At 65.6% G+C, this 57,671-nt stretch carries 48 protein-coding genes, 1 other RNA gene and 2 pseudogenes (2 of these 51 cut by a window edge); 12 read left to right on the top strand and 39 right to left on the bottom strand.

All coding sequences use genetic code 11. The features are described 5' to 3' along the window. The 6 genes and pseudogenes from EO156_RS16765 to ubiE all read right to left on the bottom strand — a co-directional run. Positions 1–1,764 carry the 5' portion of a methanol/ethanol family PQQ-dependent dehydrogenase gene (locus tag EO156_RS16765; protein ID WP_078585829.1) on the bottom strand. Its footprint begins 285 nt before the window's first position, so only the first 1,764 of its 2,049 coding nucleotides appear in the window; its start codon is at positions 1,762–1,764; its stop codon lies beyond the left edge, outside the window. 535 nt (positions 1,765–2,299) lie between these two features. Continuing rightward, positions 2,300–2,914 (bottom strand): HAD family hydrolase, encoded by a 615-nt coding sequence (locus EO156_RS16760; RefSeq protein ID WP_078583719.1) that lies wholly within the window; start codon positions 2,912–2,914, stop codon positions 2,300–2,302. 353 nt (positions 2,915–3,267) lie between these two features. Then, positions 3,268–3,987 (bottom strand): annotated as a pseudogene (locus EO156_RS16750) (hypothetical protein). A gap of 180 nt (positions 3,988–4,167) precedes the next feature. After that, positions 4,168–6,114 (bottom strand): M1 family metallopeptidase, encoded by a 1,947-nt coding sequence (locus EO156_RS16745; protein ID WP_015472604.1) that lies wholly within the window; start codon positions 6,112–6,114, stop codon positions 4,168–4,170. 118 nt (positions 6,115–6,232) lie between these two features. Next, positions 6,233–7,123, bottom strand: a complete 891-nt coding sequence (locus EO156_RS16740; RefSeq protein WP_003482753.1) for a GGDEF domain-containing protein — start codon at positions 7,121–7,123, stop codon at positions 6,233–6,235. 189 nt (positions 7,124–7,312) lie between these two features. Beyond that, positions 7,313–8,074, bottom strand: coding sequence for a bifunctional demethylmenaquinone methyltransferase/2-methoxy-6-polyprenyl-1,4-benzoquinol methylase UbiE (gene ubiE, locus EO156_RS16735; protein ID WP_003482754.1), 762 nt, complete (start codon positions 8,072–8,074; stop codon positions 7,313–7,315). A gap of 87 nt (positions 8,075–8,161) precedes the next feature. Between ubiE and EO156_RS16730 the strand changes: the two genes are divergently transcribed. The 4 genes from EO156_RS16730 (at position 8,162) to EO156_RS16715 (ending at position 11,962) form a co-directional block, all read left to right on the top strand. Beyond that, on the top strand, positions 8,162–9,811 hold the full coding sequence (locus EO156_RS16730; RefSeq protein WP_016851546.1) for an MFS transporter: 1,650 nt from the start codon (positions 8,162–8,164) through the stop codon (positions 9,809–9,811). Then, complete coding sequence (locus EO156_RS16725; RefSeq protein ID WP_011050449.1) at positions 9,808–10,896, top strand: HlyD family secretion protein; 1,089 nt, start codon at positions 9,808–9,810, stop codon at positions 10,894–10,896. Before EO156_RS16730 ends, EO156_RS16725 begins: the two co-directional genes overlap by 4 nt. A 113-nt stretch (positions 10,897–11,009) precedes the next feature. Further along, entirely contained in the window at positions 11,010–11,510 is a 501-nt protein-coding gene (locus tag EO156_RS16720; RefSeq protein ID WP_016849759.1) for a GNAT family N-acetyltransferase, read from the top strand. Then, the gene (locus tag EO156_RS16715) at positions 11,507–11,962 is read left to right on the top strand and encodes a nucleoside deaminase (RefSeq protein ID WP_003482760.1); all 456 of its coding nucleotides are present in this window, start codon (positions 11,507–11,509) and stop codon (positions 11,960–11,962) included. Before EO156_RS16720 ends, EO156_RS16715 begins: the two co-directional genes overlap by 4 nt. A gap of 198 nt (positions 11,963–12,160) precedes the next feature. On the opposite strand, the gene hslU is transcribed toward EO156_RS16715, so the two are convergent. The 8 genes from hslU to EO156_RS16675 all read right to left on the bottom strand — a co-directional run bounded on the left by hslU (position 12,161) and on the right by EO156_RS16675 (position 20,171). After that, on the bottom strand, positions 12,161–13,528 hold the full coding sequence (gene hslU, locus EO156_RS16710; RefSeq protein WP_003482762.1) for an ATP-dependent protease ATPase subunit HslU: 1,368 nt from the start codon (positions 13,526–13,528) through the stop codon (positions 12,161–12,163). A gap of 110 nt (positions 13,529–13,638) precedes the next feature. After that, the gene (hslV, locus tag EO156_RS16705; RefSeq protein ID WP_003482763.1) at positions 13,639–14,190 is read right to left on the bottom strand and encodes an ATP-dependent protease subunit HslV; all 552 of its coding nucleotides are present in this window, start codon (positions 14,188–14,190) and stop codon (positions 13,639–13,641) included. Between the two features lie 196 nt (positions 14,191–14,386). Next, positions 14,387–15,304, bottom strand: coding sequence for a tyrosine recombinase XerC (gene xerC / locus EO156_RS16700; protein ID WP_003482764.1), 918 nt, complete (start codon positions 15,302–15,304; stop codon positions 14,387–14,389). A 180-nt stretch (positions 15,305–15,484) separates the two neighbouring features. After that, the gene (locus tag EO156_RS16695) at positions 15,485–16,156 is read right to left on the bottom strand and encodes a DUF484 family protein (RefSeq protein WP_003482765.1); all 672 of its coding nucleotides are present in this window, start codon (positions 16,154–16,156) and stop codon (positions 15,485–15,487) included. Then, complete coding sequence (gene dapF / locus EO156_RS16690; protein ID WP_015462841.1) at positions 16,153–17,007, bottom strand: diaminopimelate epimerase; 855 nt, start codon at positions 17,005–17,007, stop codon at positions 16,153–16,155. Before dapF ends, EO156_RS16695 begins: the two co-directional genes overlap by 4 nt. Further along, positions 16,997–17,245: a lipoprotein gene (locus tag EO156_RS16685; RefSeq protein WP_011050444.1), complete on the bottom strand. Its 249-nt coding sequence runs from the start codon at positions 17,243–17,245 to the stop codon at positions 16,997–16,999. Before EO156_RS16685 ends, dapF begins: the two co-directional genes overlap by 11 nt. 56 nt (positions 17,246–17,301) lie before the next feature. Beyond that, positions 17,302–17,700, bottom strand: coding sequence for a YbaN family protein (locus tag EO156_RS16680; RefSeq protein WP_003482768.1), 399 nt, complete (start codon positions 17,698–17,700; stop codon positions 17,302–17,304). A 362-nt stretch (positions 17,701–18,062) separates the two neighbouring features. Continuing rightward, on the bottom strand, positions 18,063–20,171 hold the full coding sequence (locus tag EO156_RS16675; protein ID WP_026006965.1) for an oligopeptidase B: 2,109 nt from the start codon (positions 20,169–20,171) through the stop codon (positions 18,063–18,065). A 109-nt stretch (positions 20,172–20,280) separates the two neighbouring features. On the opposite strand from EO156_RS16675, the gene EO156_RS16670 reads away from it, so the two are divergent. Then, positions 20,281–21,465, top strand: coding sequence for a pyridoxal phosphate-dependent aminotransferase (locus EO156_RS16670; protein ID WP_016849760.1), 1,185 nt, complete (start codon positions 20,281–20,283; stop codon positions 21,463–21,465). 288 nt (positions 21,466–21,753) lie between these two features. Here EO156_RS16670 and EO156_RS24425 read toward each other — a convergent pair. The 3 genes and pseudogenes from EO156_RS24425 to EO156_RS16655 form a co-directional block, all read right to left on the bottom strand. Then, positions 21,754–22,017, bottom strand: a pseudogene (locus EO156_RS24425) (AAA family ATPase); the annotation flags it as partial. Between the two features lie 174 nt (positions 22,018–22,191). After that, entirely contained in the window at positions 22,192–24,285 is a 2,094-nt protein-coding gene (locus EO156_RS16660) for a prolyl oligopeptidase family serine peptidase (protein ID WP_016849762.1), read from the bottom strand. Between the two features lie 67 nt (positions 24,286–24,352). Beyond that, positions 24,353–24,664: a hypothetical protein gene (locus tag EO156_RS16655; protein ID WP_003482774.1), complete on the bottom strand. Its 312-nt coding sequence runs from the start codon at positions 24,662–24,664 to the stop codon at positions 24,353–24,355. A gap of 373 nt (positions 24,665–25,037) precedes the next feature. Here EO156_RS16655 and EO156_RS16650 point away from each other — a divergent pair, with 373 nt between their 5' ends. Continuing rightward, positions 25,038–25,607 (top strand): lipocalin family protein, encoded by a 570-nt coding sequence (locus EO156_RS16650; protein WP_003482775.1) that lies wholly within the window; start codon positions 25,038–25,040, stop codon positions 25,605–25,607. A gap of 109 nt (positions 25,608–25,716) precedes the next feature. Here EO156_RS16650 and EO156_RS16645 read toward each other — a convergent pair whose 3' ends face one another. Continuing rightward, a complete protein-coding gene (locus EO156_RS16645) occupies positions 25,717–26,682 on the bottom strand; it encodes a YafY family protein (protein ID WP_005916857.1) in 966 nt (321 codons plus the stop codon). A 555-nt stretch (positions 26,683–27,237) separates the two neighbouring features. On the opposite strand from EO156_RS16645, the gene EO156_RS16635 reads away from it, so the two are divergent. Continuing rightward, complete coding sequence (locus EO156_RS16635) at positions 27,238–28,038, top strand: DUF481 domain-containing protein (RefSeq protein WP_005916853.1); 801 nt, start codon at positions 27,238–27,240, stop codon at positions 28,036–28,038. 129 nt (positions 28,039–28,167) lie between these two features. Here the strand turns inward: EO156_RS16635 and hemC are convergent, their stop codons facing one another. The 6 genes from hemC to EO156_RS16595 all read right to left on the bottom strand — a co-directional run bounded on the left by hemC (position 28,168) and on the right by EO156_RS16595 (position 36,570). Beyond that, positions 28,168–29,082 (bottom strand): hydroxymethylbilane synthase, encoded by a 915-nt coding sequence (gene hemC / locus EO156_RS16630; RefSeq protein ID WP_003489714.1) that lies wholly within the window; start codon positions 29,080–29,082, stop codon positions 28,168–28,170. Positions 29,083–29,112: 30 nt separating this feature from the next. Continuing rightward, on the bottom strand, positions 29,113–29,850 hold the full coding sequence (locus tag EO156_RS16625; RefSeq protein ID WP_016848960.1) for a LytTR family DNA-binding domain-containing protein: 738 nt from the start codon (positions 29,848–29,850) through the stop codon (positions 29,113–29,115). Between the two features lie 30 nt (positions 29,851–29,880). Further along, positions 29,881–30,933, bottom strand: coding sequence for a histidine kinase (locus tag EO156_RS16620; RefSeq protein ID WP_003489716.1), 1,053 nt, complete (start codon positions 30,931–30,933; stop codon positions 29,881–29,883). A gap of 4 nt (positions 30,934–30,937) precedes the next feature. After that, complete coding sequence (locus tag EO156_RS16615; protein WP_029828018.1) at positions 30,938–31,606, bottom strand: alpha/beta hydrolase; 669 nt, start codon at positions 31,604–31,606, stop codon at positions 30,938–30,940. A 158-nt stretch (positions 31,607–31,764) separates the two neighbouring features. After that, entirely contained in the window at positions 31,765–33,702 is a 1,938-nt protein-coding gene (mdoH, locus tag EO156_RS16610; RefSeq protein WP_033482874.1) for a glucans biosynthesis glucosyltransferase MdoH, read from the bottom strand. Between the two features lie 1,218 nt (positions 33,703–34,920). After that, a complete protein-coding gene (locus tag EO156_RS16595) occupies positions 34,921–36,570 on the bottom strand; it encodes a M28 family metallopeptidase (protein ID WP_016850992.1) in 1,650 nt (549 codons plus the stop codon). Positions 36,571–37,199: 629 nt separating this feature from the next. Between EO156_RS16595 and azu the strand changes: the two genes are divergently transcribed. Continuing rightward, positions 37,200–37,649, top strand: coding sequence for an azurin (gene azu, locus EO156_RS16590; protein ID WP_016851071.1), 450 nt, complete (start codon positions 37,200–37,202; stop codon positions 37,647–37,649). Positions 37,650–37,732: 83 nt separating this feature from the next. Here azu and EO156_RS16585 read toward each other — a convergent pair whose 3' ends face one another. After that, positions 37,733–40,504, bottom strand: a complete 2,772-nt coding sequence (locus EO156_RS16585) for a LuxR C-terminal-related transcriptional regulator (RefSeq protein WP_016851072.1) — start codon at positions 40,502–40,504, stop codon at positions 37,733–37,735. Between the two features lie 531 nt (positions 40,505–41,035). Beyond that, entirely contained in the window at positions 41,036–42,325 is a 1,290-nt protein-coding gene (gene hemL / locus EO156_RS16580; RefSeq protein WP_003486103.1) for a glutamate-1-semialdehyde 2,1-aminomutase, read from the bottom strand. Positions 42,326–42,626: 301 nt separating this feature from the next. Here hemL and EO156_RS24035 point away from each other — a divergent pair, with 301 nt between their 5' ends. Beyond that, entirely contained in the window at positions 42,627–45,806 is a 3,180-nt protein-coding gene (locus EO156_RS24035; protein WP_016851073.1) for a TonB-dependent receptor, read from the top strand. Between the two features lie 831 nt (positions 45,807–46,637). Here EO156_RS24035 and thiE read toward each other — a convergent pair. Beyond that, positions 46,638–47,276: a thiamine phosphate synthase gene (gene thiE / locus EO156_RS16570; RefSeq protein ID WP_003486106.1), complete on the bottom strand. Its 639-nt coding sequence runs from the start codon at positions 47,274–47,276 to the stop codon at positions 46,638–46,640. A gap of 23 nt (positions 47,277–47,299) precedes the next feature. Between thiE and EO156_RS16565 the strand changes: the two genes are divergently transcribed. Continuing rightward, on the top strand, positions 47,300–47,539 hold the full coding sequence (locus EO156_RS16565; protein ID WP_016851074.1) for a rubredoxin: 240 nt from the start codon (positions 47,300–47,302) through the stop codon (positions 47,537–47,539). 145 nt (positions 47,540–47,684) lie between these two features. On the opposite strand, the gene EO156_RS16560 is transcribed toward EO156_RS16565, so the two are convergent. The 8 genes from EO156_RS16560 to EO156_RS16525 all read right to left on the bottom strand — a co-directional run bounded on the left by EO156_RS16560 (position 47,685) and on the right by EO156_RS16525 (position 52,284). Continuing rightward, on the bottom strand, positions 47,685–48,566 hold the full coding sequence (locus tag EO156_RS16560) for a SirB1 family protein (protein WP_016851075.1): 882 nt from the start codon (positions 48,564–48,566) through the stop codon (positions 47,685–47,687). Positions 48,567–48,735: 169 nt separating this feature from the next. Further along, positions 48,736–49,185: a DUF192 domain-containing protein gene (locus EO156_RS16555; RefSeq protein ID WP_011052256.1), complete on the bottom strand. Its 450-nt coding sequence runs from the start codon at positions 49,183–49,185 to the stop codon at positions 48,736–48,738. A 162-nt stretch (positions 49,186–49,347) separates the two neighbouring features. Beyond that, positions 49,348–49,995: a ribose-5-phosphate isomerase RpiA gene (rpiA, locus tag EO156_RS16550; protein ID WP_003486114.1), complete on the bottom strand. Its 648-nt coding sequence runs from the start codon at positions 49,993–49,995 to the stop codon at positions 49,348–49,350. 103 nt (positions 49,996–50,098) lie between these two features. Further along, positions 50,099–50,569 carry an EVE domain-containing protein gene (locus EO156_RS16545; protein WP_005911942.1) on the bottom strand — a complete coding sequence of 157 codons (471 nt, stop codon included), beginning with the start codon at positions 50,567–50,569 and terminating at the stop codon, positions 50,099–50,101. Continuing rightward, complete coding sequence (locus EO156_RS16540) at positions 50,566–51,156, bottom strand: 5-formyltetrahydrofolate cyclo-ligase (protein ID WP_005911939.1); 591 nt, start codon at positions 51,154–51,156, stop codon at positions 50,566–50,568. Before EO156_RS16540 ends, EO156_RS16545 begins: the two co-directional genes overlap by 4 nt. A 331-nt stretch (positions 51,157–51,487) precedes the next feature. Next, positions 51,488–51,671, bottom strand: a non-coding RNA gene (ssrS, locus tag EO156_RS16535) — 6S RNA. A gap of 95 nt (positions 51,672–51,766) precedes the next feature. After that, positions 51,767–52,066 (bottom strand): cell division protein ZapA, encoded by a 300-nt coding sequence (locus EO156_RS16530; RefSeq protein ID WP_003486119.1) that lies wholly within the window; start codon positions 52,064–52,066, stop codon positions 51,767–51,769. Beyond that, a complete protein-coding gene (locus EO156_RS16525; RefSeq protein ID WP_003486122.1) occupies positions 52,063–52,284 on the bottom strand; it encodes a TIGR02449 family protein in 222 nt (73 codons plus the stop codon). The genes EO156_RS16530 and EO156_RS16525 overlap by 4 nt, the downstream gene beginning before the upstream one ends. A 235-nt stretch (positions 52,285–52,519) precedes the next feature. On the opposite strand from EO156_RS16525, the gene EO156_RS16520 reads away from it, so the two are divergent. Beyond that, positions 52,520–53,062, top strand: a complete 543-nt coding sequence (locus EO156_RS16520) for a YecA family protein (protein ID WP_005911933.1) — start codon at positions 52,520–52,522, stop codon at positions 53,060–53,062. Positions 53,063–53,070: 8 nt separating this feature from the next. Continuing rightward, entirely contained in the window at positions 53,071–54,399 is a 1,329-nt protein-coding gene (locus EO156_RS16515; RefSeq protein WP_003486126.1) for an aminopeptidase P N-terminal domain-containing protein, read from the top strand. 160 nt (positions 54,400–54,559) lie between these two features. Here the strand turns inward: EO156_RS16515 and EO156_RS16510 are convergent, their stop codons facing one another. From EO156_RS16510 to EO156_RS16495, 4 genes are all read right to left on the bottom strand, one after another. Next, positions 54,560–54,958 (bottom strand): XVIPCD domain-containing protein, encoded by a 399-nt coding sequence (locus tag EO156_RS16510; RefSeq protein ID WP_005911931.1) that lies wholly within the window; start codon positions 54,956–54,958, stop codon positions 54,560–54,562. Positions 54,959–55,094: 136 nt separating this feature from the next. Next, complete coding sequence (gene pepQ, locus EO156_RS16505; RefSeq protein WP_003486129.1) at positions 55,095–56,420, bottom strand: Xaa-Pro dipeptidase; 1,326 nt, start codon at positions 56,418–56,420, stop codon at positions 55,095–55,097. Between the two features lie 206 nt (positions 56,421–56,626). Continuing rightward, the gene (locus EO156_RS16500; RefSeq protein ID WP_003486131.1) at positions 56,627–56,974 is read right to left on the bottom strand and encodes a PilZ domain-containing protein; all 348 of its coding nucleotides are present in this window, start codon (positions 56,972–56,974) and stop codon (positions 56,627–56,629) included. After that, positions 56,971–57,671, bottom strand: the end of a protein-coding gene (locus tag EO156_RS16495; protein ID WP_011052249.1) for a DUF1631 domain-containing protein. It continues 1,723 nt past the right edge of the window; only the last 701 of its 2,424 coding nucleotides appear in the window; its start codon lies beyond the right edge, outside the window — the gene reads right to left on this strand; its stop codon occupies positions 56,971–56,973. The genes EO156_RS16500 and EO156_RS16495 overlap by 4 nt, the downstream gene beginning before the upstream one ends.

The following is a 57,671-nucleotide window of genomic DNA, read 5'->3' as shown; positions in this document are numbered from 1 at the left end:
GGCCTTGTAGGCGATGGGGTTACCGATGATGCCGGACGGCAACTTGGTCTCCCACAACTTCTTGCCGGTGTCCTTGTCCACCGCGCGGAACCACCCATCCAGCGTGCCGTAGAACACCAGCCCGCCGTCGGTGACCAGGGTGCCGCTCCACACCGGATACTTCTCCTTGATCTCCCACTTGGACTTGCCTTCCACCACATCGAACGCCTTGACGATGCCCAGCGCGCCCGGCTCATTCGGCTTCATCATCACGTTGGCGAACACGTACGGCAGACCCATCATGGTGTTGCCGCGCTCCTGCGGTTCCAGCTCCATGTGCCAGTTATTGGTGCCGCAGAAGAACACCGCCGCATTGGCCGGATCCACCGAGCACGGCTGCTGGTCCTTGCCGCCCATCGCCGAGGGGAACGCCTGCACCTTCTTGCCGCGTTCCAGCGGCGAATGCGCGGCCATCTTCACCGGGCGACCGGTCTTCATGTCGATGCGTTCGGCCCAGTTGGCCGGCACGAACTTGTGCGCGCGCAGCAGCGTGCCATCGCGCCGATCGAGTACGTAGGCAAACCCGTTGCGGTCGAACTGCACCACCGACGGAACCTGCTTGCCATCGATGCTCAGGTCGACCAGGATCGGCTCGTTGATGCCGTCGTAATCCCACTGGTCGAACGGGGTCTTCTGGTAGCCCCATACCGCCTCGCCGGTATCGATCTTGCGCGCGAACAAGGTCATCGACCACTTGTTGTCATGCTCGCCGTTGTTGCATTCCTCCTGCGAGGTCTTGCCGCAACGGTACGACGGGCTCCACAGGCCGGGATTGCCGGTGCCGTAGTACACCAGCTTCAACTTCGGGTCGTAGCTATACCAGCCCCACGCTGCACCACCGCCGCGCTTCCATTCGTCGTTGGGAAAGGTCTTGACGCCCAGGTCGCCGAGCTGGCCATGCTGCGGATTGGCCTTGTTGAAATCCGGGCCCAGGCAGATCGCCTTGTCGGTACCGGCCGCATCGCAGGACCATGCCTGCTTGCCATCGGCAAGGTTGTAGGCGGCCACGCGACCGAGCACGCCGAACTCGTTGCCGCTGATGCCGGCAACCACCTTGCCGTCGGCGATGATCGGCGCCATGGTGATGGTTTCGCCCTTGTCCGGGTGCGCAAGTTTTTGCTTCCACACTTCCTTGCCGGTCTTGGCATCGAGCGCGATCACATCGCCGCTGAGGCTGCCGAAGACCAGCTTGCCGTCGGCATACGAGGCGCCGCGATTGACCGTATCGCAGCACGCCACCGCCACCGACCGTTCGTCCTGTTGCGGGGTGTATTTCCACAACACCTTGCCGCCGTCGTCCTGCGCCGCAAGATCGATGGCGAACACGTTGTTCGGATACGCGCTGACCATGTACATGATGCTGCCGATCACCAGCGGCTGGCCTTCGTGGCCGCGCGTGGCGTCGGTTTTCATCTCCCACGACATCTTCAGATTCTTGACGTTGTCGCGATTGATCTCGGCCAGCGGGCTATGCCGGGTGAGTGCGAAGTCGCGCCCCACGCCACCCCAGTTGTCCGCATTGCTGGCATTGGCGGTGAACTCGCTATCGGTGTCGACCACGGCCGCGGCGGCGGGTGCAGCGGCGGGCGCAGCGGCAGGTGTTGCAGCCGTTGCCGGCGCCGCAGTTTCGGTGGGTGTGTCTTTCTTGCAGCCAGACAGAACGGCGCTCAGCGCAAGCATGAGCAGCGCGGCGCTGCGTACGCTGCGACAGGAAGATTGGTGCATGTGCGTCTACCCCTCTCGTTTGAACAACCAGTCGGTTGAAACATCCCGCAGCGCAGGCGCTATCACCGCCGTGGCGATGCGGACGTAGGAAACGTCGGGAGAGACCTGAGCAAACGGCATGCCAGCACACTGGTGCGCCGCACCACGTCGAGTCAGCGAGGGCCGGGGGTGATGACGGCGCGCTGGGCATCTCGCGCTGTCACGGTTTTGGCACAGTTTGCGCAGCACGTGCTGTGACACAGGTGGTGCAGACGGTCCAGTGACATCCCAGCAACGCCGAGCGTGTCCTGAACTCAGATCGCTGCGCCGCTGATGCAGGGCAATGCGCTATGGCAAGCAGCACTGCGCGATGTCGCCAGGCATGCCGGTCTTCTCCCCCGCTGGGCGAAGGCGTCAGAAAGGCGAATGCGGAGACGGGTACGGCCAATAGACAGGTGCGCCGTCCACGACGCGTCATGACGTCGGCGGCTAGTCAACAGTTCCCATGCCTGCTCGGGTGCACGTTACCCCCGTTGCACAGACACAACGCGCCACCCTAGCTCTCCCATTGCGCGAGCAACTGCGTGCAATCGTGCAGGCGCCAGTCGGCGAAACCGGGCCAGGGGTCGCCGGGTGTATTGACCAGGACAGTGCACGCACCGACGGCGCGGCCGCAGGCCAGGTCATTGTGGTGATCGCCGACCATGACCAGCGCGCTGCCCTGCACCGACCAGCGCCGCGCGAAATAATGCAGCCCGTCGGGCGCAGGTTTTGGGGCAGCCTCGTCGCGGCCAACGATGTCGTCCCAGGCGAATGCATCGTCCAGACCGATCGCCTGCAACGTGATCTTTGCCAGCTCGCGCGCGTTGCGGGTGAGCATGCCAAGCCGGCAACCGGCGGCATGCAGCGCGCGCACCAGCGCCACTGCGCCCGGCGCGGCGCGTGCGCCTTGGGCGAGCGCACGCTCGTGTTCGAGCAACCAGGCATGCTTGGCCGCCGCTTCGTCGGCCGGTAACGCTGCCAGGTGATGCAGGATGTCCGCCGTTGGCGGAATGTCCAGGACGCGGCGGATCAAGGCGAAATCGTGCGCAGCTTCGGTCAGCGTGCCGTCCATGTCGAAGACCCAATGGCGATAGTCGGACAACGTGGGAGAGAGAGCGGCGCTTGTCATGTTGTCCATCCTTGCAAAGACATCAAAGTGATCGATTCGGTGCGGCAGGCGGCGGCGCGGCCAACCTGCAGTGCGCAATCGGCGACCTCGCCCAAGGCGGTCAACCAGGCGTTTGCGCGCATTGCCAACCAGGTGCGGGTGGCGCTCGCTCGACATGTCCCTGCGCGGACACGCCAACGCGCGCGCCCCTTCATCCGAACGAATGCGCGCCAGGTCTGCTGACCATCCCGAGCGCTGAATGCCGGTGCGCTGCAGCGCCATCACACCGGGGTGCTGCACTATCGATCAAGCGCGGCAGTGCTGCACCAACTCGCAAACAGATCGGTGTACGCCAGCACTCATCGCGGACTCGCCTACTTCCACCCGGGCATCTGCGTGGTGTCCAGGCCGCCGACCTCGAACTCTGCGGTGCGCGTACCGCCGGCCTTGACCGGGAAGGTAATGCCGATGCGCTTGGCGTTGCGTACGAGCTTCCACAACGCTTTGTCATCGTCGATGAACATGGCAATGGCTTCGTCGGTATCCGGGCGGTGCGCCGCCAGGGCACGCGGTGCGCCGCCATCGGCCGTCACCTGCACCTTGCAGCCACCGTAGCAGTTGAAATCGCCGGCCTTGAGCACGAGGTAGCTGTGGCGCTTCCACTGCGGATGATCGCGAAACACCAGGCTGACCGGCTTGGGTCCGCTGCCATCCACATCCACACGTTGCTTGGCGTCGATCATCGCCGAGCGCTACGTACCGCCCTTGGCCGGCACCTGCGAGTATTGCCACAGCGCCTGCATGCGGCGCAGCTCGCGCGCCTGCTCGCCCTTGGCCTTGATATCGGCATAGCCTGGCTCGATGCGCGTGGCGGCCGCAGTGCCCGCATAACCTTCGATCAAGGCCGCACCATGCGCACGCGCCATGTCCCAGTTCTGCGCTTTCACCGCTTCGTCGTATTGCTTGGCGAGCGCCTCGGCCTGGGTTTCCTTGGCCTGCGCCTGCGCGGTGGCCTGCGCCTGACGTTGCGCCTCGCGGTCGGTGCAGGCACTCAAGGCGGCGACGCACAAGGCCGCGCTCAGCAGATACTTCATCGTCGACTCCGGGGCGAATTCAACGTCAACGATACCAGCCTGCCCGCGATCAAACCCGTAGACCGTAGGAGCGCACCCGGGCGCGATGGAGCATTCCCGGTAACGCCACCTCGCGCCCGGGTGCGCTCCTACGGCAGCGATGGAGGTGGCGGGAGAGCGCTGCAACGCCCTCCGCTGCCACTACGGCTGCGCCGGCGGTGCCGCTTTCGCCTTGGCGATCATCTCGGCCACCGATGCGGTGGTGATCGGGTGATAGCTGGGCTTGGCCTTTTCGAAGGCCTGTTCGGCGAACGCGATGCCATCCGGGGTCTTCAACAATTCGGCGTAGATCGGCAGCACCAGCTTGCGGCGGCCGACGCGTTCGATGAACTCGCCCGCGGCAGCGCGCGCGTCGGTGTAGCCGCTGCGAATGGCCAGCGGATACCAGCGCATCGCGATCTCGCCATTCGGCGTGCCGGTGAAGTGGTACGCCTCGTCCAGCTGCTTGAGCTGCTCGGGCTTGAGCGTGGCGCCCATGCCGCTGAGGAAGTGCACCCATTCCTGCGTGCCCCACTCGCTGGTGACCTGCTTGTTCGGCAAGGTGCCGCTGCCGCTCCAGGCGATGCGTGCGGTATCCACGATCGAGAAGCTGCGCGAGCGCGCCTTGGCCGCAAATGCCGGAATGCCCGGCTGCTTCAGCCACGCATCCACGTCGGCCGCGCTCACCGTGTTGGGATGCTTGTCCAGCAGGTTCTTCTTCAGGTAATCGACGAACTGGTCGGTGGTGGCGCTCTGGAAGGCGTGATCGTCGAACCAGCCGCGCAGGAACGGGTCGAATACCTCGCGGCCGAAGCGCTGCTCCAGGAACTGCAGGAACCACGCGCCCTTGACGTAGGCGACCTGGCTCAAGGCCTCGTCGGGGTCGCGCTGGGCCAGCGGCGGCAACTCCAGCACCTGGTCGGCCGGCGGCATGTCCTTCACTTCGGCCAGCAGATCGCCCTGGTCGATCTCGCGCTCCATCTCGGCCATCTCGGTGCCGTACAGCGCCTCGGTGATGCGGCCCTGCACGTAGGTGGTGAACCCTTCGTTGAGCCAGATGTCCTTCCAGCTGGCATTGGTCACCAGGTTGCCCGACCAGCTATGCGCCAGTTCGTGCGCCACCAAAGAGACCAGCGACTTGTCGCCGACGATCACGGTGGGCGTGGCGAAGGTCAGGCGCGGATTTTCCATGCCACCGAACGGGAACGACGGCGGCAGCACCAGCATGTCGTAACGGCCCCAGCGATACGGACCGTAAAGTTTTTCGGCCGCACCGATCATCTTTTCGGTGTCTTCGAATTCCTTGGCGGCCTTGTCGGCCATGGCCGGCTCGGCCCACACGCCCGAGCGCGCGGAAATCGGCTTGAACACCACATCGCCGGCGGCGATCGCCAGCAGGTAGGACGGAATCGGCTCGGGCATCGTGAAGCTGTAATCGCCGTCGCGTGCCGCCTTGGGGTCGTTGTCGGCGCTCATCAGCACCATCACGTCCGGGCGCGAGGTGACATGTGCGCTATAGGTGAAGCGCACGCTCGGGGTGTCCTGCAGCGGCACCCAGCTGCGCGCGTGAATCGCCTGCGACTGGCTGAACATGAAAGGCAGCTGCTTGCCTTCGGTCATCGACGGCTCCAGCCACTGCAGACCCGAGGCCGTCGGCGCGGTGTGATAGGTGATCACCACCTTGCCCGGCTGATTCGGCGCTTCGATGGTGAGTTTGCTACCGAAGGTCTTGTCGGCCGGCGCCAGGGCGAACTGCAGCGGCGACAGGCCGCCCTTGCCATCGTCTGCCTGTACCTGCGCAATGCTCAACTCGCGCGTATCCAGCACCAGTTGCTTGGCGGCTTTGTCCTTCCACTCCAGCGTGTAGGTGGCAGTGCCGCCGATCTGCTTGGCATCGAAATCCAGCTTCAGGTCCAGCGCCAGGTCCTTGATGACCACCAACTGCGGCTGGGCGTAGGAACTTTCGTCGTGGTTGCGGGCGTCTGCTTTCACGGGAGCCTTGGCAGTGGCGGCCGGCGCGGTGGGGGATACCGACGGCGTGGAGTCATTGGAACAGCCGGCCAGCGCGATGGACACGGCCAGGGACAGCGACAGGAACGGGAAGCGCATCGACGGCACCGCAGCAAGGAGAATTGGGCATTTTAGCGCCCTGCGCCGCAGCCTGCCCGTGCCATCGGCGGCCATAAGCGATGACCTGCCACTCAGTATCGCAGCCGGCTTGCCCAGGTCAGATCACCGGATGGCCGCGCGGAGCGTCGTGCCCGTCGCGCACCAGACGCCGGCCACCGGAGAACTTGGCGCGATACATCGCCGCATCGGCGCGGCGATACAGTTCGGTGGCATCCAGCCCTTGTTCGCACACCGCACTGCCGGCGCTCACATGCAGCGGCGCATCGCCGGCATCCTCGCGCTCGAGCATCGAGAGCCATTGGTTGAGCTTGAGCGTGGCATCGTCTTCGCTTGCATGGATGCCGATCAGGAATTCGTCGCCGCCCCAACGCCCGACCCAGTCCTGCGCGCCCAACCAGCCGTAGGCCGAGTCCACCAGGCGCACCAGCACGCGGTCGCCAGCCAGATGGCCGAAGCGGTCGTTGATCTGTTTGAGGTTGTCCATGTCCAGCACGAACAGCACGAACGGCCAGCCTTCGCGTTGCGAGGCGATCACCGAATCGCGCATCGCCTGTTCGCAACCGCGCCGGTTCAGCGCCTCGGTCAGCGGGTCGAACAAGGCGTGTTTCTTGAGATCGCGCATGCCGGCATCGATGCCACGCAGGCTGCGGTTGATGCCGCGCAACAGCCGGCCCAATTCGTCGTCGCCCTGTTCCGGAAGCGTGGGCAGGCGCTGATCGGCGTAATACGAATCCAGCGCATCGGCGGCGATGCGCAGCGGCGCCAGCAGCCGATACAGCGCAACCAGGGTCAGCGCGGTGCCGGCCAGCGTGGCCAGCAATGCCACGATCACCACCGACCACAGCGGGCGCCCGTCCAGTTCGCTCTGCGATGCCAACCAGGCGATCAACAACAGCAACGGCAGATGGATGCCCAGGAAGGTCACCGCCAGCAGTTTGGCGCTGAAGGAGCGGGGAAACACGCGCGAGAGCCCGGCGTACAAGCGCATCCAACACTCCGGCAAAAGAGCGCTTAGTGTCGCCGAGAGCGTGTGGAGCCAACGCGACGGAAGTCTCAGACTTCGCTGGTTGTACCCATGTGCGGCACCGGTTCGCCTCAACAAGCGATCCCGTGCACGCGGTGGGCGAGCGCCAGCGCACGCTAAGCGCGCCGACGCCAGCCGGCTCAACCGCCCTGCTTAGATCTTGTAGCCGGAGTGGATCGCCACGATGCCGCCGGTGAGGTTCTTGAAGTGGCAACGCGCAAACCCGGCCTCGCCCATCATGCCCTTGAGCGATTCCTGTGGCGGATGCTTGCGGATGCTTTCGGCCAGGTACTGGTAGCTATCGGCATCGCGCGCGAACAGCTGGCCCAGCCTGGGCAGGATCTTGAACGAGTGGAAGTCGTAGATCGGCTTGAACCAGTCGGCGGTGACTTCGGAAAATTCCAGCACGCGCGCCTGTCCGCCCACCTTCAGCACGCGGTACATCTCGCGCAAGGCGGCGTCCTTGTCGGTGACGTTGCGCAGGCCGAAGGAAATGGTCACCAGATCGAAACTCTGGTCCGGGAACGGCAGCGCTTCGGCGTTGCATTGCACGTAGTCGAAACCGGACACCAAGCCGCGGTTGGTCAGCCGGTCGCGGCCCACCGACAGCATGCCGGCATTGATGTCGCCCAGCACCACGGCCCCTTCGTTGCCCACCCGCTCCTTGAGCAGCACGGCGATGTCGCCGGTGCCGCCGGCCAGGTCCAGCACGCGGTCGCCTGGCTTCACCTGCGCGGTCGCCACGAAGTAGCGTTTCCATGCGCGATGCACGCCCAGGCTCATCAGATCGTTCATCAGGTCGTAATTGCGCGCGACCGAGGTGAACACTTCACCGACCAGCTTCTGCTTGTCCTTGGCAGCGACATCGCGAAAGCCGAAATGGGTAGTACCGGAGGTATAGGGGGATTCGCTCATGGGCGGATTATCGCACCGCTGACGCCACCATGACCGCAACCGGACCACAATCGCGCTTTCACCTGCGACCAGCCCTGCGAGCATTCAGTGCGCGACAAGTACGTCCAGCGCGACTGGCAGCCCCATGAGCGGCCCACCCTGCCGGGGTCGGCCTCCACCCCGCTGCACCCTACCCGGCGGCGGATCCAGTACGGCCTGGTGGGCGTGGTGGTGGCGCTCACCGGCGGGCTGAGCAATGCCCTGGTCACCGCCAACCTGACCTATCTGCAAGGCACCTTGGGCGCCTACGCCACCGAAATGGCCTGGCTGCCGGCCGCCTACGTGATGACCAACATGTCGGCGAACCTGCTGCTGGTGAAGTTTCGCCAGCAGTTCGGGCTGCGCCGGTTCACCGAAATCTTCCTGACGCTGTACGCGCTCATCGCCTTCGCGCATCTGTTCGTGCACAGCCTGAGCTCGGCGATCACCGTGCGCGCCGCGCATGGCTTGGTGGGCGCCGCGCTCAGCTCGCTGGGCCTGTACTACGTGATCCAGGCATTTCCAACGAAATACCGGCTCAAGGCCGTGGTGCTGGGCCTGGGCATGACCCAACTGGCGTTGCCGCTGGCGCGGGTGTTTTCCACCGACCTGCTGGAATTTGGCGAGTGGCAAGGCCTGTACTTGTTCGAGTGCGGGCTGGCGGTGTTCGCGCTGGCCTGCGTGCTGGCGCTCAAGTTACCGCCGAGCGACCGGTATCGCGTGTTCGAGCCGCTGGATTTCCTCACCTTCAGTCTGTTCGCCACCGGCGCCGCCGGCCTGGCCGCGGTGCTCTCACTCGGGCGCCTGCTGTGGTGGACCAGTACGCCGTGGCTGGGCGTGGTGCTGGCCGCATCCATCGTGCTGCTGTGCACGGCGGCCTGGATCGAACACAACCGCCGCAATCCGATGATCAACACGCGCTGGCTGGCCAGTGCGGACATGTTGCGGCTGGGGCTGGCGATTCTGTTGATCCGGCTGGTGCTGTCCGAACAAAGCACCGGCGCCATCGGCTTCTTCCAGACGCTGGGCCTGGCCAATACGCAACTGCAGACCCTGTTCGCGCTGATGCTGCTGGGCGCAGTGGTCGGCGTGGCGGCCAGCGCGTGGCTGATCAACCCGGCGCGGGTTGCCGAACATCTGATCATCGCGGTGGCGGCCATCTGTACCGGCTGCTTCATGGATGCCGATGCCACCAGCCTCACCCGCCCCGAGCAGATGTATGCGAGCCAGTTCCTGCTCGCCTTCGGCAGCACGTTCTTCATCGGCCCGGCGATGGTGGCCGGCATCGGCCGGGTGATCGCGCAGCCGGGCAACCTGATCAGTTTCATCGTGCTGTTCGGCATGGCGCAAAACATGGGCGGCCTGCTCGGCAGCGCCCTGCTCGGCACCGTGCAGGTGGTGCGCGAGAAATACCATTCCAGCCAGTTGGTTGAACATCTGGTGCTGACCGACCCGCAGGTGGCCGCGCGCGTGCAGGCCTATGCAAGCCTGTATGGCCGCAGCATCGGCGACCCGGCACTGCGTCAGGCCCAAGGCGTGCGCACGCTGGGCACCGTCGCCACGCGCGAGGCCAATGTGCTGGCGTACAACGACGTGTTCCTGTTGATCGGCTGCATCGCCATCGCCACCGGCGTGTGGATCCTGTCCGTGCTGGTGTGGCGCCGCTATCTGCGGCCCTCGGTATCGCCCTCCCCTCCTGCTCCCACTGCGCGCCCATGAATACACCAGCAGATTCCTCCCCGCCTGCCGACCGGCAACGTCGTCGGCGTCGCCGTCTCGCCGGGGTCATCGGCTTCGGCGGGCTCGCCCTGATCGGCGTGGCGCTGGTGCTGTATGCCTGGCGGTTGCCGCCGTTCGTCAGTGCGATCGAACGCACCGAAAATGCGATGGTGCACGGTCAGATCACCGTGATTGCGCCGCAGGTGAGCGGCTATGTCACGCAGGTGCCGGTGCAGGACTTTGCGCACGTCAAGCGCGGCCAGCTGCTGGCACGCATCGACGACCGCATCTATGCCCAGCAACTCGAACAGGCCAAGGCGCAAGTGCAGACCGCGCAGGCCAACCTCGCCAACTGGGATCAACAACGGCATAGCGCCGAAGCGACGATTGCCGAGCAACGCGCGGCGCTGAGCAGCAACCAGGCACAACGCGACCGCACCCGTTCGGCCTATGCACGGACGCAGCAGCTGGCCAGCCAGCAACTGGTCTCCGAACAGGACCGCGACACCGCATTCGCCGCGCGCGCGCAGGCCGAGGCCGGCGTGGCGCAGGCACGTGCCGCAGTGCAGGCCGCCGAAGAAAACGCGCGCGGCGTGACCGTCAACCGCGCCGCGTTGGAAGCCGCGGTTGCCAACGCGCAGGCCGCCGTGCAGCTGGCACGGATCAACCTGGACAACACGCGCATCCTGGCCCCGCGCGATGGCCAGCTCGGTCAGCTTGGCGTGCGCCAGGGCGCCTACGTCACCAACGGCACGCAGCTGATGTCGCTGGTGCCGGACACGCTGTGGATCGTGGCCAATTTCAAGGAAACCCAGATGGCCCGGATCCGGATCGGCCAGCGCGCCAGCTTCACCGTGGATGCACTGGACAATGCGCGTCTGCATGGCCGCGTGCAGGACATTTCGCCGGCTGCCGGCTCCGAATTCAGCGTGCTGCCGGCCGATAACGCCACCGGCAACTTCGTCAAGATTGCCCAGCGCATTCCGCTGCGCATCAGCGTCGATCCGGACCAGCCGCTGGCGCCGCGGCTGCGGCCGGGCATGTCGGTGGTGGTGGCCGTCGATACCGACAGCGCGGTCGACTAGGCACAACCTGCCCCCGAGCGTGGGCAGCAATGCCGTCGCACGCAGGCAGGTCGGCCAGTCCCCATAGGCATGACGTCGCAGCTCAACCGCGGCACAGCCGCTATCATGCAGTGATGCCCACCAAGCCTCTTCCTTCCCTGCGCTGGCAACATCTGCGGTTTGCGCAACTGAGCGCCATGCAGCTGTATGCGCTGCTGCGGCTGCGCACGGATGTGTTTGTGGTGGAGCAGCAATGCGCCTATCCCGAACTGGATGGCAAAGATACCGATCCCGCCGTGCTGCATGTGCTGGGTACCGCCAATGACGCTGCGTTGGCGGCTTACCTGCGCGTGCTGCCCCCAGGCTTGAGTTATTCCGAACCGAGCATCGGCCGTGTGATCGTCGCTGCTGCATTTCGTGGCACTGGACTGGCGCATGCGCTGTTGCGCGAAGGCATCGGGTTGGTGCACGCGCAGTGGCCGGGTTGCGCGATCCAGCTCGGTGCGCAGGCGCACCTGCAATCGTTCTACGCGGCGCACGGATTTGCACCTGCTTCCGCACCATACCTGGAAGACGGCATTCCCCATCTCGACATGCTGCGCCCTGCCGGCGCGGCCCCTTTGGAGTTCGCATGATCACCACTCCCGATTACCGCGCGTTGCTGGACACCGCCATTGCCGAGGCCCGCCAGGGCCTGGCCGAAGGCGGCATCCCGATCGGCGCGGCGCTGTATCACAACGACGGGCGCCTGCTTGGCTGCGGCCATAATCGCCGCGTGCAGGAAAACGATCCCTCGGTACACGGGGAGACCGACGCGTTTCGCAAGGCCGGCCGCCAGCGCCGCTACAAGGACACCATCATGGTCACCACGCTGGCGCCGTGCTGGTACTGCAGCGGGCTGGTGCGCCAGTTCAACATCGGCACCGTGGTGGTCGGCGAATCGGTCACGTTCCAGGGCGGCATCGCATGGTTGCGCGAGCACGGCGTCAACGTGATCGATCTGCAGAGCCAGGAATGCATCGATCTGCTCGGCGGCTATATTTCCGCCAACCCGGATGTGTGGAACGAAGATATTGGCGAGGACTGAGGTCAGCTAAAGCACCATGGCATTGCCGCACCATCACAGGCCGCGGGCAATGCCGCTGCGCAGCGGGCGTTGCGTCGCCCGATACCACAATGCCGATCATTGCCAAAGCCCGCCTCGTCCGTCGCGCATGCTGCAAACAAAAAGACCAACCATTGGCGGGTCTGTTCCATCCCACGCGCAGGTTGCCGTGCAACGTCGTCAGAGGATGTAGCGGCTCAGGTCCGGATCCTGTACCAGCTCACCCAGCTGCGCATCCACATAGGCGGCGTCCACGGTCACGCTCTGCCCATCGCGATCGGGCGCTTCGTAGCTCAACACATCGAGCAAACGCTCCAACACGGTGTGCAGGCGACGGGCGCCGATATTCTCCTGGCGCTCGTTGACCTGCGCGGCAATCTCGGCAAGCCGATCCACCGCATCGGACGCAAACGTCAACGCCACACCTTCGGTTTGCAACAGGGCTTCGTACTGCTTGATCAAGGCGGCCTTGGGCTCGGTGAGGATGCGGACGAAATCGGCCTTGGTCAGCGCAGTCAGTTCCACGCGGATCGGGAAGCGGCCCTGCAGCTCCGGGATCAGATCGCTGGGCTTGGCCAGGTGAAACGCGCCTGATGCAATGAACAGGATGTGGTCGGTCTTGACCGTGCCGTACTTGGTGGACACGTTGGAGCCTTCCACCAGCGGCAACAGATCGCGCTGCACGCCTTCGCGACTGACATCGCCACCGCTGGAGCCGGCTTCGCCGCGCTTGGCCACCTTGTCGATCTCATCGATGAACACGATGCCGTGCTGCTCGCACGCTTCGATGGCCGCGGTGCGCACATCGTCTTCGTTGACCAATTTGCCCGCTTCTTCTTCGATCAACAGCGGGCGCGCTGCCTTGATGGTGAGCTTGCGCTTCTGGGATTTGCCGCTGCCCAGATTGGAAAACATCTGGCGCAGTTGCTGGCCCATTTCTTCCATGCCCGGCGGGGTCATGATGTCCATGCTGGCGTTCACCGCCACTTCCAGTTCGATCTCGCGCTCGTCCAGCTCGCCGTTGCGCAGCATGCGACGGAACTTGATGCGGGTGTCGTTATCTTGCGAGGAGGGCTCGTTGCGCGCCGCTTCCGGATCAAACCCGATACCGGTCGCGCGACGTGGCAGCAATGCGTCCAGGATGCGGTCTTCGGCACGCTCTTCGGCCTGGTTGCGCACGCGCACCTTGGCCTGCTCGCGATACAGCTTGACGGCGGTATCGGCCAGGTCGCGGATGATCTGCTCCACATCCTTGCCCACATACCCCACTTCGGTGAAGCGCGTGGCTTCGACCTTGACGAACGGCGCGTTGGCCAGTGTCGCCAGGCGCCGTGCGATCTCGGTCTTGCCCACACCGGTAGGGCCGATCATCAGGATGTTCTTGGGCATCACTTCGTTGCGCAGTTCTTCCGGCAACTGCATGCGGCGCCAGCGGTTACGCAGCGCGATGGCAACCGCGCGCTTGGCGTCGTGCTGACCAACGATATGACGGTCGAGCTCCTGCACGATTTCGCGCGGAGTCATGGTGGCGGTATCGATATTAGGCATTAGGGAATCGAGAATTGGGAAAGGGGAATCGCAAAAGCAAACATCAAGAGCCTATGGCGTCGAAGTGGGGACGAAACCGCTGTTGCGATTCCCGATTCCCCACTCCCGATTCACAGCTCTTCGACCACCACGTTGCGATTGGTATAGATGCAGATATCGCCGGCGATATTGATCGCTTCGGCGGCAATGGTCTTGGCATCCAGTTGCGTGTGCGCCAGCAGCGCGCGCGCAGCCGACAAGGCGTACGAGCCACCCGAGCCGATGGCGATGATGCCGTCTTCCGGTTCGATCACATCGCCGGTGCCGCTGATGATCAGCGAGGTTTCTTTATCGGCCACAGCCAGCAGCGCTTCGAGCTTGCCCAGCCGGCGCTCGGTGCGCCAATCCTTGGCCAGTTCCACTGCAGCGCGCGTCAGTTGGCCATGCTTGTCGAGCTTGGCTTCGAACAATTCGAACAAGGTGAACGCATCGGCTGCCGCACCGGCGAAACCGGCCAGCACCTGACCCTCGCGCCCGAGCCGACGCACCTTGCGTGCATTGCCCTTCATGACCGTATGGCCAAGGGTGACCTGGCCATCGCCGGCGACGGCGACATGCCCACCACGTCGAACCGAAATGATGGTGGTGGCGTGAACGATGTTGGGGTTCTGGCTAGGGTCCATGGATCCTCCGGGGGTTTCCAAGGAGGTGGGGACGCCCCTGCCGGGTTCAAGCACGCTGCGACCAGTCGCCGCAGGCTGGTGTGGCAGCGCTCACTTGCGAGACGGCAACACGTTTGCACGCGACATGCAGACCGACCTGCGGCAGTGAACCGCAGGAGTCGATGACGCCGGCTGCCGGCTGCTTACAGCTTAGCGCTCACTCTGCAGCTTTCTTGCGCCTGGCACGCGGATGCGCAGCATCGTAGACCTTGGCCAAGTGTTGGAAATCCAGATGCGTGTAGATCTGGGTGGTGGCGATGTCCGAATGGCCCAGCAACTCCTGCACGCCGCGCAGATCGCCGGACGATTCCAGGATATGGCTGGCGAAACTGTGGCGCAGCATATGCGGATGCACGTCCTTGAACATGCCCTGACGCACGGCAAGTTGCTTGATGCGGATCTGCACCGCACGTTGCGAAATCGCACCGCCGGCACGGCCAGGGAAGACGTGGCTGTCGGCGCTTGCACCACTGTCGCGCCGCCATTCGCGCAAGGCGGCGATCGCGTGCGAGCCCACCGGCACCAGACGCTGCTTGCTGCCTTTGCCGAGCACCATCACCAGGCCGCTGTCCAGGTCCAGGTCGCGCCAGCGTAATGCGCATAACTCGCTCAGGCGCAGCCCGGACGAGTAGAACACTTCCAGCAGCGCACGATCGCGCAGGCCTAGTGGCGCATCGGTCGGTACTTCCACCAGACGCACTGCTTCGTCGGCGTCCAGCACCTGCGGCAACTTGCGCGGCGCCTTCGGCGCACGCAGCGCCGCCGCCGGGCTGGCCGAAATGCGGCCACGCTTGAGCAACCAGGCGTAATAACTGCGGCATGCCGACAGACGGCGCTGCAGGCTCTTTGCCGACAGCCCGCGCCGATGTTCTGCCGCAACGAATTGCCGCAAGTGCGCGCTATCGAACTGTGCAGTCTCGGCAGGCACTGCAGCGTCCTGCACGCCATCGTCTGTCTTCTGCTCAGACGCCCAGACGACCAGGGCAGCAAGGTCGCGCCGATACGCGTCCAGCGTGTGCGCCGATACTTGCCGCTCGACCTGCAGGTACGTCAGGAACTCATCGACCGATGACACGTCAGCGCCTCCGATATCGCGGCGTGACTGCCGTCATCTGCAACATGCGCGCGAACGCGCGCCCTGCAGGTGCAGACAACCCGGATAGTCGACTGCCACCACCTCGCCCTCCCCGCTGCGGAAGCAGCGCCATCGCCAACGACCCCACGTCGCCAACGTCGATGGACGCAGCCATCGGCCTCACACGTCGAAGCGTTGCAACGCCACGCTCAGCGATTCGCCCATCATGCGCAGGAACAGCGTGCCCATGCCGGGATAGAACCGGTTGGCATCGCTGCTCCCCACTGCGATCAGGCCGATGCCCGGCAGCGGCAGCAACGCGGTGGATTGCACCTGCCCCGCCTGTGCGCCGTAAAGCAGCGCGTGTTTTTCAGCCTGCAGGCGGCCGCAGATGGGCTCGCCATCGTTGAGGCAATCGCGGAACGGCGCCAGCCGCGCGTCGTCGATTGCGATGATCTGCAGCCAGTCCGCATCCAGCGCATCGATGGGTTTGAGCAACACCAGCCGCACCAGTTCGCCGTTGAAATCTTCTGCCAGCGAGGCGGCCATGGCCTTGAGCGTGTCGGCCGCGCTGGTCTGGCGCATCAACGCAAGCGTGAGTTGATGGGTGCGTACTGCCAGCCGCTCGTTTTCCTGCGCATTGCTGCCCAGCTCGTGCAGGCGGCGCGACAGTTCGCGGTTCTTGTCGCGTAGTACTTCCAGCTGGTAGGTGGCCAACGAGGCGGTGGGGCCGTCGTCGCGCGGCACCAGCAAGCTCACCGCCAGATCCGGGAACTGCTTGAGGAAGGTGGGGTGACGTCGCAACCACGTGGCCACCTCGTGCGCGCCGAATTTATCCGTGTTCTCGCTCATCGGTTCCACTCTCCATCGAAGACGAACACAGCCGGGCCGGACATCACCACCTGCTCCTGGTCGCCGGGCCAACGAATGCGTAACTCGCCACCGGGCAAGGACACCTGCACATCGCGCTCGACACGGCCGCGCTGCATCAACACCGCCGCAGCCGCACAGGCGCCACTTCCGCAGGCCAGCGTTTCGCCAACGCCGCGCTCGAACACGCGCAGGCGCACATGCACGGGGTCGACCACCTGCGCGAAACCCACATTGACCGAATCGGGAAACGCAGCGTTTTGCTGCAGCAGCGCGCCCACGCGTTCCACCGGCGCTGCATCGACGCGACCGACTTCGACCACCGCGTGTGGGTTGCCCATCGACACCGCACCAAAGCGCACGGTCTCGCCGTGCACCGGCAGCGCATATTCGTCGCGTGCATGCGCAAACCCGGCCAGCGGAATCTGGGTGGGCTCGAACTGCGGGACGCCCATCGCCACCGCGTAGCGGTCGCCGTCGAGGCGCTCGACCGCGTGCGCGGTCGCCGGACTGTCGATGATGAAGCGCTCCCCCTGGGCGGTGCCGTCGCGCACCAGCCACGCGGCGACACAACGTGCGCCATTGCCGCATTGGCGCGCGGCCGAGCCATCGGAATTCCAGATGCCGTAGGCTGCCGCGGCGCCTTCGCTGCGCGGCGCCTCGATGGTCAGGATCTGATCACAGCCAATTCCGAAGTGGCGGTCGGCCAACTGCGCTGCCAGTGCGGCATCCGGTGGTGGCGTACCGTCGCGCAGGTCCAGCACCACGAAATCATTGCCGGCGCCATGCATTTTGGTGAAACGCAGACGCCCGCTGCGACCGTCAGCGCTCATTGCCGCTGCTAGCGGGCTGGTCGGTGGTGGATGCAGGCTTGGTGTCGCCATCCACCGGCGCAGGCGTGGACTCGTCCAGCGGTTGCGACGCATCCGCCGGCTGCGGCACCGGCTGGGCTTCCACCGGCACCGGCTTCTGCGGCATCACCAGCGGGCCCTTGTTGCCGCAGGCGGCAAGCAGGACAAAGGTCGCACCAACCAGTGCGAGACGAACAGACGGTCGGGACATAATGCTCATGGGCCGAAGTATAGCCAGAACACCGTTATGGCCGTGCGCTCGGTGGCCCGCTGCGTTCAGTGCGCGCCGGGCAGGGGGCGCGGCGGCGGCTCGGGGCGCAACCACAGCCAGATCGCTACCACGGCCATGCTGCCGATCGACAGGCACTTGACCCAGAACACCGGCACGCACCACAGCATGATCGCGGCGCAGACCGTCATGGTCAGCGTCGCCATCCACTTGGCCTTGCGGCTGACCGCACGGTAGGTCTGCCATTCCACGATCGCCGGACCGAAGCGCGGATGCGACAGCAGCCAGTTATGCAGGCGTTCGGAGCCGTGCGAGGCCGCCCAGGCAGAGATCAGGATGAAGACCGTCGTCGGCAGCCCCGGGACGAAGATCCCGACGATGCCGGTGGCCAGGCTGGCGTAGGCCAGCAACCACCAGGCCCAGCGGAATCGAGTCGGTCGCGTCATGCGCAAATGATACGGCCAGCGCTGCAGTTTGGTGAGTCGGCCCTGCAGCGGTGATTGTGTCGCTGCAGGAGGGCGCGCTGTCCGCAGCGGGCGGCGTGCAGCGCGCTGGTCGCCAGCGGTGACAAGGCGCCCAGCCTCGCTGCGGTCAGACACGCAGCCCAATATGCAGCGACGCCGGACTGCGGTCCCCGGCTCGCTTCAGGGCGAGGCGGCGAATGCGACGCGCCGATAAGGACAGGCGAAGGCGGGGAGCGGACGATGGAGGGAGGCTAGCCACCGCATCCCAACGAGCAGCCAGCTCCAGCCCAGGCCATCCGCTCCAACTAATCCCAGATCCCGACTCCCAAATCCCGGCCCTCCAGCTACTTCACGCCCAGCTGATCCAGCACGAACGCATACGACTCGGCCAGCTCGCGGTAGCGGCGGAAGCGTCCGGATTTGCCGCCATGCCCGGCCTCCATATTGGTACGGAACACGATCGGCTGGGTGCCGGTGTTGTCGTCGCGCAGCTTGGCCACCCACTTGGCCGGCTCCCAGTACTGCACCTGCGAATCCCACAGACCGGTGCCCACGAACAGCGCCGGGTACGCCTGCTTGCGCACGTTGTCGTACGGCGAGTACGACAGCATGTACGCGTAATAGTCCTGGGTTTCCGGGTTGCCCCACTCGTCGTATTCGTTGGTGGTGAGCGGAATGCTGGCGTCGAGCATGGTGGTGACCACATCGACGAACGGCACCTGCGCGACCATCACGCGATAGTCCTGCGGCGCCATGTTGGCCACCGCGCCCATCAGCAGGCCGCCGGCGCTACCACCGGATGCGGCAACGCGGTCCTTGGCGGCGTACCCCTGGGCGACCAGACCGCGGGTGACATCGATAAAGTCATTGAAGGTGTTTTTCTTGTGCAGCAGCTTGCCATCGTCGTACCACTGGCGCCCCATTTCCTGGCCGCCGCGGATGTGCGCGATGGCATACACCACACCGCGGTCCAGCAGGCTGATCGCCGGCAGATTGAATGCCGGGTCCATCGACATGCCGTAACTGCCGTACGCATACTGAAACAGCGCTGCGCTGCCGTCCTTCTTGAAGCCCTTTTTGTACACCAGCGACACCGGCACCTTGACCCCGTCGCGCGCGGTCACCCACACGCGTTCGGTCACGTATTTGCTGGCGTCGTAGCCGATCACCGGTTGTTGCTTGAGCAACCTGCGCTCGCCGGTCTGCGTATTGAGCTCGTAGGTGGTCGCCGGCGTGGTCAACGAGGTGTAGCTGTAGCGCAGCCAGGCGGTATCCGGCTCGGAGTTGACGGATAGACCCATCGAATACGCCGGTTCATCGGCCTTGACGTACTCATGGCTGCCATCGCGCTTGAGCAAGCGCACACGCTCCAGTCCGCCGGAACGCTCTTCGATGGCGGTGAATCCATCGAACAATTCGAAGTCTTCGATGTAGACGTTGTCGTCGTGCGCCACCCAGTCGGTCCACTGCGTGCGTGTGGTCGCATCGGTGGGCGCAGTGACCAGCTTGAAGTTCCTGGCGTTGTCGGCATTGGTGCGAATCACCCAGCGGCCATCGAAATGCTCGGCGTGGTATTCCACATCGCGCTCGCGCCCGGCCAGCACCTTGAAGGCGTCCGGCTCGGCGGCCAGCGCATAGCGGGTTTCCGAAGAGACCGTGCTTTCCATCTCGATGGTGATGTACTTGTCGTCGCGCGTGCGGCCGATGCCCATGTAGAAGCTGTCGTCCTTCTCTTCGTACACCAGCACATCGTCCCTGGACGGCGTGCCCAGCACGTGCTTTTTCACGCGCACGGTGAGCAGCGTTTCCGGATCGTTTTCGATATAGAACAGCGTCTTGTTGTCGTCGGCCCACACCACATTGGCCGAGACGCCCTCCACCGTGTCCGGATAGAGTTCGCCGGTCTCCAGGTTCTTGAAGCGGATGGTGTATTGACGGCGGCCAACGGCATCGTCGGCCCAGGCGAGGATGCGATTGTCCTGGCTCACCGCGGCATCGCCCACGCTGAAGTAGCCCTTGCCCTGCGCCATCTGGTTGACGTCGAGCAGGATCTGTTCCGGCGCCTCCATGCTGCCCTTGCGGCGCGCCTGGATCGGATAATCCTTGCCGGTTTCGAACCGCGTGTAATACCAATAGCCGCGCTCGCGATACGGCACGCTGGCATCGTCCTGCTTGATGCGCCCCACGATCTCGGTATACAGCGTCTCTTCCAACGGCTTGAGCGGCGCCATCACCGTGTCGGTGTAGGCATTCTCGGCGTTGAGATACGCCAGCATCGCCTTGTCTTGGCGCTTGTCGTCGCGCAACCAGTAATAGTCGTCGTTACGGGTCGCGCCGAACGGCGCCTTGACCACATGCGGGTGCTTGGCAACGTCTGGCGGCGACGGAAGGGCGGCGAAGGCAGGGACAGTGGTCATCAGGCTGGCGATCAGAACAGTGAGAACGGGCTTCATCAGATTGGGGTCCATTGGATGAACGCAATGCCATCCCAGCACCCGAGTGTGGAAGAGCCTTCTGTCGGGCGCCATGTGTCCTAGGTCATGCTGGTCTATCATCGAACCAATGGATTCCACACTTCCGTACGCAGGCGGCTATAGCCGCCGCAGCCAGGACATCGCCCCGTTTCATGTCATGTCGCTGCTGGCGCGCGCCAATGCGCTCGAGCAGGCCGGCCACGACGTGATCCACCTGGAAATCGGCGAGCCCGATTTCACCACGGCCGCGCCCATCGTCGCTGCCGGCCAGGCGGCATTGGCGGCCGGCCACACCCGCTACACCGCCGCACGCGGGCTGCCGGCGCTGCGCGAGGCGATTGCCGGCTTCTATGCGCAACGCTACGCCTGCAACCTCGATCCGGAGCGGATCCTGGTGACACCCGGGGGGTCTGGCGCATTGCTGCTGGCCAGCAGCCTGCTGGTGGATCCGGGCAGGCATTGGTTGCTCGCCGACCCGGGCTACCCCTGCAACCGCCACTTTCTGCGCCTGGTCGAGGGCGCCGCGCAATTGGTCCCGGTCGGCCCGGACAGCGATTATCAGTTGACCCCTGCGCTGGTGGAGAGCGCCTGGAACGCCGACAGCGTGGGCGCCCTGGTGGCCTCGCCGGCGAACCCCACCGGCAGCGTGCTGTCGCGCACGCAACTGGCTGCGCTTTCGCAGGCGCTGCATGCGCGCGGCGGCCACCTGGTGGTGGACGAGATCTACCACGGCCTGACCTACGGTCTGGATGCGCACAGCGTGCTGGAAGTGGACGATGGCGCGTTCGTGCTGAACAGTTTTTCCAAGTACTTCGGCATGACTGGGTGGCGGCTGGGCTGGCTGATCGCACCGCCCGACGCGGTGCCGGAATTGGAAAAGCTCGCGCAGAATCTGTACATCAGCGCCTCGACAATTGCCCAGCACGCCGCACTGGCCTGCTTCACGCCCGAGAGCATCGCCCTCTTCGAAGCGCGCCGCGCCGAGTTCCAGCAGCGTCGCGATTACCTGCTGCCGGCCTTGCGTGCGCTGGGATTCGAGATCGCGGTCGAACCGCAAGGCGCGTTTTACTTGTATGCCGACATCAGCGGATTTTCAGATGATGCGCAGGCGTTTTGCGCGCATTTTCTGGAGACCGAACATGTTGCATTTACGCCCGGCATCGACTTCGGCCACTACCGCGCCAATCAGCATGTACGCATTGCCTACACGCAAAGCCTGCCGCGCCTGCAGCAGGCGGTAGAGCGAATTGCGCGTGGGTTGAAGCGGTTGTAGATCGACATTGCGTAGCCGCAAGTTAGCCCGCCAGCATCGCGCCCGGAACGCAGCATCGCTTGGCTGAAAGAGGGCGTACGACAATCATCTAGGTGCGCCAGTGGGGCACCGCAACCGTTCGCTGCGATAGAACCTGTCGATTGCCGCGGTCGTGCGCAATGCAATCGTCGGCACGTCTACAGCCTTGATCGAACGCGACAGTTCCGCTCGTTTGCAAGGTTCAACGATTGCAATATGGCGGAGCATTGGCCAGGTGACCTCATTCTTGGCGCCTTCCAGCGCACCGTAACGGTAAGGCTCGCACCAGCTTCGCCTCAGATAGCGCAGCACGCTGACGATGGTTGGAACATCCAGCACGATCACGCCGGTGGCACGCGCCAGACGTGGCGCAAGACAGCCCAGATAATTGCCGTCAATCACCCAACGCTCCTGGGCGATTGCGGCGCAGTGAAGCGCCACGAAGTCCTGTCTGGACCGAGGTATCCAGGCGGTATTGGGCAGGTGATGCAACTGGTCCAGATGCACCGGCACGCAACCGCGCGCCTGCGCCAGGGTCGACTTGCCGCTGTTGGAAGGTCCGAGAATGCAGATCCCTGGACCGAGATCATCCAGTTTCATCGCGCCGCTCCAGACACCGGCAATACCCACCGGTCGCAAACGATCCGGCCCGCTGTGCACTGCCAGCGGGCCGGTATCGATCAACGCAGCGCAACCGGCAATGATCGCTCAGTCGGCCAACCGCTCCCACAGGAAGCTATACGCCAGCGCGGCCATGTGCGCGGCCTGCGCGTTATTGGCCGCACCGCCATGGCCACCTTCGATGTTCTCGTAATAGGTCACGTCCTTGCCGGCCTCGATCATCTTTGCGGCCATCTTGCGCGCGTGGCCGGGATGCACGCGGTCGTCGCGCGTGGAGGTCAGGAAGATCACCGGTGGGTAGGTCTTCTTGGCATCGAACAGGTGGTACGGCGAGAAGGTCTGGATGAACGTCCAGTCGTCGGTGTCGGGGTTGCCGTATTCGGCCATCCACGAGGCGCCGGCCAGCAGATGGCTGTAGCGCTTCATGTCCAGCAGCGGCACCTGCACCACCACCGCGCCGAACAGTTCCGGATACTGGGTGAGCATGTTGCCGGTCATCAGGCCGCCATTGCTGCCGCCCTGCACGCCCAGATGCTTGGTCGAGGTGATCTTGCGCGCCACCAGATCCTTGGCCACCGCGGCCATGTCCTCGTAGGCCTTGTGGCGATTCTGCTTGAGCGCGGCCTGGTGCCAGCGCGGGCCGTATTCGCCACCGCCGCGGATATTGGCCACCACGTAGACGCCGCCCTTCTCCAGCCAGGCGCGCCCCAGGCCACCGGAGTAATTGGGCGTCATCGAAATTTCGAAACCGCCGTAGCCGTACAGCAAGGTCGGCGCGCTGCCGTCGAGCTTCAGGGCCTTCGGGCGTACCAGGAAATACGGCACGCGGGTGCCGTCCTTGCTGGTGGCGAAGTGCTGCTCGATGGTGTCCTTGCCGGCATCGAAGAACGCCGGCATGGTCTTGAGCGGCTGCGGCGCAGCGCCCACGTCCACCCACGACAAGGTGGTGGGGGTCAGATAATCGGTGACGGTGAGCCACAGCGCGTCGCTGTCGTCGCTATCCACCGCGCCGACATCCACCGTACCGAAGCTCGGCGCACCGACAAACGCGCTCTTTTTCCAGCCATCGCGCGAGGGTGTGATCACGCTCAGACGGTTCTTGACGTCTTCCAGCACGTTCAACACCAGATGCGACTTGGTCCACGCCATGCCGGCCAGCGAGGTGGTGTCGGTGGGCTCGAACAACACATCGAAGTTGCGTTTGCCTGCCATGAAATCGTCGAAACGCGTGGCCAGCAAGGTGCCGGGCTTGTAGGTCTTGCCGCCGACCGTCCACGGTTCGCGCAGCTCCAGCGTCAGCCACTGGCGCTTGACCGACTTGCTGGCCGAATTGGGCACGTCTACCTTGACCAGCGTGCCGTCGGCGCCCTTGAGATACAGCTCGTCGTTGTAGAAGGCGAGCGTGCGGCTGACGAAATCGCGCTCGAATCCGGGCGTGTCGTCATGCATGGCTGCGATGTACATATCGGTCGGCTTGCCTTCGTACACCACGGTCGCGGCAGTCAGTGGCGTGCCGCGCTTCCATTGCTTGGCGATGCGCGGGTAGCCGGAGCTGGTCATGCTGCCGGCGCCGAAGTCGGTGAACACGTAGACAGTGTCCCGGTCGATCCAGCCCAGCCCACCCTTGGACTCGGGACGGAAGAAGCCGTCCTTGACCCATTGCTTGCTGCCCAGATCGAACTCGCGCGTGACATCGGCATCGGCACCGCCGCGCGACAACGCGATCAGGCAACGCCGGTAGTCCGGGCGCAGGCAGTCGGCACCGTGCCACACCCAGTTTTCGCCTTCGGCCTTGTTGAGCGCATCCAGGTCCAGCACCGTTTCCCACTTGGGCGTGGCCTTGCGGTACTCGTCCAGCGTGGTGCGCCGCCACAGGCCGCGCTCGTGCTGCTTGTCCTTCCAGAAGTTGTAGTAGAACGCGCCGATCTTCTGCACGCCCGGAATCTTGGCGTCCGAATCCAGCACTTCGCGGATGCTGGTTTCCATCTGCTTGAACGCCGGCGTGCTGGCCAGCCGCGCCTCGGTCTTGGCGTTCTGGGTCTTGACCCAATCCAGCGGCTTGGCGCCGGTGACATCTTCCAGCCAGGCGTAGGGATCGTTGGACACGGGGGGTTCCTCTGCAGAGACGGCGCCAGCGGTGATCAGGCCGGCAACCAGGCAGATCGAGGCGAACTTGGGCATGAATGTTTCCGGAAAAACGAATGCCCGGAACGTAGCACAGCGCCCCGTCGGCCAACCCTGCCGAAGGTCAGGCTGCGCGCGCCTGTGTCGCCGTACGCGAAGCGCTGCGCCGACGCTGTGCCTGCGGGCCACGCCGCCGGGGCGCAACACGGCGCGCGCCACGCGGTGCCAACGAAGGCAGGGCAAACCGGTGCAGGCTCCACCACGCCAGCATCGGCATGCCGACCAGCCACAGCGGCAACCAGCCAATCCACTCGCTGCTGCCTCGCGCGGCCGGCCAGACCAGCACCAGGGCCAGCCCGGCCAGGGCGATCTGCCGCACCGGGCGCAGCACGCGCGGGTCGGGACGTTCGGAACGGGAAGCAGGACGATGCGACATGGCGGCACTCCGTGGCAGGAAGGATCACAACAGGCGCGCAGGATTGCCGCAGCCCATCTCACAGGCTGCGACCTTGATGCGGGGCATCGATCGGGGCGCCTGCTGGAGCGCGTCACAGGCTTGTACGAGTGCTGCCGACCTGCCACGTCGGCGCCTGGCAACCCGCACGCAGGCGGCACAGGACCGACGCCACGCGGCAGAGCGAGCCGGTCGCGCCGCCAGCGCCTGATCGGCGCCCGCCCGCCAGCCGGCCCCGGCCGCACGGCGTTCGCCACAGATCCCCCGGCTGCCGATGCCAGGCCCGACCGTTGACGCGAACTTGCCCCCTGCATGCGGTAGTGTGCTGCTCCGACTGCCTCCTTGTGATGTTGCGATGCGCCTGACCGTTACGATCGCCCTCGCCTTTCTGCTTGTCCTCGGCCTGCCTGCGGCACATGCCAAAGACACGCCCGCCACGGAGCCGGCAATCGATTTGTCCAAGATTATGGGCACCTGGTACGTCATTGCGCGCATGCCCAACGCGGTCGAGCGCGGCCACGTCACCAGCCGCGACGAATACACCCTGGTCGAAGACGGCAAGGTGGCGGTGCGCTATCTGTACCGCGACGGGTTCGGCGAACCGGAAAAGGAAGTCAATGCGCGCGCCTCGGTGGATGCCGACAGCGGCAACCGCGACTGGCGGGTGTGGTTCTACAAGGTCATCCCGGCCAAGCAGCGCATCCTGGAAATCGCTCCCGACGGCTCCTGGATGCTGATCTCCTACCCTGGCCGCGACCTGGCCTGGATCTTCTCGCGCAAGCCGGACATGAGCCGCGACCAGTACCGCATGCTGGTTAACAAGATGCGCGACGACTATTCCATCTATACCGACAAACTCAAGCGGGTGCCGCAGCTGCGCGAGCAGGTGGACCGCCTGGGTTTTGAAGTGCCGAACAAGCGCTGAGCGTTCTTGGTCGCACTGGCCATGCGCCGGGTCGGCAGCGCCTCGTCGACCGTCATGCAGATGCGCGCCGCAGCAGCCACGCGGCGCAGCCATTCACCGCCGGCCAGGCTCAGTCGTAATTGCTCAATGCCAGCGACAACAATGCCTTGGCCTGCTCGCGCAGCGACATGGGCTCGACGATCTCTGCGTCCGAGCCGTAGTGCAGCACGTCCATCAGCAATTCGCGCGAGTTGCTGTACGGCAACTTGAGCTCGTAGCGGCCATCGGGCAGAAAGCGGCCCTGCTGCTTGGAATGCCAATGTTCGTCGGCAACCCAGCGCGCGGCCTTGGAGCTGAACACGATGGTCGCCCACCCCTTGGGCGCCCCGGAAAAAATGCCGTAGCTGGCGGCAAGCTGCTCGTCCAATTCGCTGTCGGGCACATCGCGCGGCGCCGCATCGAGCAGACGCGCGTGGTTGATGCGGTCCACCGCAAAGCTGCGCACGCCGTCGCGCCCGTGATCCCACGCGTCCAGATACCAGTTGTCGCGGTAATGGGTGATGCGCTGTGGCGACACCGTCCGCTTGGTCGATTCGTCGGTCGAACGCGCACGGTAATCGAAGCTCAGCTGCTTGCGCTCCAGCACGCCGGAGGCCACGGTGCGGAAGCTGGCTTCGTCCAGCTTGCGGCCACGGTGTGGAATGACCCGCACCCGATCCACCGGCCACTGCGAGACGCCGGCCTGGGCAGCCAGCAGTCCTTCGATGCGCTGCTGCAGCGGTGCCAGCATCGAGGACAACACCCCGCCGCCGGTGCGCGCGAGCAGCTGTTGCGAGGCCAGCAGCGCGTGCAGTTCTTCCGAACTCAGCCACAGGCCGGGCAATTCGAAGCGGTCGCTTTCGCCGGAGAGATAGCGAAAGCCCGATTCGCCATCGCCTTCCACCGGCGCCATCAGCGCATCGCGCAGAAACGCCAGATCGCGGTAGACAGTTGCACGGGAACAGCTCAGCTCATCCTGCAGCCGCGCCACCGTGACCGGGTAGCGTGCCGATTTGAGCAAGCGATGCAGGGAGTTGATGCGTTCGTAGCGGTCCATGCGTCGATTATGTCCGAGTCTTTGCGCGGCGGGGTGAGCATCGCGATGTGACGGCGGGCAGACGGCGGCAAGCGCCCAGGGGACGTGCGACGCAGCGGCTTGGTCTGTTGGGTCGGTGGCAGCATCCACCGCGCGCCGGCATCGCGTGAGCGTTCGCGCAGGCCCTTGGTTGGCAGGCATCGCCGGTAGCGCTGGCACGCGACGCAATCGGCCGCTGAGGCTCCTGCCACGTGGCAGTCCAGAGGTCCTGGTGACATCCCCCGGCCGCCGCCATGCGCACGCGCGCCCGGGCAGGTTGCTGCGATTCACGCCAGGCACCTGTCCCGAGCCACTTTCATTGTCCTGACAACGACTGCGCAGGTCACACTGGCCATACGCCAGCCGCTCCCGGATCGCCCTTCGCCGTCGCGCCCATCTGGAGCTGATCGCCCCAGGCCGCTTGCGGCGTCCCAACCGGCAATGAAGCGGATATTCACTTGGCGATGACGTCACCGCACAGTCCGTTATCATGAAATCGCTTCCACCCCTCCTCCCGCCTTCCAAAGCGAGCTGCCCATGTCCCGCCGTGTCCCGTTGCCTGCCCTGTTGCCGCTGTTGTTGATCACGCCCTCCGTCTGGGCCCAGGCAGTCGCACCGGCGCCGGCAGACCCGGCTGCAGTGGTGCTGCCGTCACCGTGGAGCGGCAGCAGCGGCGAGCTCGGCTACGCAGCGGCGCATGGCAACAGCACCACCGACAGCCTCAACGGCCGCGTGCGCCTGCGCTACACCGACGGCGACTGGATCCATAGCCTGGACGCCACCGCGTTGCGCTCGAGTTCGGAATACACCAACACCAACGACGACGGCAGCACCACGCGCGAGCGCCAGACCACGGCCGAGCGCTACACCGGCAGCGTCGGCAGCGCACTGCAGCTGGGCGAGCACCGCCAGCTCACGGCCACCGGCCGCTACGAACACGACGACTTCGCCACCTACGATCGCCTGGCCACCTTCGGTATCGGCTATGGCACGCGCCTGATCGACGCCGACCGCTTCTACCTGGATGCGCAGGTGGGCCCGGGTGTGCGCCGCGCGCACAACAGCGACGAAGACCGTAACGAAACCGGCCTGATCGGCCGCGGCCTGTTCGACCTGAAGTACACCGTCACCGACAACACCGATCTGATCAACACCCTGCTGGTGGAATCGGGCGAGTACAACACCTATGCGCAAAACGATTTCGGCGTGCAGGTCAGCATGAACTCGCATTTTGCGCTGAAGGCGGCGTGGCAGATGCGTCACAACAGCGACGTCAGCGACGGCGACAAGAAGACCGACACGCTGACCACGGTCAATCTGGTCTACACGTTCAAGTAAGCCACCCGACTCGGTAGGAGCGACCCCGGCCGCGACAAGCGTTCCCGGGAACGCCTGTCGCGGCCGGGGCCGCTCCTACGACAGCCGGGGCGTGGGCCAGGCGGCCAAAGGCCCGGCGAAGACAGCGCGCTACAGCTCGGCCAGCAGCTGTGCGGCGCCCTTGTCGAACAGTCCTTGCGCAACGCGGCGGCCAAGCGCTTCGGTATCGTCGGCGCTGCCGTGCGCGTCGGCATGGATCAGGCGGCCGTCGCTGGCGCTGCCCACCATGCCCTGCAAGAACAGGTCCTGCCCTTCCCAGCGCGCGAAGGCGGCCACCGGCACATGGCAGCTGCCGTGCAGGGCGCGATTCATGGCCCGCTCGGCTTCCACGCAGGCACGCGTGCGGCCGGCATCCAGCACCGCCAGCAGGCTGTGGATGCGTGCGTCGTCGCCACGGCATTCCACCGCCACCGCGCCTTGCGCAGGTGCGGGCAACCATTCCGGCGCGTCCAGCCGTGCGCTGATGCGTGCTTCCAGCCCGAGCCGCTGCAGGCCGGCGCAGGCCAGCACGATGGCGTCGTAACCGCCGTTGTCGAGCTTGGCCAGCCGCGTGTTGACGTTGCCGCGCAGGTCGATCAATTCCAGGTCCGGGCGCGCGGCACGCAACTGCGCCTGACGACGCAACGAGGAGGTGCCCACGCGCGCGCCCAGCGGCAGCGCCTGCAGGCTGGCGTAGAGATTGGACACCAGCGCATCGGCCGGGTCGCCGCGTTCCAGGATGGCCGGCAGCACGAATGGCTCGTCCAGTTCCATCGGCACGTCCTTGAGCGAATGCACCGCGCAATCGGCCTCGCCGCGCAACATCGCCAGCTCCAGCTCCTTCAGGAACAGACCCTTGCCGCCGATCGCGGCGAGCGAACGGTCCAGCACCTCGTCGCCGCGAGTGCTCATCGGCACCAGCACGACCTCCAGGCCGGGATGATGCTGACGCAGCGCGTCGGCGACGTGTTCGCTCTGCCAGAGGGCAAGCGGGCTTTTGCGAGTGGCGATTCGGAGCGTGGTCATGCCGGCATTATCGCGGAGCCGGCACCGAACTCACAGTTGCCGTAATTGATCGCGCAGGCTGGCCACGCAGCGACGACTCACTTCCAGGGTCTGCGGCACGTTGCGCAGCACCGCATGGACCTGGCCATCGCCGCTGCGGCGCAGTTCCACCAGCTCATCGCGGGCGACCAGGCAATTGCGATGGATGCGCACCAGGCGGTCGGCGAATTCGTCTTCCAGCGACTTCAGCGACTCTTCGATCAGGTCCTCGCCACGCGTGTGATGGACGATGACGTACTTCTCTTCGGCCTGCAGGTAGCGAATGTCGCCAATGGCGATCAGCCGCAGGCTGCCGCGCAGGCGTGCGCACAGATGGGTGCGCAGCGGCCTGGGCGCGGTACCGGGCGCGCGGCCGGCCAGGAAGGTGGCGACCTTTTCCAGCGCGGACGCCAGGCGTTCCGGGCGCACCGGCTTCATCAGGTAATCCAGCGCGGCCGCGTCGAATGCGGACAGTGCATGCTGGTCGTAGGCGGTGCAGAACACCACTGCTGGTGGCGGCTGGCTTTGCCGCAGCAACCGCGCGGTTTCCAGGCCGTCGACACCGGGCATGGCGATGTCCAGCAGTACCAGATCCGGATGCAGGTGTTCGCACTGCTGCAGCACTTGCTGGCCGTTTTCGGCCTCGCCAATCACCTCGACCTGCGGATGCTCGCCCAGCAGCATGCGCAGGCGCTCGCGCGCCAGTGGCTCGTCATCGGCGATCAGCACCCGCACTTGCGTGGCCGTCATGGACTCCCCCTCGCTGCAGTGACTTTCCCCTCACGGCAGCGGCAATGTGATCTCACAGGCATAGTAGCCTTCAGCCCAGCTGGCCGCCATCCGTGCCCCGGCGCCGAACTGGAACGCCAACCGGTGCGAGATGCTGGCCTGGGCATGCCCGGCGCCGGCCAGCAACGGCAACTGGGTGCCGGGCTGCGGCGCCGGGTTGACGATGCGGATCTGCAGCTGGTTGCCGCGCTGACGCAGCGACAGGTACAGCGTACCGCCTTCGGGCATGCGCGAAACGCCATGCAGTACCGCATTTTCGACCAGCGGCTGCAGCACCAGCCGCGGCATCGGCAAGTCCCACGGCAACGGTTCCTGGCGGTGCCAGCGCACTTGCAGGCGCTCGCCCAGGCGCAGCGATTCGATTGCCAGATAGCGTTCGGCCAGTTCGCATTCGGCACGCAAGGTGGAGACGCCCTCGCCGGCACCGAGCGCCGCACGGAACAGATCCGACAGGTCCAGCACCGCCTGCTCGGCCACCACCGGGTCGCGCCGCAGCAGGCTGGCGATGAGGTTCATGCTGTTGAACAGGAAGTGCGGGCGGATGCGCGCCTGCAGGGCATCGGCCTCGGCGCGCGCGTTGGCCTGCACCTGCGCCTCCCAGCGGTCGCTGACATAGAAGTAGCGCAGCGCCAGCGCAGTGATCAGCACCACCGTGGCCGCACTGCCAAGCGTGAACCGCCAGAAGCCGACCTGCGCGCCCAGCGGCACCTGCCCGAGCACCGCATACAGGCCATGCACGATGCCGGCACCGAACATCGCCACCACGGCAGCGATCAGCAAGGCGCTCAGCCCGCCCAGCCGCGGCGGCAATCGCGACAAGGTAGGCCGCAACACGCACAGCAGCACGGTGACCGCCAACGCCAGCCAGAGCGCCAGGCCGCTGGCGGAGAGGAACCGCGACAACGTGATGCTGCGCGCGGCGCCGGCATCCGGTACCAAGGTCACCACCAGCACCACCAGCTCGGCCAGGCCCAGCATCGCGCCCAACCGCGGCAGCCGGCACAGGTCCGGCATCCAGGCGATCTGCGGTGCGCGCTGGGCCATGGGCTCAGGCAGCGGTAAAGCGCGCCTGCAACCAGTCGCGCAAGGCCTCGATTTCTTCCAGGCAGACCTGGTGGCCCATCGGGTAGGTATGCCAATCCAATGCCAAGCCCAGCGTGCGCAAGGTCTGCATGCTGGCCTGGCCGGCCGCCAACGGCACCACCGGGTCGGCCGTGCCATGCGCCATGAACAGCGGTTGGCGCAGGGCGGCCGGCTGCAACTGGCTGGCGGCCGCGGCCGGATCCGGCAGATAGGTGGACATGGCGATCAGCCCGGCCAGCGGCACGCTGCGCTGCAGGCCCACCGCCAGGGTCACGGCGCCGCCTTGCGAGAAGCCGGCCAGCAGGATGCGCTCCGGCGCGATGCCGCGGCTCTGCTCACGGGCGATCAAGGCCTCGACCTGGGCCACCGACTCGGCGATGCCGGCCTTGTCGGCGCGCTGGGCGAAATCCATGCCGACGATGTCGTACCAGCCGCGCATGCGCACGCCGTTGTTGATGGTGATCGGGCGGATCGGCGCATGCGGGAACACGAAGCGCAGCGCGGGCCACTGCGGGCGCACCAGCTCCGGCACCATCGGGGCGAAGTCGCTGCCATCGGCGCCCAGGCCGTGCAGCCACAGCACGCTCCATTGCGGGTTCGGTCCGGTCTCGCGTTCGATCACTTCCAGCATCATCCAGCTCCGCTTGCGGGCTGGGCATTATGCCTTGTGCGAGGGGTAGGCCAGATCAGCTGGCGCCAGAGGCTGCCGGCCGCACGCGGGAGCGCGACAGGCTGCCTGCATGCAACCCTGCAACAGCGCCGGCCAGCGAGACCAGCGCCGATGCGCACTCCTCAGATCAGCGACGGTTCCAGCGCGGCGGCGCGGCGCAGCTCGGACGCACGCACCAGCACCTTGGGCGGGTCGAGTTCTTCGGGGATGCAGAAAATACCGGCACGGCGCAGCGCCATGCCGGTGCGACGCAGCGAGGTCAGCGCCACCACCGGGATCGACAATGCCATGCCAACGATCACCGGCCCCATCCACGCGGCCAGCGCCGGCGAGACCGCATAGGCCACCGCACCCATGAACAGGCCGAACACGGTCAGACCGCCATAGCTGCGCAACAACGCCGGCCACGACAGCTTGCCGTCGTCGCGCACCTGCGCATCCCAGCCCGAATCCTTGCCCGCCAGCACCTCGAACACGCCGCGCGACTGCAGGTACATCACCACCGGCGCCATCAGGGCAGCCAGCACCGTTTCCAGCAGGATGCTCACCGCAGCGCGGAAGGCACCGCCACAGGCGCGCAGTTCGCGCGGGTTGAGCAGCAGCGCGATGTAACCGAGCAGCTTGGGCGCCAGCAACACGAACATGGTGCAGACGAAGATCCAGATCGCATTGCCCTGGCTGCTGCCATGCCAGTAACGGGCGGGCGAGAACGGCAGGTCGCCGGCCAGATCGATACCGCCGCTGGCCAGCGGAATGCCGATGCCGATCAGCATCAACAGACCCCACATCGGGGCGGTGAAGTAATGCCCGATGCCGATCAGCATGTGCATTCGGCTGATCCAGTGCAGGCCCTTGGCGCCGACCACCTTGGCATGCTGAAGGTTGCCCTGGCACCAGCGGCGGTCGCGGATCAGCAGGTCGGTCAGCGTGGGCGGGCCTTCTTCGTAGCTGCCCTGCAGGTACGGCACCATGTGCATAGCCCAGCCGCCGCGGCGCATCAGCGCCGCTTCCACGAAGTCGTGGCTGAGCACATGCCCGCCGAACGGCTTGCGCCCGCGCAGCGACGGCAGGCCGGCGTGATCGGCGAAGGCCTGGGTGCGGATGATGGCGTTGTGGCCCCAGTAGTTGCTCTCGGCGCCGTGCCACCAGGCCACACCGAAGGCGATGATCGGCCCGTACACGCGGCCGCCGAACTGCTGCATGCGGGCGAACAGGGTCTGCCCGTTGACCACTGCCGGCAAGGTCTGGATCAAGCCCACGTCCGGGTTGTTTTCCATCCCTGCGACCAGCCGCACGATGGTGTCGCCGGTCATCACGCTGTCGGCGTCCAGGATCAGCATCTGCGGGTAGCTGCCGCCGAAGCGGCGCACCCAGTCGGCCACGTTGCCGGCCTTGCGCGCGGCGTTGTCGGCACGGCGTCGGTAGAAAATGCGGCCGTGCCCGCCGACGCGGTCGCACAACGCGTTGTAGACCAGCTCTTCGGCGCGGCCGATGTGCTCGCGGGTGGTGTCGCTGAGCACGAAGAAATCGAAATGCTCCAGCTGGCCGGTGTCGGCGACCGATTCGTAGATGGCCTGCAGGCCAGCCAGCAGCCGGCGCGGGTCTTCGTTGTAGGTGGGCATCAGCAACGCGGTGCGCGAGCGCAGCGTGGGCAGGGGTTGCTCCGGGTCGATGCCGAGCTTGCGGCCGGCGCGCGCCACCACGGTGACGAAGCCAGCCACGGCGCTGGCGAAGGACATGGCGATCCAGGCGAACAGCAGCACGAACAGGCCGAGCAGGCAGCCTTCCAGCACGCTGATGCCGTCGGGCCACAGAACGCTGAGCATCACCCATACGGCGATGGCGGTGGTGGCGAAGGTGCCGCCGATCAAATAGAAGCGGCGCACGCCGATGCCGGGCGGCGAAGTGCGCTGGTGGCGCACCTGCAGGCTACCTTCGCGCAAGTTCTGTTCGGGCATCGCCAGCGGCGCTTCCGGCGGCAGCGTTGGCGTGCCGGCATCGAGGGCGGAAACGGGAGGCATTGCAGTCGTTATCGGGGAAGGAGTCACGGTGCCATCCATCAGGGCTGCCCGTCGCGCGAGGACGACAGTGCGGGCTGACACGGGAGGTCCATCCCCGCCATGCAGTGCGATGTTGCCTGGCACGCGGCCGAGCGGGCGAGCCCGACGCTGTACGACCAAGACGCTCTGAAACCACTCCGATGCACAAGTTCTCCTGGCTGCAATCTCACTTCGCAGCTCATCCTAAAGAATCGACCGTTAAAGGAACGAACGCCGCGTACGGTCTTCGCCCTCCCCCACGAGGACCGCGCGGCAGACTACGCCGCACCGACCGAACGCAACCCCAACAGATTGCAGCCTAGCGCAGACGCTGTCACGGGCCGCTGGCCGGGCCATCCTGCTGGGGAGCTGCAATTGGTGTGCCATGACGTGCAATCGGTTGCAGCGACGGGGCTTTGGCGTTGCGTTGTGCCGATGCGGTCGAAGGCTTGGGGCAAGAGATCGGTTGGTCGCTCTAAATCGCTTGAGGCACTCTGGAGTTCCAGCCATTGCGGTGGTCGGACGTTCTCAAGGCCTGCGGCAACAGCGTGATTGGTCGAGTGTGCGGCGTCCTCACGCTCCAGGCAGTTGATCGATGGCCAGGAAGGCGGCTGGTCGCACATGGCCTTCGTTTGCTGATGCAACAGCTTGATCAAGGGATCGATGAACGCCGTTTCAGGACATTCGGTTGGAGCGAGCAGGCGGTACGTTTAAAACCCGACATGTACTGCTTGCCCATGCCGTACGCACCGACCACCACGACTGGCCCTTGCCCGCCCACCGTCGCGCGACCTGGGCGGCATGGATGCCGCCACGGAGCTGACAGGGACGTACTTGTAGCGTGTCCTGCGGTGGTGGGCGGGCAAGGGCCCTGCAGCAATGCGCAGGCCCGCCTGATGACAACTTCACTCTTGGCGCCAAGCAGCCACCTCCAGATGCGGAGCGTTCGCGTTCGCGTGCGCGAGCGCTCGGCGATCTTCAAGCCTGGCGTGTCGCGTGCGCAGTGCCCTTGCCGCTTGCAGGACACGCCGCGACTCCATCCCTGGGGCTCGAGGGCGGCATCCGTGCCGCAGGCAGCGAGGAGATTGCAGGACGTTGGCCGATTGCTGTGACCGACAACAAGAAGCACTCGCCGCGTGGCAGGCAAGGCTGATTCAAAAGCGGCATGTCGATATGGCACATGCCGCATCGCGCAAGAGCAGCCGCCCCGGTTTCGCGCAACGGCGTTGTGCGCCGGTCTTACTTGCGTGCCGCCGCGCTGGCGTCGCGGGTGGCGCGGAACTGGGAATCTTGGCTCCAGTTCGGCCACTGGCGCGAGTCGGCCAGCTGCTGGCCCAGTGCATACAGCACGCCCAAGTCGCGGGCGGCGCCGGCAAAGGTCCAATCCGGCTTCCATTCGTCGCCTTGCTGGTGATAGCGCTTGGCGGTGTAGTCGTCGGCGGCCGCCTTTCCTGCCGCCACGCCGCCCACTTCCCAATCCTGGCCGGCTGCATACGACAGCGCCGGCACGCCGCGCTTGGCGAACGAGAAGTGATCGGAACGGAAGAAATACCCGGCCTGCGGCTTGGGATCGGGCGTATAACGCAGCTTGGATTGCGCGGCCACGCTCTTCAGTTGATCGAGCAGTTCGAGCTTTGCCGTGCCGTAGATGCCGAAATCGCGCGAGGGCACGAACGGATTCATGCCGTCCATGTTGATCACCGCCACCGTGGTATCGAGCGGGTACAGCGGCTTGGAGGCGTAGAACTCCGAGCCCAGCAGACCCTTTTCTTCGGCGGTGACCGCCAGGAAGACCACCGAGCGCTCAGGCGTTGGCCCCTTGGCGAAACCACGCGCCAGCTCCAGCAGCGCGGCGGTGCCGCTGGCATTGTCCAATGCACCATTGAAGATGGTGTCGCCGCGTGCATCCGGCTTGCCCACGCCGATATGATCCCAGTGCGCGCTGTAGATCACCGTCTCGTCCGGGTGTTTGCTGCCTTCCAGCCGCGCCACCACGTTGTGCGAGGTGATCACATCGGATTTGACCTGGTAGCTGGCGCTCAAACGCTGGCCCTTCAGCTCGACCGGCTTGAACCCGCGCGTCTGCGCCTGCTTCTTCAAGGTCTCGAAATCCAGCCCGGCGTGCTTGAACAGTTCGGTGGCCAGATCGCGCTGGATCCAGCCTTCCAGCGTGGGATGCGCACTGCGCGGGTTGTCGCGCACCACGTCGAACATGGTGTTGGTGTTGGAGCTGGCCACCGTGTCCCAGCCGTACGAGGCCGGCGCGGTTTCATGCACCACCAGCACGCCCAGGGCGCCCTGGCGCGCGCCTTCTTCGTACTTGTACGTCCAGCGGCCGTAGTAGGTCATGCCGGCACCGTCGAAGTCGCCCTTGCCGGTTTCAAAGTCCGGGTCGTTGATCAGCACCACCGCGATCTTGCCCTTCAGGTCCACACCCTTGAAGTCGTCCCAGTTGCGCTCGGGCGCCTTGACGCCGTAGCCGACGAACACCAGCGGCGCGTTGGCGATCTCCACTGTGGATGAGCCATCCAGCGCAGCACGAATGGCGATTTGCTTGCCCTGGATCAGCGTTTGCGGCTGGCCGGCGCTCTGCACGGCAATGGTCGGCGTGCCGACGATATCGGCGCGCCGCAACGGCACCGCCTGGGTCCAGGCGCGCTTGCCGTTGGCCAGATCGCCGCCCGGCTGCAGACCGGCTTCGGCGAACTGTTTGCTCAGGTAGGCAATGGTCTTTTCCTCGCCAGCGGTGGCCGGGCCGCGGCCTTCATAGGCGTCGGAGGCCAGTTCCTTGACGTCACGCGAGATGCGCGCGCCATCGAAACTCGGCGTGGCCGCCATCAGTGCGGTCGAGACCGCCATCGCCAGAAGTCCTACGGCAACTCGCTTCATTGCACACCCCGCATCATGGATAGCCCTGGAGTGTAGCCAGCATCACGTGCAGGCCGATACCTGCAGCTGCGCCGATGCGTGCGATGCGGGTGCGATGAGCACTGCGGAACGTTCGTGCCTGCATCCACGGCAAATAGCTCTGGATTGTTCCAGCGCCTTGCTGCCGCCTAGAGCGTGTTATGCACGTTGAGATGAGATGCGTTGGCCGTCAGCGGTGCGGAGCGGATGCTGCGTGGCGCCGGCTTGGCTGGCGCCAAGGCAAGCCGCGCGGCGCCCGCTCCGTGCCGCTGACGGCCAACCCTCCGGGAAGCGCCCTGTGGCGCGCCGAGACCGCGTTGCGCGCCTTGCCCAAGCGGCCAGCCTGGGCCGCAGCGCACGCCTTGTCTCGACGCGCCACAGGACGCTTCGCACTCAACTCAACGTGCATAACACGCTCTAAGGCTGGCGTGCAACGGAACGCTCGGTCGCGGACGGCCGAGCCATCCGCAGCCTTGGTCGATGCGCCCGCTGCGCAGCCGATGCGGGCGTGATGCGCTGCTGATTGTTCATCGGCTACTCTGGCACTGTCGGCCTATCGCCCTTACCGCCGCATCCGCTGTGCTGCAACTTCCCAACGCAGGAGTGTCCTCTTGAAGCTGTTTTCCACGATTGCCGTGTGTGCGCTGGCGCTGATGGCGCCGACGGCATGGGCACGGACGTGCGCGGTGACCATCACCGGCAACGATCAAATGAAGTTCGACCAGAGCACGATCAAGCTAGCCCCCGAGTGCACGCAGGTGGAGCTCACGCTCAAGCATTCCGGCAAGATGGCCGCCACCGTGATGGGGCACAACTGGGTGTTGACCAGGTCTGCCGATTTCCAGGCGGTGGCCAATGCCGGCGTACGTTCGACCATCGCCGACAGCTATCTGCCCAAGGCCGACGCGCGCGTGATCGCGCACACCAAGGTCATTGGCGGCGGCGACAGCACCACGGTGAGTTTCCCCACCAGCAAGCTGAGCAAGGGCGCAGACTACACGTTCTTCTGCTCGTTCCCCGGGCACTGGGCGATGATGAAGGGCACGCTGACGTTCGGGTGATGCGTGCGGGGCGGCCAACGCTGTCAGGCCTGGCCGCCACACGTGCAAACCTGCGTTGAACGCAGGATACATGCGGATCTGGGTCAGTCAGGTTGTAGCGGCTGATCTGCATGCTGGTTGCTTCCACGCAACAACCCGCGCTGCAATGCCTGCGCAAGCGCGCCTTCGCGGCTGCGCGCGTCGAGCTTGCGGTACAGGTTTTTCAGATGGAATTTGACCGTGTTTTCCGACAGGTGCAGGCAGCGTGCGATCTGCTTGTTGGAATAGCCGCGCGCCAGTTGCGCCAGCACTTCCAGTTCACGCTCGCTGAAGATGTCGCCGGCCGGATCGTCGTCGCCGCTGAGGCGTTCGAGCAACGCCTGGATGGTCAACGCACGCGTGGTGCCGCCCACGGTCTGCGGGTCGTGCTGGCGGAGCGAGCGCAGCATCGCCTTGGCCGGCAAGCCCAGTTCCACGATGGCCTGCCAGCTTTGCGTGAGCGCGACATGGTCCAGCGCGCTGTACAGATACGGCAGGGCGGCGACCAGTTCGCCGCGTTGCTGCAGTACCAGCGCGATGCGTGCACGGGTGCGCGCCAGATGGCAGACATTGTCGTTGGCCAGGCAGGCCTGCTCGATCTGCCCGAGGATGCTCAGCGCTGCGCTGCTGCGCCCGGCCAGGCGATGCCAGCGGGCCAGTGCGAAACCCATCGCCGCCCGATCGTGCCAGCGGTGCGGCGAGCGCAAGGTGTGCGCCAGGCCCGATTCGCCGCCGGTACGTGCGATCAGCACATCGATGGCAGCGTTGCCTGGATGTTCCAGCAACAGCATCAGCCGCCATGCTGCAGCCAGTTCCGACAAGCGCGCCAGCTTGCGTCCGTGCGCAATCTGTTCGATATGCTCCAGCAACAGCAACGCACTGCGCCCGCTGTGGTCGCGCACGCGTTCCAACCCCAGCGCGGTGCCGTATCCGGCGGCCAGCACGTCCATGCCCCCATCGTGTTGCTCCAGCAATTCCAGCGCCGGGTGCAGCAGGTCGGCTGCATCGTCGTGGTGGCCGCGTTCGTAGTGCGACTGCGCAAGCAGGCACTGAGCGGCGGCCTCCAGCACCCGATCCAGTTGCGGGGTACGTGCGCACCAGCTCAGTGCTTGTTGATAGCAGGCTTCCGCATCGCTGAGCCGGCCGCGATAGAACAGGCTCTGCCCCAGCGACAACATTGCCTGGCTGGCACCGACGTCGCTACCGCCGCGCTGCATGGTGTCGCGCGCGTTGCGCGCGTAGCGCTCGGCAACCGCGAACGCGCCTTGCGCAATCGCGGTGGTGGCGCAGATGCAGAGCAACATGCCGCGGCCGAGATGGTCGTCTTCATCCAGTGCGCCGGCCTGGGCGGCGATCTGGGTCAGGCCATGCGGGTTGCCGCAGATTTCATCCAGACGGTCGCGCAACAGCGCCACAACCACGGTGTAATCGCGCTGGAGCGGCTCGCGTAGCGCAGCCGGAAAATCGCGGAAGCGCTCCAGCAACAGGCGTGCGTGGCTGAACTCGCCAAGCCTGATGTGCAGATGCGCCTGGGTGAGATTGAGCGCGGGCGTGTCGCGAATGGTGCGGTGGTCGAAATGGCGCAGTAGTGCGCGCACTTCATGCGTGCCGTGAGTCAGCAGCAGCTGCCAGGTGCCGGCGCGTGCGATGTAGCTGGCGGCAAGATCGCCGCAGTTGCCGCGCCACGCATGCCGCACCGCTTCGGCAAGATGCTGGTGATCACCGAACCAGCGCGCTGCGCGTTGATGCAGCTGCACGCTCTGCCCTGGATGTTCGCGGTCGAGCAGTTGCTGCAAGAAGTCGGCAAACAGCGGGTGATAGCGGAACCATTCGCGCTCGCCATCCAGCGGCACCAGCAGGCCATGAAAATGCTCCAGCCGTGCCAGCAAGCGGCCGCTGTCCTCGCGCTGGCGCACTGCATCGGCGAGCGCGGCGTTGAAGCGTTCCAGCGGGCTGGTGCGTAGCAGGAGCTCGCGGGTGTCCGGGTCCAGATCGTTGACCACCTGTTCGGCCAGATACGCGGCAATCTGCGCGCTGCGCCCTGAGAAACGTGCGGCGACTTCCTGCTGACGTTGGGTATCGCCTTGCAGCCACAGCCGCGCCAGTTGCAGCGCCACTGGCCAGCCTTCTGTGTAGTTGCGTAGTTCGTCCACCACCGGTGTTGGCACGTGCGGGCCTAGCAACGCCTGCGCTTCGGTGTTGTCGAGCGCCAGCTGCGTGCTGCCGATGCGGCTGAGCTGCGCGTGCAGATCCAGCCGCGCCAGCGGCAGATTGGGCACGCGGCGGGTCGCAAGCACCAGATGCAGACGCCCACCACTGTGTTCGATCAGGCGTAGCACCAGTTCATCGACAGGGCTGCTGCCGAGTCGGTCGTAGTCGTCGAGAATCACGCTGATGCGGCGGGGCGCCGCGCGCAGCGCGCGGATCAGCAATGCCGTCGCGTCGCGCGGGTCGTGATCGCGGTTGTGCAGCACGGTGGCGCACAGCGCGTGGTCGGCGCCTGCGTTCTGCAGCGCCAGCGCAAGATGGCCGAGAAAACGCGCAGCGTCGGCATCTTCTTCGTCCAGCGACAGCCATGCCACCGGGCCCTGCTCGCGCGTACTCAGGTGCGCATGCCACTGCGCCAGCAGCGTGGTCTTGCCGAATCCGGGTGGGGCGAGCAATAGCGTCAGCGGGCGTGCCTGCGCCTGATCCAGCGCAGCCAGTAGCCCGCCGCGCACCACCGCGGCGGGGCGCGGCAACGCAGGCTCCAGCTTGCTGGCAAGCAGCCAATCGGGAATCGCGGGGTCGCGCGAGGGTGACGGGCGCGGGGTGAGCAGCGCAACAGGCTTGAGCATGAGGCGAGAGCGGCCGTATCGAGCGTCGACAGCGTGCCGGCTCGGCACGCTGCAGATCGGGGTGAAACAGCGGCAATGCAGCGTAATCACCTGATTCGGCGACGACGGTGCAGCGGCTGCTTCGAGGGTCCCCACCCATGCCCGTCCCTGAGCACCTTTCAGAAACATATGACAGCGACAGGACAAAAGCAAAGTGTGCTGCGCCGAGTTGAGGACTTCACCGCGGCAGATGCGCCTGCTTGTGCGCAGGTGAAGGACGCTAGAGGTCGCCTGGTGCCGGTGGTCCGCGTTCGGAGGCACCGCCACACAGCCTTAGGGGCACGCGGTCACGCGCACCGCCTTGCAGGTGCTGCTGGCGCAAACGAAATACGCTAACCGCACAGCAAGACTTACATGCAACTCCGGTGAAGCGTACCTCGCCAACATTCTGAGCAACCGCGAGTGCGGCACGATCACGCGCACCGCAAACCCTCAAAGCCGCGCGCTAACTGCTCACCGATTCCCAACTCCCCATTCCCGATTCCCAGCCGATCAGCGCGCCACTTCCGCAAATGCCTCGCGCGCTGCCGCCAGCGTGGCGTCGATCACCGCCTCGTCGTGCGCACTGGACATGAAGCCGGCTTCGTACGCCGAGGGCGCCAGGTACACGCCCCGCTGCAGCATCGCGTGAAAGAATCGGTTGAAGGTGGTGATGTCGCACGCCGTGGCCTGTGCGTAGCTCTCCACGATGTCGTCGGTGAAGAACAGCCCGAACATGCCGCCAACCTGGTTGGTGGTGACGGCGATGCCGGCTGCGCGCGCAGCATCTTCCAGGCCTTCGCACAGCATGCTGGTGGCCTCGCTCAAGCGCGTGTGGAAGCCCGGCTCCTGCACCAGCTCCAGCATCGCCAGGCCTGCAGCCATGGCCACCGGGTTGCCCGACAAGGTGCCGGCCTGGTAGATCGGCCCAGCCGGAGCAACCTGCTCCATCAAGTCGCGGCGGCCGCCGTAGGCGCCCACCGGCATGCCCCCGCCGATGATCTTGCCGAAGGTGGTCAGGTCCGGGGTGACGCCGTAATGCGCCTGCGCACCACCGAGCGCGACGCGGAAGCCGGTCATCACTTCGTCGAAGATCAGCAACGCGCCGTGCCGCGTGCACAGCGTGCGCAGATGCTGCAGATAGCCGGCCTGCGGCGGAATGCAGTTGGCGTTGCCGACCACCGGCTCGATGATCACCGCCGCCACCTCCGCACCGATCTCGTCGAACAGCGCGGTGGCGCCCTCGAAGTCGTTGAAGCTCAGCGTGGCGGTCAGCTCGCTCAGCCCTGCGGGTACGCCGGGCGAGGTCGGTACGCCCAGGGTCAGCATGCCGCTGCCGGCCTTGACCAGAAACGAGTCGCCATGGCCGTGATAACAGCCTTCGAACTTGATGATGCGATTGCGCCCGGTGGCGCCACGCGCCAGGCGTACCGCCGACAGCGTCGCTTCGGTGCCGGAGTTGACCATGCGCACCATCTCGCAGGAGGGCACCAGCCGGGTGATGGTCTGCGCCATCGCCACTTCGGCTGCGCACGGTGCACCGAACGAGAGCCCGTTGCGGATCGACTGCTCGACCGCTTCGCGCACGGCAGGGTGGTTGTGCCCGGCAATCATCGGCCCCCACGAGCCCACGTAGTCGATGTAGCGGTTGTCGTCGACATCGAACAGATATGGGCCATCGGCGCGCGCCACGAAGAATGGCTCGCCGCCGACCGACTTGAACGCCCGTACCGGCGAGTTGACGCCGCCGGGTAGCAAGGTCTGCGCCTGGGCGAACAGGGCGTGGGAGCGGGAACGGTTCATGCGCAGATCCTTGAGGAGTACCGATTGGGGGCATCGACGCCCGGCAGCGGGCATCGCGTCCGCCATTGTCAGGCCTGCGGCCTCGCGCGCCTACCCGCAGGGAGCCCGCCTACCCGTCGGAGTGGGCGGGTGGGGGAACTCGGCTGCCTATGATCGAACGCGACGGGATCGACAGTTTGGAATGAGCTGATGGCGCCCAGTCATTGGCATCTGGCTGTAGATGTTCAGAAAGTGTGATTTCGGTAGCCGATGGCACCGTTCATTTGTCGCTTGCCGACAGTTCAAGACCTGGGGAGAGAGCATGACCCGTAGTATCCAGAAGCGTGCCTTGGCATTGGCCTTGGTCGTGGCCATGGGCAGCGTCCACGCGCAGTCCACCACCGGCAGCATCGTCGGTAGCGTGGGGCAGGGCAGTGGCACGAGCGTGCTGGTGGAAAACAACAGCGGCTTCAGCCGCGAGGTGCCGGTGGACGCGCGCGGTCGCTACACCGCCGGCAATCTGCCGCTGGGCACCTACAAAGTGACGGTCAAGCGCGAAGGCGCGGTGGTGGAAACGCGCGAGAACGTCGCCATCACCGTCGGGGCCAATACCGACGTGTCGTTTGCTGCCAGCGCCGCGGGGAGCGGCGTGCAGACCCTGGACAGCGTCACCGTCAGCGCCGCCAGCCTCACCACCATCGATGTCAGCAGCGTGGATACGCGCACCGTCGTCACCGCCGAACAGTTGCAGCAACTGCCGCTGGGCCGTACCGCCGAAGCGATTGCGCTGCTGGCACCGGGGGTGGTGGTCAACAGCGGCGGTTTCGACAACGGCCCGCTTGGCGGCTCGCTCCCCAGCTTCGGCGGCTCGGCCGCCAGCGAGAACGCGTACTACCTGAACGGTTTCAACACCACCACCATCAGCAACAACCTGGGCGGCCTCACCCTGCCGTACGGCGCCATCGACCAGCAGGAAATCTTTACCGGCGGCTACGGCGCGCAGTACGGCCGCGCCAACGGCGGCGTGATCAATCAGATTGGCAAGCGCGGCACCAATGAGTGGAAGTTCGGCGCTGCAGTGATCTGGGAGCCGAACGGCCTCAGGGCCAATCAGCGCGACATCTATTGGCGCCCGGACAGCCAGGGCAGCACCATCAACAACGCTGCCTATCGCTATGCGCGTGCGGCCAATGGCCTGTATCAGCCCGCCAGTGAGGCCGAAGCCAACCAGACCACCTACAGCGCCTATGTCGGCGGACCCATCATCCAGGACAAGCTGTTCTTCTTCCTGGCCGCCGAGCAGGTGAATTCTGACGGCGTGCGCGTAGGCACCAATCGCGACACCGACAACGGCCGCACCGGCGGCCTCACCGACTACGACTACAAGCAGAAACGCTGGTACGCCAAGGTGGACTGGAACATCACCGACAACCATCTGATCGAGGTGACCGGTGCCAGCGACGTCGCCGAAACCAATGGCTCGATCTATCGCTACGACTATGTTGCGCGTGAGCGTGGCGCCTACTTCACCGACGAATCCACCTGGAAAACCGGGCCGACGCTGTTCACCGGCAAGTACACCGGCTATCTGGGCGACAACCTCACCGTGACCGCCCTGTACGGCAAGATGAGAACGCCGGACGAACTGACGCCGTTCAACTACAACGCCGCCAATGGCCCGGTGATCAATAGCGCCGCATTGCAGAATCCTGCCTACACCGGCGGCACACCGCGCATCGGCAACCAGCTGGTCACTTCGGTCAGCTCGCCGGACCGCGAGTACAAAAAAGACAACCAGCGCCTGAATCTGGAATGGCGCATCGGCCACCACACGCTCAACTTCGGTATCGATAACCAGAAGTCCGAAGGTATCGATGTCGGCTCGATCCTCTCTGGCCCCGGCTTTGCCTGGACCTACGGACAGACCAACGACCCGTACGGGCTGGCCACCGGCGGTCTGGTCAGCCAATCGGCCAACGAAGCCGGCGGCATCGGTGCGCCAAGCCCGGGTTTGGTGGATCCGGTCAACGGATCCAGTGGCTACTACGTGGTGCGCAACATCAACACCAGCCTGTATTCGTACGAGGCCAAGCAACGCGCTTACTACATCGAAGACAAGTGGCAGGTCACCGACAATCTGCTGCTGAGCCTGGGCTTGCGCAAGGACGAGTTCACCAACTACACCCCGTTCGGCGATCCCTACATCGAAATCGACAACGCGTGGGCGCCGCGCCTGGGCTTTAGCTGGGACGTCAATGGCGATTCCAGCTTGAAGGTGTTCGGTAACCTTGGCCGTTACTACCTCGGTCTGCCGCTATCGGCGGTGAGTCTGTTCACCCCGGCCACCACCACCGATACCTACTACACCTACAGCGGCATCAATGCCGACGGCACGCCGATCCTGGCGCAGCAGCTGGGTTCGGCGGTGTCGGCCAATTCGCGCTTCGGTCGCATTGCCGACGTACGCACCGCGGTGGCCAAGGACATCGAAGGCGAAAACCAGGACGAACTCATCCTCGGGTTTACCAAGCAACTCGATAGCGGCTGGGTGCTGGGCGTGCGCGGCACGCATCGCCGCCTCAATGCCGGCATCGACGACCAGAACTACGATGTCTCCAACACCGCGTTGATCGATGCGGCAGCGGCGCAAGGCGTGACCATCGATTTTTCCAAGGTGGCGGGCGCATCGTTGATCAATCCGGGCCAGACCAATACCTGGGGGGTGATTGGCACCGATGGCCAGTTCCACGAAGTATCGGTGAGCCGTGAGGCGGCAGGTTTTCCGAAGTTCAAGCGCAATTATTCGGCGGTGGAATTCAATCTGGAGCGTCCGTTCGACGGCAAGTGGTATGCCAAGGTCAACTACGTCTGGTCGCATAGCTACGGCACCACCGAAGGCCAGGTGCGTTCGGATCTATGGCGCACCGGCGGCGCGCTCGGTAGCTATCAGGGCCAGGCCTCGGTCTCGACCACGCAGAGCTGGGACCACGCGGCGTTGATGGAACACTTCAACGGCGATCAATCCAACGATCATCGCCATCAGCTCAAGTTGTTCGGCTTCTACCAGTTCACCCCGCAATGGGGCGCCTCGGCCAATTTCAGCCTGATCTCCGGCGCTCCGCACAACTGCCTGGGCAACTACTACGGAACCGAATACAGCGGCCGCGATCCGGCCGGCTATGGCGGCAGTGCAATTACCGGCGGCCCTTACCACTACTGCTACAACCCGCAGACCGGCACCGGCGTGGCATCGCCTCCCGGCTCGCAGGGGCGCCTGGGCTGGATCGCGCAGCTGGATATGGGCGTGACCTACAAGCCGGCCTTTGCCGACGGCAAGCTTGCAGTGCGCTTTGACGTGTTCAACATCACCAACGAGCAGACCGCGACCAACATCTACCCGTTCTCGCAGCTGCCCGACAACACCACCAACCCGCTATGGGACCAGGTCGTCGCCTATCAGGCGCCGCGCTCGGGCAGGGTGACGTTGAGCTACGATTTCTAATCGCGTCATTTGATACTGCAGTTCCGGCAGCGACGCGTGGTGGCACGCGTCGCTGTTTTTTGTTTCGGGGATGGCGGTCGAATTGGGGCGGCTCTGCTGAGTGAAGACAGACAGCCGGCTTGCTGAGCGCAGTGCACCTGATCTCGGCGTTCGGCTAGCAGGGGTACGTCATGATCGCCTGTATGCATCGCTTTCAATAAAACTGCCAGCAAACTGTCTGGCGAAGGCACCGCGCACGCGACGTTCGAGGCGACGCGATGCAGTGAAATACATGTCGCGGTCTTGAAGTGGATTGGACGGTTTGTATGACCAAGCCTAGCAGCCTTAGATCTGCTTCTTGGCTGCAGGGCCCTTGCCCGCCTACCATCGCGGGACACCTGCAAGTACGTCCCTGTAAGCTCTTACGCGGCATCCATGCCGCGTAAGGTCCCGCGCCGGTAGGCGGGCAAGGGCCTGTCGCGCTGGTTGGTGTGCATGTGAGAGCAGCGCTTGAGGCGCTTTCCACATCGGTCAATCACCAGCTTCTCTTGTCATTCTCTCGTCGTGCCTGGCAAGTGCCATAACGAAGCAATCGGCAGCAGCGTGGCCGCCCATGCAATGACCCGCTCTCGGTTGGCCGCCGGCCAACTTTCTGGTGCGGTGTCCTCGCCACTTGCGGGACCGTTGGCGGCATGGATGCCGTCATCGAGCCTCCAAGGACGGATTTAAGGCGTGTCCCGCGAGCGGCGAGGGCACCGCGCGCGCGACGCACCCGGCTGTTCACCCAAGCGATGCAGCGAAATGAAAAACACGCTGTCTTTAAATCGATTGAAGCGCTTGGATGAACAACTTTCAAAGCTTGCCGCGCTGAGCCGCAAACCCTGCGCGATACCCCTGTACCGCTGCGACCGGATCCGGCGCCGCGTACACGCCACTGACCACCGCAATGAGATCGGCACCCGCAGTCACCAGCGCAGGCACCTGCGCTGGTGCGATGCCGCCGATCGCCACGCGCGGCACGTCAAGCTCGGCCGCTTGCTGTAGCAGCGCAGGCGTTGCGCGCCGCGTGGTCTGCTTGGTGGTGGTGGGGAAGAACGCACCGAACGCGACATAGCTCGCCCCGGACGCCGCCGCTGCGCGCGCGCGCTCGATATCGTCGTAGCACGACACCCCGATGATGGCCTGCTCGCCCAGCAGCGCGCGCGCTGCCGCCACGTCGCCATCGTCTTCGCCCAGATGCACGCCTTGCGCACCGACCTGCGCCGCCAGCTGCGCATCGTCGTTGATGATCAACGGCACGCCATGGGCCGCGCATGCCTCGCGCAAGGCGCTGGCCTGGCGCAGCCGCAGCGCCGCATCCGCCTGCTTGTTGCGGTATTGCAGCCAAGTGATCGACCCCAGCAACGGGGCCGTGCGCAGGAGCAAGCGCTGCGTGTTGGGCTCGTCGGGGGTGATCAGGTAGACGCCGCGAACGTTAGGACGGTTGGGCATGGCAACGCTTCCGAAAGCGGTGGATGGGGTGGGACAATGCAGGCCCACTGTTGCATGGCCGCGATTATCCGATGAGCGAGACATCCACGACCACCTACCGCACCTGGATGTGCGTCGTCTGCGGGTTTCTCTACCACGAGGCCGACGGCATCCCCGAAGAAGGCATCGCCCCGGGTACCCGCTGGCAGGACGTCCCCGACACCTGGACCTGCCCCGATTGCGGCGTGACCAAGGAAGACTTCGAAATGGTGGAGCTCGATTGAGCTGCCGCCAACGGCGTGCAATCAGGCGGTGTTCTCTACCGTGATGCTGTTGCGATGTGGGCACGAGAATGCGTGCGTTGCCGAGAACCACACGGCGATGCCCTATCTGGGTAGCCTGGCCTACCCAGCCAGCGCGTAGACCGGCTCAATGCGCCCGCGCGCGCTGGCTGTTCAATTCCACCAGGTGTTCGTGCAGATGGGCCGCGTCCTGCGCGCCCGGGTTGAGCACCAGGTAGCGCGAGAGATCGTGGCGTGCGCCGTTGCGGTGGCCCAGATGCAGATAGGCCATGCCGCGGTCGCGCAGGGCCTCGGGTTGGTCGGGCACCAGCTTCAGGATGCGGTCGGCGCTGCGGGCGGCGCGGTCCCATTGCTCGGCATCGGCATAGACGCCGTGCAGGTTGCGCAGGATGCGGATCAAGATCGCGCGGTGCGGGGCGGGGTCGAGAATCTGCGCCAGCGCGCGGTCGTCGGGAATTTCGCCGCCCAGATGCGGGCGCGCACGCTCGCGCAGCTCATCCACGCCCAGCGGACGGCCGCCATTGAACGGGTCCATCACCAGCACGCCGTCATCCACCGGCAGACGCACCAGGAAATGGCCGGGAAACGACACTCCCGCCAACGGGATGCCCAGCCGGCGCGCCACTTCGATCTGCACCATCGCCAGCGAAATCGGATTGCCCAGCCGGCGCTCGAACACCTGGTTGAGGTAGCTGTTGCGCGGGTCGTAATACTCGTCGTGATTGCCCGAATAGCCCAGCTCGTCGAACAGGTAGCGATTGACCGCCGCCATCTTCAGCGGCCAAAGATCGATTGCCTCCACTTCCCGGCGCAGATGCTCGACGTGGCTCTGCACCAGCGTGTCGTACAGCCCGGCATCCAGCTGCGGATACTCGTCGCGCGCGATCAGCAGCGCGGTGGACATCAACGGCACCGCATCGTCGTCCAGGCTGGCGAGCGCGGTCCAATGGGGAAGTGGGAGCATGTCGACCATGCTGCCAAGAGTGTCGGCAAGCGGCGCAGGGTTCAAGTCCGGTACTTCCTGACAGGGACATGGGCCGCATGCATGCGTAACGCCGACAGGCGGCGCTGCGTCCGACGGCCGCAGGCGCCGTTCGGGAAGGTGACGCGCAGGTCTCACCCATCGGCAGGCCGCCATGCCCCTGGCTGGCATGGCCCCAGAGCCTGCGCGCAGCCGCTTACTTGAGCGTCGGGATGTCCGGGCTGAAGCGCAGCGTGGCGCCATCCTTGAGGCCGAGCTTGGCGGCCTGGCCGGCATTTAGCTCCAGCACGTAGCGTGCGGGCTGCTTGCTGGGGTAGGGCGGACAGGCGTCGCCGGCCGAACACGGCGGCACATCGCGCTGCTGGGAAACCAGCCGGCGCTGCTCATCGAAATACAGGATATCCAGCGCGATTTTGGTGTTCTTCATCCAGTACGCCATCGGCTCCTGGCGGTCGTGGATGAACAGCATGCCGCGGTCTTGGTCCATGGCATCGCGAAACATCAGCCCCTTGGCGCGATCGGCATCGTTGCGCGCCAGTTCTACCTTGTAGCGCGTGCCTGCCAGTTCCACCCAGCTGTCGCCGCTGCTGGCGCAGCCGCCAAGCAGGACCAGAAGCGCAAGGATCATAAAACGAACACAACGCATGCGGCATACCAACCGGCGAGGATGCCGCACCATCTGCCAAGCGGCCGCGTGCGTCAAGCTGCTGCGGTGCGTTGTGCGGTTGCTGCAAGCGCGATGTGTGCGACCCGCCATCGCTTCGCAATGCGGGCCGTCACTGCGCATGCGAAGGCCCGCACGCGATCCTCAGATCACCCGCGGTGGCTCGCCGCCCACGATCACCACGTCGGCCGGGCGCCGCGCGAACAAACCCACGCAGACCACGCCAGGAATCTGGTTCAAGCTGCGCTCCAGGCCCACCGGGTCGGTGATTTGCAGGTGATGCACGTCCAGCACCACGTTGCCGTTGTCGGTCACCACGCCATCGCGCCACACCGGCTGGCCGCCGGTCAGCGCCAGGATCTGCCGGGCGACCAGGCTGCGCGCCATCGGAATCACTTCCACCGGCAGCGGGAACTTGCCCAGCACCGGCACCTGCTTGCTCGGGTCGACGATGCAGATGAAGCGCTCGCTGGCTTCGGCGATGATCTTTTCGCGCGTCAGCGCTGCGCCGCCTCCCTTGATCAGGCAGCGGTTCGGGTCGCACTCGTCGGCACCGTCCACGTACAGCGACAGATTGCCGGTGTGATTGAGGTCCAGCACCTCGATGCCATGCTGGCGCAGGCGCGCGGTGCTCTGTTCGGAGCTGGACACGGCGCCCTTGATGCGATGGCCGATGCGGCCCAGCGCGTCGATGAAGTAAGCCACCGTCGAGCCGGTGCCCACTCCGACGATCATGCCGTCTTCCACGTAATCGATCGCTTTCTCGGCGGCCAGGCGTTTTGCTTCGGACATGGGTAAGAGCTCGGGATTCGTGATTGGGGAGTCGAGATTCGTCAAGGCGGTGCAACGCGGGCGGGCAGTGGGTCAATCTCCAATGCCCAATCCCGAATCACGGCTATTCCATCGCCAGCAACACTTTCCACTGCGCGGCGGTGACCGGCAGGATCGACAGGCGGTTGCCGCGCGCGATCAGCGGGAAGCCTTCGCCCAGCGCATCGGCCTGTTGCTTGATTTCGTCCAGCGAAATCGTGCGTGTGAGTTTGCGCTCGAACGCCACGTCCACCAGCATCCAGCGCGGGTCTTCGCGCGTGGACTTGGGATCGTGGTAGTCGGAGGACGGGTCGAACTGGGTGTCGTCCGGATACGCCGCGCTCGCCACCTTGGCGATGCCGACGATGCCGGGCACCTTGCAGTTGGAATGATAGAAAAACACGCCGTCGCCCACGTGCATGCCATCGCGCATGAAGTTGCGCGCCTGGTAATTACGCACGCCGTTCCACGGCTCGGTGCCGACACGTTCCAGATCATCGATGGAGAACGTGTCCGGTTCGGACTTCATCAACCAGTAGCGCTTGCGGGCAGTCATTCGGAAACGGTGTCGTCTTTCAGGAAGGTGGCGTGTTCGGTACAAATGGCGTCGACCGCCACATCCCATGCTTCGGAGGGCAGGGCGGGCACCTGCTGCGCAGCGAAACCAACACCGACCAGCCAGGGAGGCGGCGCCTGGCGATGCCGGAACGCGAAGCTGCGATCATACCAGCCGCCTCCCATCCCCAGCCGACGGCACGCCGCATCGAAACCGGTCAGCGGCGTGACCACCAGTGCCATCTCCTCCGGTGCCAGCGTGTCGGCGCGTGCCACGTCCGGCTCCGGAATGCCGTAGCGATTGCTGACCAGCGGCTGGCCCGGCCGCCACGGCGCAAAGCGCAGCACGCGCCCATCCAGTACCGGCAGGCAGTAGCGCAACCCCGCCGGCAGGGCCAGCTGCCAGCGATGCAACCCAATTTCCCCATCCATCGCCCAGTAGCCGGCCACGGCGCCGCCATGCGGTGCGAACGGCAGCGCCAGCAAACGCTCCGCCAACGCATCGGCTGCGGCCAGGCGCTGCGCCGCCGGCAGGCTGCGGCGGTGTGCGCGCAACTGCTGGCGCAACGTATCTCGGTCCTCGGTCATCGGTGTCTCGCAGCGCAATCGGTGTCGCATTGTCGAATGCGCGCACGCGCCTGCCTAGCGTGCGTGCGATGCGGGCCGCAGCTGCGCCTGCGCTGCGGGCGTGCCGATAGAGCCGTACGGTGCGCGCACTGCCGGGACATGTCCCCTGCATCTGCATCTGCACATGCAGGGGCGATGCAGCGTGCGCGTCGCCACACGCGGCAACGCCACCGACACAGCACCAGCGCCGCGACCGCGACCGCAACACACCGGCAGTGCAGCTTCAGCCAGCGCACGTCAGACCGTCAGACGCGCAAAAAGAAACGACGCCCGAAGGCGTCGTTTCAGATTTGCATTCTCCGCCGTGACGATGCGGGCGAAACGACCTTGAACCCGGGGTTCAAGTGGGGACGTTGTGAGGCCATCGGGCTTCCCGCTACAAGGCGGACTTGCACACCCGGCTTCGTCGCGCCCCCGTGGTCGTAATTAAGGGACAAGGCGAATGTTTTGCACGCTGTCGTTTACCGCAGAGAACGCAGGGGAATTATAGACCTCTGTGCCGCGATGGCTAGCCCACTCGTCGGTCAGCGGGCTTGAGGATTCATATTTGCGATGGCAGTGCGAATTCCACTCAGCGCGGTGTGTCGGCAACGCTGTCGAGCCGGCGATTCAAGGTGTCCAGCGTATTGGCCAGCTCGCGATCGTAGAGCGCCTGCTGTTCGCGCAATTGCTGCAACTCATGCGCCAGATTGAGCGCAGCCAGCACCGCGACACGATCCACTGCCGCCATGCGATTGCTGCCGCGGATCTCACGCATGCGTAGATCCAGCAGCCGCGCGGCAGCGGTGAGACTTTCGCGCTCGTCTGCCGTCACGCCCACCGTGTATTCACGATCCAGAATACGCACGCTGACCGGTTCGTTGTTGCTCACGTGTGCTGCTCCAATGACTTCAGGCGGGCGATCATCGCTTCCACCCGCGAGCGCGCCTGCTCGTTCTTGGTCAACAGTTGCGAGCGCTCGCCGATGAGTTGCTCCTGTTGATGACGCAAGCTGCGATTCTCGTCGGTGAGCCGTTGGGTACGCTCCACCAACGCCTCCACGCGGGCGGCGAGTGCGCGGATCTGAGCGAGGGCGGCAGCGTTGTCCATGCGCTCACGATAGGGGCGCGTGCGCGGGGTGGTCAAGCGCCCACGCCTGCCCCGATTCCCAGCGTCAGCACAAGCCCTGCAAGGCCTGGCACAGGATCCAGGCAAGCCGGCATCGCAGGCGTGGATGCGCACTGACATGCGCAGATCGCGGCCCACGCAGGCCGCCTTGGTACACTGGGAAGTCACATCGCCGGCCGTGCGCCGGCACCTTTCGCTCTTCAGCCTGGATGACCCAATGGATCTGCCCGACGTAACCGCTGTGCAACACGAAAGCCGCCAGCTCGCGCTGGCGTCCTCTGCAGCGGAGTTGCATGGCGGGCTGTGCGGGTGGCTCTCCGGCGGCGGCGCCGACAGTGCCGACTGGCTGGCGCGCATTCTGGCCGACAGCGGTCAGGTGGCACCCAAGCAGGGTGGGGCGCTGGATCAGCTGCGGCAGGCCACCGTGGCGCAACTGGAAGACCGCGATTTCGCCTTCGAGTTGCTGCTGGTCGAAGACGGCGCCCCGTTGCCGGCGCGCACCGATGCGTTGTTCGACTGGTGCCGCGCCTTTCTGGGCGGCTTCGGCCTGGCTGCGCAGCAGCGTCCGGCGCTGAGCGAAGAAGGCGAGGAAGCGCTGCAGGATCTGGCGCGTCTGGCGCAGGCCTCCAGCGACGACTTCGATACGGCCGACGAGGACGACACCGCATTGGCCGAGATCGAAGAATTCGTGCGCGTGGCGGTGCTGTTGCTGCATGGCGACTGCGTGATGGGGCCGCGCTTTCGCCAGCGTCTGAACTGACTGCCGGCATGAAGAAGCTCACCGGGATTGGCGCGGCCGAGTACGCGCGCCGGCGCAAGCAGCTGATGCAAATGGCGGGCGAGCAGGCGATTCTGATCTTGCCGGCCGCGCCTGAGCGCGTGCGTAGCCACGACACGCATTACCCGTATCGACAGGATTCGGATTTCTGGTATCTGAGCGGGTTTCCGGAGCCCGAAGCGGTGCTGGTGCTGGTGCCCGGCCGCAAGCATGGCGAAGCGATTCTGTTCTGCCGCGAACGCGATGCCGGGCGCGAAGCCTGGGATGGCCCGCGCGAAGGTCAGGAAGGTGCGGTGGAACGCTACGGCATGGACGATGCGTATCCCATCGACGATGTCGACGAGATCCTGCCCGGCCTGCTGGAAGGGCGTAGCCGCGTGTACTACCACTTCGGGCGCGATGTCGATTTCGATCTGAAATTGATCGGCTGGCTCAAACGCGTGCGCGAGCAGGTGCGCCACGGGGCGCAGCCGCCGCACGAATTCCTCGAGCTCGGGCATCTATTGCACGAGCAGCGCCTGTTCAAATCACGCGACGAAATCGCGCTGATGCAGCAGGCTGCCGACATCAGCGTGCGCGCGCACCGTGCAGCGATGCGGCTGGCGCGGCCGGGTGTGCATGAATACGAACTGCAGGCCGAGGTCGAGCGCGAATTCCGCGCTGCCGATGCATGGCCGGCATACGGCAGCATCGTCGGCACCGGCAGCAACGCCTGCGTGCTGCACTACCGCGCCAACAATGCGCGCAGCCGCGATGGCGAGCTGGTGCTGATCGATGCCGGTGCCGAATATCGCGGCTATGCGGCCGATATCACCCGCACCTTTCCGGTCAACGGCCGCTTCACGCCAGCGCAGCGTGCACTGCACGATCTGGTCGGTGCTGCGCAGGCGGCTGCGCTTGCACAGGCGCGCCCCGGCGCGGCGTACGAAGCCGGGCATCTGGCGGCGGTGGAAACCCTGACCGAAGGCCTGCTGCGCCTGGGGCTGCTCAAGGGCAAGCTCGAGCGCAACATCGACGATGGACACTACAGGCGCTTTTATCGGCACAAGACCGGCCACTGGCTGGGCCTGGATGTGCACGATGTGGGCGACTACCGGCTGGCCGGCGATTCGCGGCTGCTCGAGCCCGGCATGGTGTTCACCATCGAGCCGGGGCTTTACGTATCGGCCGACGACACTTCGGTAGAGGCCAAGTGGCGCGGCATCGGCATTCGCACCGAAGACAATGTGCTGATCACTGCCGATGGCCATCGCGTACTGACCGATGCGCTGGCGCGCAGTGCCGACGAGATCGAAGCGGAGATGGCCGGCGGCGCGTGAGCGCCGGCGCGGGTAGGTGGCAAGGACCGACACGACGTGGCGGGCGTCATGACGTAAGCCGCAGGCGCAGCGCGATTGCGGCAGTCGTGCCGTGGCGCACGCCGATTCCCGGCATCGGCTGCACGTGCCTGGCGGCTGCGCAGGCCTATGTTGGCTGCAGTTATTGGCCCAGCTGCGGCGCCTGCGTGCGTTCGGGCTGTCGCACTGGCTCGCTCGGCCCGCCGAGTTGACGCGCGCGCTCGAACGATTGCTCTTCCGGCGTGGCCAGCGCCTGTTCGGTTTTCATGTGCGCGCGCAGATGCGCCGGGTTGGCCGGATCGCCCTGCACCACGAACACGTTCTCGCCGCCGTGCACGCCGCGATTGTTCGCTTCGCTCATCAGTACATGATCCACGCGCGACAGCCCACCTTCCTTGGCCAGTGGCAACAAGGCGGCGGTGAGGCGTGCGCTGGTCTGGTCGGGGGCGCGGCCGTGCGCCGCATCGATCGCATGCACGCCGCGTTCGATCTGTTGATACATCGGGTGGTCCGGGTGCGAGCTCTGGCGGGGGTCGTTCATGGCGGTGTTCCGTGTGGTGGTGTCCGAACGTTGCGGGGCGTGATCGGGTGGTGGATGGCGCGGCTGATAGCCCCTTCAGGCGTTGGCCATGCCGGCCCGGGACTCCAACCGTGGCGTGGTCAGGCGCGCCTGATGCTCATGCGGCGGCGAAGACCGGGCGGGTCAGATTTTCCGCGCTGCCGTCGGTGCACACCACCTCATCTTCGATGCGAATGCCGCCGTATGGCTTGAACGCTTCCACGCGCTGCCAGTCGACGCTGGCGGCGTGGCCGTTCTTCTTCACTTCGTCCAGCAGCATGTCGATGAAGTACACGCCAGGCTCGATCGTGACCACCATGCCGGGCTCCAGCACGCGGGTCAGGCGCAAATACGGGTGGCCGGGCGGGCGTTCGATGCGGCCGCCGCGGTCGCTGGCGGCAAAACCGGCTACATCGTGCACTTGCAGGCCGATCAGATGGCCCAGGCCGTGCGGGAAGAACGCAGCGCTGACGCCGGTGGCCAAGGCCGCTTCCGGCGAGACGGTCAGGATGCCGAACTCCTTGAGGATGCCCATCAACGCCAGATGCGCGTCGATGTGCAGCTGCTTGTAGTCCACGCCGGCGCGCACGTTCTGGCCCATGCGCAGCTGGGCGGCATCCACCGCATCGATCAGCGCCTGAAAGTCGCTGTCGGGGTCGGCCGCGTAGGTGCGGGTGATGTCGCTGGCGTAGCCGTATGCGGAAGCGCCGGCGTCGATCAGGAAGCTACGCAGCGGTTGCGGCGGCTGCTGGCCCAGTTCGGTGTAGTGCAGCACCGCGCCGTGTTCGTTGAGCGCGATGATGTTGCCGTACGGCAAGTCATTGGCGTCCTGGCCCACTGCCGCGCAATACGCCATATGGATGCCGAATTCGCTCTGTCCGGCGCGGAACGCTGCTTCCGCAGCGCGATGGCCGCGCACCGCCAGTTGCTGGGCGATGCGCAGCAATGCCAGCTCGTAGGGCGTCTTGAACGCGCGCTGGTATTCCAGGTAATCGAGCACCGGCTGCGGGTTGTTCGGCACATACGCACCGAGCGTGCTGTGTGGCTCGCCGAGAATCGCGCAGCGCTCAGCGTGTTTGGGCAGCAGCGCCAGCGCCTGGTCCGGGGTGCGGATGATGTGGATGTCGCAGTGATCGACCCACCAGCCGCTGGGCGCGTCGGGCACCACATGCCAGTAGTCGAACGGCTGATAGAAGATCACCGTCGGGCGCTTGCCCGGCGTGTAGACCAGCCAGCTGTCGGGGACCCGTGTCAGCGGTACCCAGGCCTTGAACTGCGGGTTCACCGCGTAGGGGTAATCGCGGTCGTCGAACAGCTGGTAATGCGTGCTGCCGCTGGGAACCACCAGATGCTCGAAACCGCCGCGTTGCAGCGCTTCGTCGGCGCGCGCGGTGAGGGTGCGCAGGTGGTCGGAGTACAGGCTGCTCAGGGAGGGCTGGGGCATGCGGGGCTCGATCGGCAATGCAAAGGCGATGCGCAGTTTGCCGCAATCCCTGCAATGGCGCTGTGTCCTTGCATGGCCGACAACCAAGGTGCAATCGTCAAAGGGCGGCGGCTGGCCCGAAGGCACAACGGTGGGCGCATCGTGCCTGCTGCGCCACGTATCGGCAGCGCCCGCTTGGCCATTGCGCAGCCGTGTGCCGGCCGCGCTTACCCGGCCAGATGTTCTTCGGCGATCCAGGCGCGCAGACGCTGCCGGTGCGGCTCGGACATGGTCAGGAAGCGGAAGCCCGCCCAGGCCTGTCCGGGGGCGTGTGCGGCTTCGGACCACAGCAGATGCACGCCGACATCGATCTCGGTCGCGCGGCCGACCCGCTCGGGCAGCGAAAAGCGCAACTGGTACAAGGCATCGTCGTGCAGGGGCACCGAGGCCAACAACAGCATGCCGGTTTCGGACACATTGCCGACCCGGCCGATCTGCGCCTCGCTGAGCGTGTCGATGACCGGCAGCAGGTCGGTCGGCTGGCGGCGCGGTGCGCGGCGGGTGTCCTGGATCATGGCTGGGCCTCGGCGACAGGCGACTGGCCGGCCAGGCTGCGCAGCGTGCGCACGGTGGCATGCCAGGCGCGATCGATCAGACGCGATTTTTCTTCCACCACCAAACGTGCCTGCCCACCGGCCATCAGCCGTGCCAGGCTGTCCAGCGAGTGCTCGCCCACCTTCTGCCCACGCTGATTCACGAACAGCGCGTTGCCGGTCATCGGGCTGTACCAGGACAGGCGTTGCCGGCGCAGGTCACCTTGCTGGTTGACCACGAATTCGAACCAGGTGCCGAACGGCAAGCTGCGCACCTGCAGGTAGCACTCCTCTTCGGCAGGCGTGCGCGGCGTGGCCGCCTGCTTGCGCGGAGCGCTGTCGCCCTGGTCGCCAAGCCGCGCGCGTGCCTTGAGTTTGGCGGCGAGCTCGGTGCGCGAGGTCACCTCGTCCTCGCCACCGGGCGTGGACAAGCGCCGTGCGATCGCCGCTGCTTCATCGTGGTGATACCCCACCTGCAGCAACGCGGTTTCCACCTCGGTGCCCAGCGCGATGTCGATGGGCTGGCCCTTGCTGCGACAGGTGACCTCGCCAATGCGTGCGGTCAGCGCCTGGCGTTCGTCCCATTCGGGCGACTGCTCGCCCTGCCGCAGCAAGGTCAGCGTGAGCACGTCCGACCAGGCCTGGCGCAGCAGCGATTGCACGAAGCGCGGCGGCGCGC

This window comes from Xanthomonas sp. DAR33341, from assembly GCF_003992815.1.
GTDB lineage: Bacteria > Pseudomonadota > Gammaproteobacteria > Xanthomonadales > Xanthomonadaceae > Xanthomonas > Xanthomonas cissicola.
The sequence above is the reverse complement of the archived record's forward strand: the minus strand, read 5'-3'. Positions and strand labels throughout refer to the sequence as shown.

Coding starts and splice junctions, on each gene's coding strand:
- EO156_RS16760 (WP_078583719.1), bottom strand. CDS start 2,914: ATGACAAGCGCCGCTCTCTCTCCCACGTTGTCCGACTATCGCCATTGG.
- EO156_RS16745 (WP_015472604.1), bottom strand. CDS start 6,114: ATGCGCTTCCCGTTCCTGTCGCTGTCCCTGGCCGTGTCCATCGCGCTG.
- EO156_RS16740 (WP_003482753.1), bottom strand. CDS start 7,123: ATGCGCTTGTACGCCGGGCTCTCGCGCGTGTTTCCCCGCTCCTTCAGC.
- ubiE (WP_003482754.1), bottom strand. CDS start 8,074: ATGAGCGAATCCCCCTATACCTCCGGTACTACCCATTTCGGCTTTCGC.
- EO156_RS16725 (WP_011050449.1), top strand. CDS start 9,808: ATGAATACACCAGCAGATTCCTCCCCGCCTGCCGACCGGCAACGTCGT.
- EO156_RS16720 (WP_016849759.1), top strand. CDS start 11,010: ATGCCCACCAAGCCTCTTCCTTCCCTGCGCTGGCAACATCTGCGGTTT.
- EO156_RS16715 (WP_003482760.1), top strand. CDS start 11,507: ATGATCACCACTCCCGATTACCGCGCGTTGCTGGACACCGCCATTGCC.
- hslU (WP_003482762.1), bottom strand. CDS start 13,528: ATGCCTAATATCGATACCGCCACCATGACTCCGCGCGAAATCGTGCAG.
- hslV (WP_003482763.1), bottom strand. CDS start 14,190: ATGGACCCTAGCCAGAACCCCAACATCGTTCACGCCACCACCATCATT.
- EO156_RS16695 (WP_003482765.1), bottom strand. CDS start 16,156: ATGAGCGAGAACACGGATAAATTCGGCGCGCACGAGGTGGCCACGTGG.
- dapF (WP_015462841.1), bottom strand. CDS start 17,007: ATGAGCGCTGACGGTCGCAGCGGGCGTCTGCGTTTCACCAAAATGCAT.
- EO156_RS16685 (WP_011050444.1), bottom strand. CDS start 17,245: ATGAGCATTATGTCCCGACCGTCTGTTCGTCTCGCACTGGTTGGTGCG.
- EO156_RS16680 (WP_003482768.1), bottom strand. CDS start 17,700: ATGACGCGACCGACTCGATTCCGCTGGGCCTGGTGGTTGCTGGCCTAC.
- EO156_RS16675 (WP_026006965.1), bottom strand. CDS start 20,171: ATGAAGCCCGTTCTCACTGTTCTGATCGCCAGCCTGATGACCACTGTC.
- EO156_RS16670 (WP_016849760.1), top strand. CDS start 20,281: ATGGATTCCACACTTCCGTACGCAGGCGGCTATAGCCGCCGCAGCCAG.
- EO156_RS16660 (WP_016849762.1), bottom strand. CDS start 24,285: ATGCCCAAGTTCGCCTCGATCTGCCTGGTTGCCGGCCTGATCACCGCT.
- EO156_RS16655 (WP_003482774.1), bottom strand. CDS start 24,664: ATGTCGCATCGTCCTGCTTCCCGTTCCGAACGTCCCGACCCGCGCGTG.
- EO156_RS16650 (WP_003482775.1), top strand. CDS start 25,038: ATGCGCCTGACCGTTACGATCGCCCTCGCCTTTCTGCTTGTCCTCGGC.
- EO156_RS16645 (WP_005916857.1), bottom strand. CDS start 26,682: ATGGACCGCTACGAACGCATCAACTCCCTGCATCGCTTGCTCAAATCG.
- EO156_RS16635 (WP_005916853.1), top strand. CDS start 27,238: ATGTCCCGCCGTGTCCCGTTGCCTGCCCTGTTGCCGCTGTTGTTGATC.
- hemC (WP_003489714.1), bottom strand. CDS start 29,082: ATGACCACGCTCCGAATCGCCACTCGCAAAAGCCCGCTTGCCCTCTGG.
- EO156_RS16625 (WP_016848960.1), bottom strand. CDS start 29,850: ATGACGGCCACGCAAGTGCGGGTGCTGATCGCCGATGACGAGCCACTG.
- EO156_RS16620 (WP_003489716.1), bottom strand. CDS start 30,933: ATGGCCCAGCGCGCACCGCAGATCGCCTGGATGCCGGACCTGTGCCGG.
- EO156_RS16615 (WP_029828018.1), bottom strand. CDS start 31,606: ATGATGCTGGAAGTGATCGAACGCGAGACCGGACCGAACCCGCAATGG.
- mdoH (WP_033482874.1), bottom strand. CDS start 33,702: ATGGATGGCACCGTGACTCCTTCCCCGATAACGACTGCAATGCCTCCC.
- EO156_RS16595 (WP_016850992.1), bottom strand. CDS start 36,570: ATGAAGCGAGTTGCCGTAGGACTTCTGGCGATGGCGGTCTCGACCGCA.
- EO156_RS16585 (WP_016851072.1), bottom strand. CDS start 40,504: ATGCTCAAGCCTGTTGCGCTGCTCACCCCGCGCCCGTCACCCTCGCGC.
- hemL (WP_003486103.1), bottom strand. CDS start 42,325: ATGAACCGTTCCCGCTCCCACGCCCTGTTCGCCCAGGCGCAGACCTTG.
- EO156_RS24035 (WP_016851073.1), top strand. CDS start 42,627: ATGACCCGTAGTATCCAGAAGCGTGCCTTGGCATTGGCCTTGGTCGTG.
- thiE (WP_003486106.1), bottom strand. CDS start 47,276: ATGCCCAACCGTCCTAACGTTCGCGGCGTCTACCTGATCACCCCCGAC.
- EO156_RS16565 (WP_016851074.1), top strand. CDS start 47,300: ATGGGGTGGGACAATGCAGGCCCACTGTTGCATGGCCGCGATTATCCG.
- EO156_RS16555 (WP_011052256.1), bottom strand. CDS start 49,185: ATGCGTTGTGTTCGTTTTATGATCCTTGCGCTTCTGGTCCTGCTTGGC.
- rpiA (WP_003486114.1), bottom strand. CDS start 49,995: ATGTCCGAAGCAAAACGCCTGGCCGCCGAGAAAGCGATCGATTACGTG.
- EO156_RS16545 (WP_005911942.1), bottom strand. CDS start 50,569: ATGACTGCCCGCAAGCGCTACTGGTTGATGAAGTCCGAACCGGACACG.
- EO156_RS16540 (WP_005911939.1), bottom strand. CDS start 51,156: ATGACCGAGGACCGAGATACGTTGCGCCAGCAGTTGCGCGCACACCGC.
- EO156_RS16525 (WP_003486122.1), bottom strand. CDS start 52,284: ATGGACAACGCTGCCGCCCTCGCTCAGATCCGCGCACTCGCCGCCCGC.
- EO156_RS16520 (WP_005911933.1), top strand. CDS start 52,520: ATGGATCTGCCCGACGTAACCGCTGTGCAACACGAAAGCCGCCAGCTC.
- EO156_RS16515 (WP_003486126.1), top strand. CDS start 53,071: ATGAAGAAGCTCACCGGGATTGGCGCGGCCGAGTACGCGCGCCGGCGC.
- EO156_RS16510 (WP_005911931.1), bottom strand. CDS start 54,958: ATGAACGACCCCCGCCAGAGCTCGCACCCGGACCACCCGATGTATCAA.
- pepQ (WP_003486129.1), bottom strand. CDS start 56,420: ATGCCCCAGCCCTCCCTGAGCAGCCTGTACTCCGACCACCTGCGCACC.
- EO156_RS16500 (WP_003486131.1), bottom strand. CDS start 56,974: ATGATCCAGGACACCCGCCGCGCACCGCGCCGCCAGCCGACCGACCTG.